At 31.8% G+C, this 57,671-nt stretch carries 52 protein-coding genes (1 of these 52 running past the window's edge); 29 read left to right on the top strand and 23 right to left on the bottom strand.

Annotated features, from left to right (window positions below):
- A protein-coding gene (locus tag EV196_RS13455; protein WP_132218293.1) for a hypothetical protein crosses the window boundary here: on the bottom strand, window positions 1-439 show its 5' portion. It extends 311 nt beyond the left edge of the window; only the first 439 of its 750 coding nucleotides appear in the window; it begins with the start codon at window positions 437-439; the stop codon falls past the left edge of the window.
- A 1,348-nt stretch (window positions 440-1,787) separates the two neighbouring features.
- On the opposite strand from EV196_RS13455, the gene EV196_RS13450 reads away from it, so the two are divergent.
- On the top strand, window positions 1,788-3,845 hold the full coding sequence (locus EV196_RS13450) for a right-handed parallel beta-helix repeat-containing protein (RefSeq protein WP_132218292.1): 2,058 nt from the start codon (window positions 1,788-1,790) through the stop codon (window positions 3,843-3,845).
- 11 nt (window positions 3,846-3,856) lie between these two features.
- Here EV196_RS13450 and asnB read toward each other — a convergent pair whose 3' ends face one another.
- From asnB to EV196_RS13390, 12 genes are all read right to left on the bottom strand, one after another.
- Window positions 3,857-5,749 carry an asparagine synthase (glutamine-hydrolyzing) gene (gene asnB, locus EV196_RS13445; RefSeq protein WP_132218291.1) on the bottom strand — a complete coding sequence of 631 codons (1,893 nt, stop codon included), beginning with the start codon at window positions 5,747-5,749 and terminating at the stop codon, window positions 3,857-3,859.
- A gap of 2 nt (window positions 5,750-5,751) precedes the next feature.
- A complete protein-coding gene (locus EV196_RS13440) occupies window positions 5,752-6,915 on the bottom strand; it encodes a glycosyltransferase family 1 protein (RefSeq protein WP_132218290.1) in 1,164 nt (387 codons plus the stop codon).
- Entirely contained in the window at window positions 6,908-7,789 is an 882-nt protein-coding gene (locus EV196_RS13435; protein WP_132218289.1) for a glycosyltransferase family 2 protein, read from the bottom strand. Before EV196_RS13435 ends, EV196_RS13440 begins: the two co-directional genes overlap by 8 nt.
- Window positions 7,790-7,803: 14 nt before the next feature.
- Window positions 7,804-8,907 (bottom strand): EpsG family protein, encoded by a 1,104-nt coding sequence (locus EV196_RS13430; RefSeq protein ID WP_132218288.1) that lies wholly within the window; start codon window positions 8,905-8,907, stop codon window positions 7,804-7,806.
- 14 nt (window positions 8,908-8,921) lie between these two features.
- The gene (locus EV196_RS13425; RefSeq protein WP_132218287.1) at window positions 8,922-9,500 is read right to left on the bottom strand and encodes an LbetaH domain-containing protein; all 579 of its coding nucleotides are present in this window, start codon (window positions 9,498-9,500) and stop codon (window positions 8,922-8,924) included.
- Entirely contained in the window at window positions 9,500-10,624 is a 1,125-nt protein-coding gene (locus tag EV196_RS13420) for a glycosyltransferase (protein ID WP_132218286.1), read from the bottom strand. The genes EV196_RS13425 and EV196_RS13420 overlap by 1 nt, the downstream gene beginning before the upstream one ends.
- 161 nt (window positions 10,625-10,785) lie before the next feature.
- Window positions 10,786-11,898 carry a glycosyltransferase family 4 protein gene (locus EV196_RS13415; RefSeq protein ID WP_132218285.1) on the bottom strand — a complete coding sequence of 371 codons (1,113 nt, stop codon included), beginning with the start codon at window positions 11,896-11,898 and terminating at the stop codon, window positions 10,786-10,788.
- The gene (locus tag EV196_RS13410) at window positions 11,891-13,006 is read right to left on the bottom strand and encodes a polysaccharide pyruvyl transferase family protein (RefSeq protein ID WP_132218284.1); all 1,116 of its coding nucleotides are present in this window, start codon (window positions 13,004-13,006) and stop codon (window positions 11,891-11,893) included. The genes EV196_RS13415 and EV196_RS13410 overlap by 8 nt, the downstream gene beginning before the upstream one ends.
- 14 nt (window positions 13,007-13,020) lie before the next feature.
- Window positions 13,021-14,250: a glycosyltransferase gene (locus tag EV196_RS13405; protein ID WP_132218283.1), complete on the bottom strand. Its 1,230-nt coding sequence runs from the start codon at window positions 14,248-14,250 to the stop codon at window positions 13,021-13,023.
- Window positions 14,251-14,272: 22 nt separating this feature from the next.
- On the bottom strand, window positions 14,273-15,796 hold the full coding sequence (locus EV196_RS13400; RefSeq protein ID WP_165876171.1) for a lipopolysaccharide biosynthesis protein: 1,524 nt from the start codon (window positions 15,794-15,796) through the stop codon (window positions 14,273-14,275).
- Window positions 15,797-15,823: 27 nt separating this feature from the next.
- Window positions 15,824-17,113, bottom strand: a complete 1,290-nt coding sequence (locus tag EV196_RS13395) for a nucleotide sugar dehydrogenase (protein WP_132218281.1) — start codon at window positions 17,111-17,113, stop codon at window positions 15,824-15,826.
- An 88-nt stretch (window positions 17,114-17,201) separates the two neighbouring features.
- The gene (locus EV196_RS13390) at window positions 17,202-18,200 is read right to left on the bottom strand and encodes an SDR family oxidoreductase (protein ID WP_132218280.1); all 999 of its coding nucleotides are present in this window, start codon (window positions 18,198-18,200) and stop codon (window positions 17,202-17,204) included.
- A gap of 612 nt (window positions 18,201-18,812) precedes the next feature.
- Here EV196_RS13390 and EV196_RS13385 point away from each other — a divergent pair.
- The 4 genes from EV196_RS13385 (at window position 18,813) to EV196_RS13370 (ending at window position 25,091) form a co-directional block, all read left to right on the top strand.
- A complete protein-coding gene (locus EV196_RS13385; RefSeq protein WP_132218279.1) occupies window positions 18,813-19,943 on the top strand; it encodes an aminotransferase class I/II-fold pyridoxal phosphate-dependent enzyme in 1,131 nt (376 codons plus the stop codon).
- Window positions 19,940-21,880, top strand: coding sequence for a polysaccharide biosynthesis protein (locus tag EV196_RS13380; RefSeq protein ID WP_132218278.1), 1,941 nt, complete (start codon window positions 19,940-19,942; stop codon window positions 21,878-21,880). Before EV196_RS13385 ends, EV196_RS13380 begins: the two co-directional genes overlap by 4 nt.
- 61 nt (window positions 21,881-21,941) lie before the next feature.
- Complete coding sequence (locus tag EV196_RS13375) at window positions 21,942-22,697, top strand: polysaccharide biosynthesis/export family protein (RefSeq protein ID WP_243652240.1); 756 nt, start codon at window positions 21,942-21,944, stop codon at window positions 22,695-22,697.
- A 6-nt stretch (window positions 22,698-22,703) separates the two neighbouring features.
- Window positions 22,704-25,091: a GumC family protein gene (locus EV196_RS13370; protein ID WP_132218276.1), complete on the top strand. Its 2,388-nt coding sequence runs from the start codon at window positions 22,704-22,706 to the stop codon at window positions 25,089-25,091.
- On the opposite strand, the gene EV196_RS13365 is transcribed toward EV196_RS13370, so the two are convergent.
- A complete protein-coding gene (locus EV196_RS13365; protein WP_132218275.1) occupies window positions 25,084-25,830 on the bottom strand; it encodes a tyrosine-protein phosphatase in 747 nt (248 codons plus the stop codon). The genes EV196_RS13370 and EV196_RS13365 overlap by 8 nt on opposite strands.
- A gap of 39 nt (window positions 25,831-25,869) precedes the next feature.
- Window positions 25,870-26,937: a 3-dehydroquinate synthase gene (aroB, locus tag EV196_RS13360; RefSeq protein WP_132218274.1), complete on the bottom strand. Its 1,068-nt coding sequence runs from the start codon at window positions 26,935-26,937 to the stop codon at window positions 25,870-25,872.
- Window positions 26,938-27,032: 95 nt separating this feature from the next.
- On the opposite strand from aroB, the gene EV196_RS13355 reads away from it, so the two are divergent.
- Window positions 27,033-28,208: a proline dehydrogenase family protein gene (locus EV196_RS13355; RefSeq protein WP_132218273.1), complete on the top strand. Its 1,176-nt coding sequence runs from the start codon at window positions 27,033-27,035 to the stop codon at window positions 28,206-28,208.
- A 6-nt stretch (window positions 28,209-28,214) separates the two neighbouring features.
- Here EV196_RS13355 and EV196_RS13350 read toward each other — a convergent pair whose 3' ends face one another.
- From EV196_RS13350 to EV196_RS13335, 4 genes are all read right to left on the bottom strand, one after another.
- Complete coding sequence (locus EV196_RS13350) at window positions 28,215-29,282, bottom strand: SDR family NAD(P)-dependent oxidoreductase (protein WP_132218272.1); 1,068 nt, start codon at window positions 29,280-29,282, stop codon at window positions 28,215-28,217.
- Between the two features lie 97 nt (window positions 29,283-29,379).
- Window positions 29,380-29,976, bottom strand: a complete 597-nt coding sequence (locus tag EV196_RS13345) for a sugar transferase (RefSeq protein ID WP_165876170.1) — start codon at window positions 29,974-29,976, stop codon at window positions 29,380-29,382.
- Window positions 29,976-30,350, bottom strand: coding sequence for a hypothetical protein (locus tag EV196_RS13340; RefSeq protein ID WP_132218271.1), 375 nt, complete (start codon window positions 30,348-30,350; stop codon window positions 29,976-29,978). Before EV196_RS13340 ends, EV196_RS13345 begins: the two co-directional genes overlap by 1 nt.
- A 31-nt stretch (window positions 30,351-30,381) precedes the next feature.
- A complete protein-coding gene (locus EV196_RS13335) occupies window positions 30,382-31,581 on the bottom strand; it encodes an alanine dehydrogenase (RefSeq protein ID WP_132218270.1) in 1,200 nt (399 codons plus the stop codon).
- A gap of 197 nt (window positions 31,582-31,778) precedes the next feature.
- Here EV196_RS13335 and EV196_RS13330 point away from each other — a divergent pair, with 197 nt between their 5' ends.
- Window positions 31,779-34,214, top strand: a complete 2,436-nt coding sequence (locus EV196_RS13330; RefSeq protein ID WP_132218269.1) for a TonB-dependent receptor domain-containing protein — start codon at window positions 31,779-31,781, stop codon at window positions 34,212-34,214.
- A 7-nt stretch (window positions 34,215-34,221) separates the two neighbouring features.
- Window positions 34,222-34,530 (top strand): GIY-YIG nuclease family protein, encoded by a 309-nt coding sequence (locus EV196_RS13325; RefSeq protein ID WP_132218268.1) that lies wholly within the window; start codon window positions 34,222-34,224, stop codon window positions 34,528-34,530.
- Here the strand turns inward: EV196_RS13325 and EV196_RS13320 are convergent.
- The 4 genes from EV196_RS13320 to porX all read right to left on the bottom strand — a co-directional run bounded on the left by EV196_RS13320 (window position 34,527) and on the right by porX (window position 37,397).
- The gene (locus EV196_RS13320) at window positions 34,527-35,066 is read right to left on the bottom strand and encodes a hypothetical protein (protein ID WP_132218267.1); all 540 of its coding nucleotides are present in this window, start codon (window positions 35,064-35,066) and stop codon (window positions 34,527-34,529) included. The two genes, EV196_RS13325 and EV196_RS13320, sit on opposite strands and share 4 nt — an antisense overlap.
- Window positions 35,011-35,151, bottom strand: a complete 141-nt coding sequence (locus EV196_RS19940; protein ID WP_165876169.1) for a hypothetical protein — start codon at window positions 35,149-35,151, stop codon at window positions 35,011-35,013. The genes EV196_RS13320 and EV196_RS19940 overlap by 56 nt, the downstream gene beginning before the upstream one ends.
- Window positions 35,152-35,340: 189 nt before the next feature.
- Entirely contained in the window at window positions 35,341-35,751 is a 411-nt protein-coding gene (gene tsaE, locus EV196_RS13315; protein WP_132218266.1) for a tRNA (adenosine(37)-N6)-threonylcarbamoyltransferase complex ATPase subunit type 1 TsaE, read from the bottom strand.
- Window positions 35,752-35,843: 92 nt separating this feature from the next.
- A complete protein-coding gene (gene porX / locus EV196_RS13310; protein WP_132218265.1) occupies window positions 35,844-37,397 on the bottom strand; it encodes a T9SS response regulator signal transducer PorX in 1,554 nt (517 codons plus the stop codon).
- Window positions 37,398-37,502: 105 nt separating this feature from the next.
- Here porX and EV196_RS13305 point away from each other — a divergent pair, with 105 nt between their 5' ends.
- From EV196_RS13305 to EV196_RS13205, 21 genes are all read left to right on the top strand, one after another.
- Window positions 37,503-38,729: an HD domain-containing protein gene (locus EV196_RS13305; RefSeq protein WP_132218264.1), complete on the top strand. Its 1,227-nt coding sequence runs from the start codon at window positions 37,503-37,505 to the stop codon at window positions 38,727-38,729.
- Window positions 38,730-38,864: 135 nt separating this feature from the next.
- A complete protein-coding gene (gene lpxD / locus EV196_RS13300; RefSeq protein WP_132218263.1) occupies window positions 38,865-39,887 on the top strand; it encodes a UDP-3-O-(3-hydroxymyristoyl)glucosamine N-acyltransferase in 1,023 nt (340 codons plus the stop codon).
- The gene (locus EV196_RS13295) at window positions 39,878-41,284 is read left to right on the top strand and encodes a bifunctional UDP-3-O-[3-hydroxymyristoyl] N-acetylglucosamine deacetylase/3-hydroxyacyl-ACP dehydratase (protein ID WP_132218262.1); all 1,407 of its coding nucleotides are present in this window, start codon (window positions 39,878-39,880) and stop codon (window positions 41,282-41,284) included. Before lpxD ends, EV196_RS13295 begins: the two co-directional genes overlap by 10 nt.
- A gap of 42 nt (window positions 41,285-41,326) precedes the next feature.
- Entirely contained in the window at window positions 41,327-42,112 is a 786-nt protein-coding gene (gene lpxA / locus EV196_RS13290; protein WP_132218261.1) for an acyl-ACP--UDP-N-acetylglucosamine O-acyltransferase, read from the top strand.
- Between the two features lie 97 nt (window positions 42,113-42,209).
- On the top strand, window positions 42,210-42,776 hold the full coding sequence (efp, locus tag EV196_RS13285) for an elongation factor P (RefSeq protein ID WP_132218260.1): 567 nt from the start codon (window positions 42,210-42,212) through the stop codon (window positions 42,774-42,776).
- Between the two features lie 75 nt (window positions 42,777-42,851).
- A complete protein-coding gene (locus tag EV196_RS13280) occupies window positions 42,852-43,790 on the top strand; it encodes a UDP-3-O-(3-hydroxymyristoyl)glucosamine N-acyltransferase (RefSeq protein WP_132218259.1) in 939 nt (312 codons plus the stop codon).
- A 73-nt stretch (window positions 43,791-43,863) separates the two neighbouring features.
- Window positions 43,864-44,736: a succinate--CoA ligase subunit alpha gene (gene sucD / locus EV196_RS13275; RefSeq protein WP_132218258.1), complete on the top strand. Its 873-nt coding sequence runs from the start codon at window positions 43,864-43,866 to the stop codon at window positions 44,734-44,736.
- 149 nt (window positions 44,737-44,885) lie between these two features.
- Entirely contained in the window at window positions 44,886-45,632 is a 747-nt protein-coding gene (gene fabG / locus EV196_RS13270; protein WP_132218257.1) for a 3-oxoacyl-[acyl-carrier-protein] reductase, read from the top strand.
- A gap of 54 nt (window positions 45,633-45,686) precedes the next feature.
- Window positions 45,687-47,720: a vWA domain-containing protein gene (locus EV196_RS13265; RefSeq protein ID WP_132218256.1), complete on the top strand. Its 2,034-nt coding sequence runs from the start codon at window positions 45,687-45,689 to the stop codon at window positions 47,718-47,720.
- A 12-nt stretch (window positions 47,721-47,732) separates the two neighbouring features.
- On the top strand, window positions 47,733-48,548 hold the full coding sequence (locus tag EV196_RS13260; RefSeq protein WP_132218255.1) for a prohibitin family protein: 816 nt from the start codon (window positions 47,733-47,735) through the stop codon (window positions 48,546-48,548).
- Window positions 48,549-48,875: 327 nt separating this feature from the next.
- Entirely contained in the window at window positions 48,876-49,733 is an 858-nt protein-coding gene (gene hisG, locus EV196_RS13255) for an ATP phosphoribosyltransferase (protein WP_132218254.1), read from the top strand.
- An 84-nt stretch (window positions 49,734-49,817) separates the two neighbouring features.
- Complete coding sequence (gene hisD, locus EV196_RS13250) at window positions 49,818-51,128, top strand: histidinol dehydrogenase (protein ID WP_132218380.1); 1,311 nt, start codon at window positions 49,818-49,820, stop codon at window positions 51,126-51,128.
- A 13-nt stretch (window positions 51,129-51,141) separates the two neighbouring features.
- The gene (gene hisC, locus EV196_RS13245; protein WP_132218253.1) at window positions 51,142-52,176 is read left to right on the top strand and encodes a histidinol-phosphate transaminase; all 1,035 of its coding nucleotides are present in this window, start codon (window positions 51,142-51,144) and stop codon (window positions 52,174-52,176) included.
- Window positions 52,176-53,309: a bifunctional histidinol-phosphatase/imidazoleglycerol-phosphate dehydratase HisB gene (gene hisB, locus EV196_RS13240; protein ID WP_132218252.1), complete on the top strand. Its 1,134-nt coding sequence runs from the start codon at window positions 52,176-52,178 to the stop codon at window positions 53,307-53,309. Before hisC ends, hisB begins: the two co-directional genes overlap by 1 nt.
- Before the next feature lie 68 nt (window positions 53,310-53,377).
- Entirely contained in the window at window positions 53,378-53,959 is a 582-nt protein-coding gene (gene hisH / locus EV196_RS13235; RefSeq protein ID WP_132218251.1) for an imidazole glycerol phosphate synthase subunit HisH, read from the top strand.
- 42 nt (window positions 53,960-54,001) lie between these two features.
- The gene (locus EV196_RS13230; RefSeq protein WP_132218250.1) at window positions 54,002-54,280 is read left to right on the top strand and encodes a GIY-YIG nuclease family protein; all 279 of its coding nucleotides are present in this window, start codon (window positions 54,002-54,004) and stop codon (window positions 54,278-54,280) included.
- A 43-nt stretch (window positions 54,281-54,323) separates the two neighbouring features.
- Window positions 54,324-55,058: a 1-(5-phosphoribosyl)-5-[(5-phosphoribosylamino)methylideneamino]imidazole-4-carboxamide isomerase gene (hisA, locus tag EV196_RS13225; protein WP_132218249.1), complete on the top strand. Its 735-nt coding sequence runs from the start codon at window positions 54,324-54,326 to the stop codon at window positions 55,056-55,058.
- Between the two features lie 3 nt (window positions 55,059-55,061).
- On the top strand, window positions 55,062-55,817 hold the full coding sequence (hisF, locus tag EV196_RS13220) for an imidazole glycerol phosphate synthase subunit HisF (RefSeq protein ID WP_132218248.1): 756 nt from the start codon (window positions 55,062-55,064) through the stop codon (window positions 55,815-55,817).
- A 48-nt stretch (window positions 55,818-55,865) separates the two neighbouring features.
- The gene (gene hisIE / locus EV196_RS13215) at window positions 55,866-56,492 is read left to right on the top strand and encodes a bifunctional phosphoribosyl-AMP cyclohydrolase/phosphoribosyl-ATP diphosphatase HisIE (protein WP_132218247.1); all 627 of its coding nucleotides are present in this window, start codon (window positions 55,866-55,868) and stop codon (window positions 56,490-56,492) included.
- 19 nt (window positions 56,493-56,511) lie between these two features.
- Window positions 56,512-57,288 (top strand): tRNA pseudouridine synthase A, encoded by a 777-nt coding sequence (locus tag EV196_RS13210; protein WP_132218246.1) that lies wholly within the window; start codon window positions 56,512-56,514, stop codon window positions 57,286-57,288.
- A gap of 190 nt (window positions 57,289-57,478) precedes the next feature.
- Window positions 57,479-57,643, top strand: coding sequence for a DUF1328 domain-containing protein (locus EV196_RS13205; RefSeq protein ID WP_132218245.1), 165 nt, complete (start codon window positions 57,479-57,481; stop codon window positions 57,641-57,643).
- The last annotated feature ends 28 nt before the right edge of the window (window positions 57,644-57,671 follow it).

The raw sequence follows: 57,671 nt of genomic DNA, 5'->3' as shown, positions 1-57,671 counted from the left end.
TTTCGCCCGTAGTGGTATTTAACTGGTATTCGGATAATACTACGGAGGATAATTTTGCATTGCTGTTAAAATCAAATCTCTTTAGCACCATTTTGCCTTCCGTGGTGCTTAACCCTACAGATACTTGGCGATTTCCTCTTAACGATGTCGTATCATAATTTTTAATTTGAGCTAACAGCTTCATCAAACGAGGCGTTATGTTGCCATCTTTAACATCTACCAATAGCGATGTTAGTGCTTGCCGTAATAGCTTACCGCTTTTCGCTATGTGACCAAACTCACTACCATTTTCACGTGTGCGTGCATAGGCAGGATCGTTTTCAATTCTGCTTTTAGATACGCCGCCTTTGGTGCGTACTAAATAACCATTTTTACCTTTGTAGAAGGTCATACCATCTAAGGTTCCTTCAATTTTTATGAGGCTTTTTAATTTTGCCATTTTAATAAATTTTTATGAGCCTTGTTTGTTCGACTCGATTAGAAATATTGTTTTGGATCCAGACTTTTTTCTTTAAAATGAGCTCCTTTTAAATGGGTGTACTGATTTACACTGTAAAGGTATATCGGGTTTGTTTTTTCTTGTGTTAATATGTTTATTTTATGGTGTTTTAGTAATCTTTAAAAAGTTGAAGGTTTCATGCTATTATTGGCTTCAATGAAAAAAGTTATGGGTTTGTATGTTTTTTGGTTTTTTTTGACATTATTGTAATATCTGTAATATCTGTATGTTTTGGTGTTTTTGCATTTTTAACACCAGCATACATCATCTATGACGCATCTATGGCGTTGCGTGCAAGGAGCTAGGTATTAAGTTGTGATAAATATGTTTTAACTGCCTTCCATTTCAATAGTTTGAATTTAGATCTCTATCATGTTTTTATGTGGAGGCAGGTGGGGACATAGAAGATTTTAAAGATTAAATTATAAGCCAATATGTTCTTAGTGTAGCTTTTTATTAAGGCGAGTTGCCTAACGACATGCCCATTTCTAAAAAAACTATGTACCCAAACGACCGTTTTTCTTAATTCTGACTTAGTTTTGTTAAAGCAATTTAATTGTTATAAAGTATATTAAAGTTTATTTGTTGGATTATAAGTACTGTTTAGAATTTTATGAAACACGATAACTAATTAAATATATCAATAATTATGAAAAGCTAAAAAACAAAAAAGTAAACCGTGTTTAAGCGACACTTAAACTTAAATTATTTATGTATCAATATTGTATTTACCCCAAAGACATTTCCATTATTTTAGGAAAGAGTATTTCTCATTCTAGTAATTTAGTACGAATTATTAAGCAAGCCTATGTTGTTACTTCCCCTAGGCCTATTACTATAAAAAAGTTTTGTGGTTATATGGATTTTCCATTTGATGATATCTTTCATATGATTAATGGTAAGACTTCTCGAACGACATCATGATTGTATTAAATTTTTTTTATTTTTTAGAAAATTATTTCTAATTTTTTTATACACTTTTTGTTTGTAATTAGCTTGCTAGTAAGTTATTATAAGTTATTAACATATACCTTTATATGTTATTTTTTATAATATTTTTGCACCGAAAAAATAAATTTATGACTTAAAAGATCTAAATCTTGCTTTCACTCGTAAATAGAGTTCATTAACATTAAAAAACAATTTATCGATACAAAACTACATTTTAACGATTTTATTTTGAAAAACAGATGATGTTTAGTCGAAAAAACCAATCACTTAAACGATAATTGTAAAACAAATTTTAATTTTGAAAACAAATAATGAATTTTTCCCAAATCGAGAACTTATGAAAATGATTATTAGACCTATGTATTTAGCACTCTTTTTAACGCTGACGTTTTTGTCGTGCAATAATGAAGAATTATCTGAAGAACTCCTTTCTGAAGTTATAGCTGATGAATCTACACCGGAAGATGTTTCAGGAACAAACGGGACTGAACTTAACACCACACCTTGCGATTTTAAATTAGACAATGTACAAGCCAATAGCACCGTTATCATTAATTGTGTTATGGATTTAGGAGGGCAAACTATTAATTTACCCGCTAATGTGACCCTTATTTATGAAGGTGGTGATATCATTAATGGGACACTTGATTTTTCAAGCAATACTACCATTTCAGGAGAATTGATGAACTCTAGTTTGACTATGACGGGTTCAAACCCTCAAGTAAAAGATCCTACATTTACTTTCGATCCAAAACGTTGGGGGATTGTTGAGGGGATTGTTTCTGATCAAATAGCTTTAAGCAACACTAACATTTTAGAAAAAATATTTTTTAGTGTAAAATCACTAGGAATCACCCAATTTAAAATTGATACTATGGACGCTTATTTTAAAGTAGACGGTCCATTGGGAGCTATAACTGGACCTGAAACATATGCTATTAACCTACCTTCAGATTTTAATTTATCAATGTCAAATAACACTCATATACGAATGCAGCCAAACGGACATTTTAGAGCGGCGCTATTGTGTATTTATGATGCTAAAAACGTTACTGTTAAAGGAGGGGTTTTACATGGAGATAGGGAAAAACATAATTATAATTCTAATTACACTGATTCTGATGGCTCAACTGGCAAGACACATGAATGGGTAGATACTATGAGAATTAAGGGTGGTCAAAATATTGTTATTGATGGTGTTGTTTTTCAAGATGCTACGGGGGATGGTTTAAATATATCAGGCATTTATCATTATTATGATTCAAGACATATTAAATCAAGTAACATAATTATTAAAAACAACAAATTTTTAAGAGCTAGAAGAACAAACCTTGTAATAACTTCTGGGGAACAAATATTTATTGAAAACAATGAACTTGCCGATGGAGGCATTGATATGACAAACTCAAAGGGAATTGCACCATCTTCAAATTTAAATTTTGAGCCTGTTAGGGCTTTTAGCTCAACAGGAACACTTATTGAATATGAAAGAGTGAGTAATATTTATATTAAAAATAATAAACAGATGGTCACCGACAAAGATGCTAATCCTAGAGCAGGAGGATTCCAAATTTCTCATGGAGATGGTCCTATTATTATTGAAAATAATGAAATGATAAACACAGGTGTAAGTTTTTATACAGCAAACGGAGTTATAATTCGCAATAACAATATTGTTCAGGGAGGAATTGGTGCTGGAGCAGCGGAAAATTTTGGAAGGACAGATACGGTTTATGGTAACGAAATTTATAATAATACTGTTGTAACAGAAGGTACTGCTATTACTGTTTCTGGTAATGGAACTACTATTAGAGATAATTATTTTGAAGGAGTAGTTGGAGCATCTTTTGGAGCAGGAGCAACTGAAATAACAATGGGGGTTTCCAATACAATATTTAAAGATAATAGTATTAAGGCAAAAAACAGAGCTATATCTACAATTAACACCATGAAAAATGTTTTGATAGAAAATAATGTTATTGATATGTTATCAGGCGCACCTTTTGTGATGACTCTATATAATGAATGGAGTGAAACAGTTTCATCAAACTTTATAATTAAAAATAATATATTCAAAGGGACAAAAAGTGGAACAGAAAGAGGTGCACCACCAGCCTTAATTGGAACTAACACTATAACTTTTGAGGGCAATAAAACTGGAGAAATTCAAATAACAGGTGGACGTAACATGATTTTTTCAAATAATGAGATAGAGGCTGCAATTGGACAAAATGGTGTTTTATTTTATGCTGATGCTCCAAACACTAAATTTCAATCGAATAAAATTACGACCTATCCTTCTCAAACCCCATTAAAAATAAATTGTATTAAAGTAGCTACAAATATACAGCTTTCGTCAGTTTCTTTTGAGAATCAGGAATGTATTGAAAAATAAAAAAGTTCTTTTTAATTTAAATTTTTCATGTACCATTTTTGAAAACAATAAAACGACCACACTTTAAACGTGTGGTCGTTACCATTTAAATGATCTGTTATTAAACTCTTAATGGATTCATAATTAAAAAGATGTTGTTTATTTATTAACTCTTTAGAACTATAACTTAAAAGATCCTGTTTAAGGGTATTTCTTAACCAGTCTCCTACAGGTACTCCAAATCCTGCTTTTGATTTATCTAAGAAATCTTTAGGAAATTTATCTTTAAAAGCAGCTTTTAAAATATGTTTTTTATCCCAAGCTTTTATTAAATACTCTTGAGGTAATTGATTTGTATAGTCCCATATTTTTTTATTTAAAAAAGGCGCACGACATTCTAAGGACGATAGCATACTAGTTCTATCAACCTTAACAAGCATGTCCCCCTCTAAACTCATTACTTTATCAATGGCTCTGTATTCCAATAAATTTTTAGGCGAATTGATGCCAGTAACATTTTTATAATAATCAAATGGATTCTCAATATAAAACTCTGGTAATAGATATTCAGATAGAGAATTTGCTGCAAAGCCCAAAGAAATAATATCCCAATAATGATTTCCAGAATAATCAATGGCATTTATTAAACGCTTTGCTCTAAAACGTTTCCCTCGGTTATCATCTTTTGTGTTTAATAAAGTATTTAGTGATTGCGATAATACTTTGTGTATTTCCTGTGGAACTATCTTTGTGTATTTTTGGTTGATAGCCCCCATATAATATTTATTATAGCCTCCAAATACTTCATCGCCACCGTCGCCTGTTAATGCTACTTTTACATGTTGGCTCGTTTTATTAGCTACTAAATAGGTAGGTAATGAAGAAGAGTCGGCAAAAGGTTCATCAAAATTATTTAAGATTTCATAAATATTTTCTTCCAAATTTTTTTCACTAACAATGAATTCGTGATGCTCACTATTTATCAATTTGGCAACTGTTCTAGCTTTGTCAGACTCATCAAACGATTTTTTTTCAAAACCGATGGAGAAGGTATTTATTTTAGAAGCATTCATTTGTGCTAAGCATAATGATACTATTGAAGAATCTACTCCGCCCGATAAAAATGTTCCAATGGGAACATCGGAAACAGAACGGCTTTCAACACTTTCTTGTACCAATTGTTTTACACTTTTCTTAGCGCTTTCATAAGAAATATTTTTTGTTTCAAAAGGCTTTTCTTCTTCAATTAGATTGATTGTATGTGTATGCGTCGTGCAATCATAGGTTATAAAATGATTTGGTTTTAATTTATGAATATTTTTATAAATGGTGAAAGGTGCAGGAATGTACGTTAGTTTAAAAAACAAGTTTAATCCCATCTTATCGATTTCCGGAACTGTTATATTGAGTTTTAAAATAGATTTTAACTCTGATCCCCAAATAAATATGTCATTTTTGGTTGTATAATATAAAGGTTTTTCTCCAAAAAAATCTCTGGCAATAAAGACTTTATTCAAATTTTTATCGAAAATGCTAAAGGCAAACATGCCGTCTAATTTTTTGAAAGATGTCGTACCTTGGTTTTCATATAATTTCAAAATGACTTCTGTATCACTGTGTGTTTTAAAAGTCACCCCTAGGTGAACTAACTCTTTTCTTAATATTTTATAGTTGTAAATTTCACCATTAAATATTATAACAATTTTTTTGTCATCTGAATATATGGGCTGCTTTCCTGAGCTTAAATCTATAATAGAAAGTCTACGCATGCCTAAAGCTACAGAACCATTGGTGTCACTATAAGTAAATACACCATCATCATCAGGACCTCTATGAATGATTAAATCATTCATAAGAGAAATATTGCTAATTAATTGTTTTTCAGGTTCTTGTTTGGAAGTTATAAAACCGTTAATTCCACACATATTTAGTAGTTATTTAAATAAAAAGTTTGTAGTTTTTTTGCGTTTTCAAAAATATCGTAATTATTTTTAACAATACTTTTGTAGGTATCTGTTTTACTGTTTTTTAAATTTTGTAAAACAGCATCAGCCCATTTCTTTTCAGAATTGTTAAGATCGAGAAAAGTAATGAGGTTTGTAATTTTAGCTTCTTTGGTAACCGTGTTTGATGTTACTATTGGTATTCCAGACGCTTGAGCTTCTATAAGTGTAACGGGAAGACCTTCATATAATGAAGGAAATAAAAATAAGTCAAACGATTGAATTAAAAACGGAATATTTTCTTGTAAACCTAAAAAGTGAACATTTTTGTTAATATTTAATTTTTTAGCTTCTTTTTCAATTAAAGGCATTAAATTTCCATCTCCAATGAGAACTAAATGACAGTTTTTATCCAATTCATATATTTCCTTAAAAATTTTGATTAAAAAAAAATGATTTTTTTGTTCATTAAATCGTCCAACATGACCTATCACTTTTTTACCATCTAGTTGTAAAAACGATTTAGATTCTTCAGTTTTTGAAGATGAATAAGTGAACAAAGAAGCATTTATAGCATTATTTATTACCGTAACCTTTTTTAAATTCTCTTTTCCAAACAGCCATTCTCCTGCCTTTAATCCACAAGCAAAATAGTGAGTAGCATTTTTATTTACTCTGTATTTTACTAGAGATTGTAATGTGTCTTTTATGGTTGCTACAATATCGGTATTTTTCTTTAGTAGTTTCTTGATAATAAAAGGTTCAACAGCAAGATGGCTATGAGCGATTCTTATTGGGACATCATTTTTCTTAGCAATTTTCAAAATAATACTACTTAAAGCATTAAGATGTGAGTGTATGATTTTGTATTCCTTATGTGTGTTAAAAAAAAGGTTTAATTGTTTTTTGTACAAAAAATAGTTTTTTGGACTAATAGCTGGCATTCTATATATTTTACCGCCAAGTGATAAAATTTCTTTATCGAAAGCTCCTTGATCGGGTCTATGTAACAAAAAATCAAATTGAACTTTTGTTCTATCCATGGCACGGTAATAGTTCATTATCATGGTTTCAGCACCACCTCTATTCATAATGGTTAAAACCTGTAGTATGCGTATGGGTTTAATATTTTTACTTTCTTTATTCATAAGTTTTAATATATATATATGTATAAAGTAATAGTCCAAATGGTATTGCTGTTACAGTTAAAATTTTTTTAGGAGATTCTTTAATGAAGTTACTATTCTTAGCCATTATACTACTACACACATAATGGATAGCTTTTTTAAATCTGAATAAAAATGTTGGTCCATATTGCATCTCTGCCAGTCTAGAAAAAGCAAAACCTTTAGGGTTTTTTTTATACTGTTTTAGAATATTTAGGCTAGATCCATCGGGTAGATATTCAACTATACATAAAATTTCATTTAGGGTCAATAAGGTATAATCCTGGTCTATTAGTAAATATTTATATCCTAGAGGCACAAAGCGTTCGCCTTTAAAAAGTGGATATATAGGATATTTTTTTACAATTTCTGTTCTTAAAACTAATTTTTTATCTCCAGTTACTTTATGTTTTTCGTATAAATCAATAAGGGAAGATTCTTTAATATTAGTTGGAAATGGAGTACCAATTATTTCTCCACCTTTATTTCCATCTAGTCCAACAATACCAGCATATTTGTTACTTCCATTTTCATTCCAAAAGTCTAAAATTAACTCAACAGCATTATTTGGCAAAAAATCATCCGAATCGATACATACATTAAGTTCAGTATTAATTAAACTATAAGCCGTATTATGTCCCCCATGCATACCTTGGTTTTCTTGATACTGGTATTGGATATCGATTTTATTTTCCACTATCCAAGTATTTACTAAGTTATTAGTATTGTCTGAAGAGCCATCGTCAATAATTAACCATTTAAAATCTTGTGATGTTTGTCTTACTAAACTTTCATATAAATTACCTAAACAAAAAGCTCTATTGTAGGTAGGCGTAAAAACGGTAATTGTTTTCATAGTTTGATTTAATTTTATCTTATGTAAGCATAATAAATATAATTCATAAAATAAGTGAAGCCAAAATACATTAATATGACGTTTCCAAGTATAATATACTGATATTTAAAAAATGTTTGCTTTAAAAATGGATAAACAATTACCAAAGCCATCATAAACCATGATAAATAGGCAAACCGATTGGAATAATTAGCTTTTATAACCAAAATCCAAAAGCCATTGCATATCAAATAGGTATTTAGCAACTGATAGTAAAATGTATCTTTAAACTTTTTTTTGTAAATAAAATACCAACCGGCAAATACGACAAAAGCACTATGAAACAGAAAATCCCATCTAAAACCCGTACTTGCAAATGCCTCTGCATCAGATGTTGTTAAATAGGCATTCAATCTGTCATCACCAAACCCTAAACTTGTAAATAACGTGATAAATATGCTTCCTAATAATAGACTTAAAGGGATGGATACTAACCACGCTTTGAAATACACTTTAGGATTATTATAAAAAAAGGTGGCTACATAGGCCAAAATGGGTAATAAGGCCGTTTTATGAAAAAGTATTGCTATAAAGAAAAACATGGACATGATTATTTTATTCTTGCGATAACACAATCCCCACAGAAAAATGGAAAGTGCCGCCCCATTTCGAACCCCGTTAACACCATAGGTAAAAAAAGAAAAGGATACCACAAACATTAAAAAGGCATAGTACCAATACTGATTAAAAAGATTTTTTGAAATTTTATATAATGGATAAATATAAATAAATGCACAAATTGTAAAAAACCATTGAATGTTCATGAATTGCGCCATAAATTTCATAAATACATGCCACCCATAATCGGCTTCGTTATCATTAATAGCGCCTCCCAGCGTGTATTTCTCAAAGGACTTGTTGTAATTTACTGTATCTCCAAACACGCCATCGATGGAACGTGTGCCAATATATAATATTAGAAATACGAGCAATAAATAACCTGTTACGTTTATAAAGGAAACATTTTTAGAATCGTATAAATTTAATACATAGGAATGGAATATGGTTAATAGAACAATACCCAAGCACAAATTCATATAAACATCCGAATAGTCTTTTGGAGAAATAAAATCAAACATATTAAGATACAATTTTAATTTTCAATGCGTTTTCCATCTTTTTTTATAATTTTTGCAGGATTGCCAACCACCACACAATTATCTGGAATGCTTTTGGTTACCACCGCACCAGCCCCTATGCTGCAATGGTTTCCAATGGTAATGCCACCAATAATAATGGCTCCTGTGTATATGTTTACGTTATTGCCTATGGTGGGTCTTTTACCGTTTATTTCACCTATGGTCACCAAATGGTTTACATAAAAATTTTCACCAATGCTATCGGCATTCAAAATAGTACAATAAGGATGGCCCGTTAAAATACCTCCCTTAATTTTTGTTGTGATATCTATAGTAAAACGGTTCTCTTTTCTACAATAAAAATTTAATATGTGTTTATAAAGATTGTTTAACCTAAAATAAAATATAGTTCTAAAATCAGTGGCATGTGTTAAGAAATACAATAACAATCCGGTTTTGGATTTGTTTATTTTTTTCGCTTCTGCCCAACGTTCCAAATCTTGGTCTATTAATGCCCTATTTTTACTGCGCTTGTACAGTATGATGTGGGGCAGGAGCAGCACTTGGTATATGACGTATAAGAATGATTTCATTATTTACAGGTTTTAAGTGCTTTAAACATGTTTGTCCAAATTTCCATTACGGGCTCTATGCGATACTTAGTAGCGTTTAATCGTGCATTGGTACCCCATAGTTTGCGCTCGTGCGTGTTCGACAAGGTTTTTAAAATTGCTTCGGCAAAAGTTTCAACCTCTTGCATGTTAATTAAAAGGCCAGTACCTTTATCAACTATGTTTTTGGGTCCATGTGGACAATCAAAAGCAATGATGGGCAAGCCACATGCTTGTGCCTCTAATAACACCAAAGGAAAGCATTCATTATCAGAACTCATTACAAAAAGCGACGAATGAAGCATTTTATTCTGTATGTGGTTTGTTGCCCCTTTTAAAATCACCGTTTCCGTTAGTTTTTTATCCTCAATTTTTTTCTGCAACCCTGCCACATAGCTAGCTTCACCTTCACCATAAATATGCAATTGCAACGTATTGTTTTTTTTGTGAACGATTTCCCAAATATCTATTAACAAATCATAACGCTTTACAGGTGCAATTCTACCTGCTGAAATAACCACGTTGCTATCTAATTTAGAAACAGTTTCTGGATAAAACGTTAATGGGTTGGGAATGGTTATGGTATTTTTGGATTTATAGTACAAAGCTTCATCAGGATTTAAAACCACCAGTTTATTGTATTTCGTTTCAACAAAATCGGCAAATTTAAAAAATAGCCTTTTAAACATACTTGAAGCATTTTGTCGTTTATCAATTTCGATAAATTTTGAGTAGTGAAATTCCTTGACTTTAGGAATATGCCTTAAAACAAACGCTATGAAATAAGTATCCACACTATGGCTACAAACTACTACTACATCGGGATTCATTTTTTTTAAAGTTGTTTTAACTTTAAGTATGTGATTTGGTATTTTTAATAAGTTTTTAGGATGAAAATAGGATTGTGTTCTGTGATAATTGATGTTTAAATCGGTAAATTGGATGTTTGGATGAAAGTTATAGCATGGTTTTTTATTTTGCTGCTCGGTGGTGATGATTTGAACCGTATTTTCCTGTTGGGACGCTAAAAAATTTGCCTTGATGGATAGAACACGTTCAATGCCACCATGAAGATACACTTGGTCTATAATGAAAACGATTTTCATATGGGTTTGGTATTGGGTTGAACGTTAAAACCTTGCAATGTCATTATCTTTTATTTTAGTTTTTATAACTTTAACCGCAAATTACACGAATTAACTGATAAGCCTCTGTTTAACAATGTGTTTCCCATTCTTCTATTAAAAAAATTACGGCCTTATACTTTTCAAGAGGGGCTATCTACCAGTAATTGTTTGAATAGTTTATCCCATTGCGGAACAATGTGTTCTGGTTGGTACCGTTTTACGTTTAGTCTTGCTTTTTTACCCATGTTTCTTCTTAATTCTTGATTTTCTATCAGTTCGCAAATTTTTTCAGTAAACCTAGGGATGTCGCCATTGGGCACCAAAAATCCGTCCTCGCCATCGGCAATGATATCGGAAGGTCCATAAGGGCAATTAAACGAGACACAGGGCACACCAAACGCCATAGCTTCGGTAAGCACCATACCGAAACCTTCATAGCGAGAAGCCATGGTATATATGGAAGCTCTCTTGTATTTTTCGCCAATATTTTTTTCAGGTAAAAAAAAAGTCACCTTATCACCGATTCCCAATTTACTTGCCAATGCCAATAGGCCTTCACTTTTTTCAATAGTGCCGTAAATTTCAAGTTTCCAATTCGGAAATTTGTCGGTAACCAATTTCCAACTTTGTAACAAGCGGTCGAATCCTTTTTGGTGACAATGCTTGCCTACTGCAATGACTTTTTTGTTTTCAACATTTGAAAACTCGGTAGGATAGAAGGATAAAGGATTGGATATGACCTGTACATTGCTTAAAGGCCACTCGTTTAAATTGCCCTTAGTTAACACGATGAACTTATTATATTTTTTAGCACCAAAATCCATAAGGGTAAAAATGCCTTTTAATTTTATTTTTTGGAGCCATGATATTTTGTCTGTTTTAATTTCAATATTTTTTGACACATGGCGCTCATAAACCATGGGGCAGGGTTTGTTTAGAAACCAAGGTAAAAATAGACCTTTAAGGCCATCGTCGCATACTGAAATAACATCGGGTTTAATCTTTTTAATCACTTTTTTGATGCCCTTCTTATACGTTAAAAAGTAATTAAGTTTAACCCCTTTTGTTGTGATGTCGTGGTATATTAATTTATTACTAAACTGATAAAAAAGGGATTTAGTCCCTTGGTTAAGGGTGACAATATGCACCTCGTAATTTAGCTTTTCGGCTAAATAAGATGCCTTTATAGACAAGACACGTTCTAAACCGCCTGAGCCACATATTTGATTGGTTATGTACAGTAATTTAGCCATGAGTTTTTAGTGCATTTTTTAAGAATTGTGTAGAGGTTTCAATTAAAGAATCTAAACATTTTTGAACATATTTAAAATCTATATTATTGAATTTATGATTTTTAACCATGTCTTCGTTTTGTATGAGGAGTTGGTTCTGCCCAATGGATGCTAATAAATCGCGCATACGAGTATTTATTTTATCGTGTCTATTAAATACCACAAATTCTTTTTTAAATATTATAGAAAATGCCACAGCATGAAAGGAATTTGAAATTACGAATTCTGCATTTTTAACTAAAGATAAAAATTTTATAGGTCCTTCTAAAAAGTAATTCCTGTCTGCATAGTTGATAAGTTCATTTACTGTGATAATCTTCCAGCCATATTCCGTTTTGCACTTTTTAGCCATTATTTTTATAAGGGGGTTAGAATCAAAATCATAAATAAAAACATATTTTTCCGATTCTTTATCCACATTGATTAATTCACTCCAAGTTTCAGATTCTAATAAAAAAACGGGATCTAGAACCTGAGTCACACTTGTAATTCCTAACTCATTCAGTATTTTTTTTCCTGATGATTCCCTTACAGATATATGGTTCAAACGGGATACTTTTTCTTTGACAAATGCTTTTATATTTTGCTCCAATTCGTCTATCGCAAAACTTGCGGCATAAGATATTTTAAGTTTATTATCTGGTACAAAATCTAAATAAAAAGCAGGGTCTTTACCATTTTCAAAAAACGAATTCCAAATTTGGTCGCTACCACATATATAGGCATCTGCACTAGGAATATTTGATTTTAAATTTTCGTTTGATTTATAAAGTGTTTTAGTACTTTTTATGTGATTCAATGAAAATTCATCAAACTTTTTTTTTCTTTTTAAATTAATTAATCTTTTAGGTAATTTTAATATAATGTATATTAATTTAAATATAATATTTTTGCTAAAAAATTCATTGTTTATATCGTTTAGTTTGAAATGTTTGCTCAAATAAGGAGGTTTATAATGTATTGTTTCAGCTTCATGTCCTAAAGTTTTCAAATATATTAGTAAGGCATATTCTTGCAAGCTTGCACCATAATTATAAACTTCGTGACATGTAATAGTTTTTATTTTCATAGGTGGTTAACTTTCTATTTCTCTAAATCTAAAATTCCTTCAATCACAGCAATTTCACTTTCATTACTAGCGGATTCAGTTGTAAGTTGTTTTATGATATTCTTTTTTAAAACTTCATTTGCAATGTATTTTTCTATACCTTCTGCCAATGAAAGAGGATTCATTTCTGTTATAATACCATTTTTATAATTTGTTAATTGATCATAGACTACATTAAAATTGGTAGCAACTATGGGTTTATTTAATATTCTTGCTTCAGCCAATGCTATTCCAAAACCTTCAAATCGAGATGGTTGACAATAAATATCACATTCTTTAATAAAAGGATAAGGGTTTGAATAGGTTCCAATAAACAAAAATTCATCCTGAACGTCTTCTTCTTTGATAAGCACCTCTAAATCAGATTTTAAAGGACCTTCTCCTATAGCATACCATTTTAAATTTATTTTCTTATTTTTCAAAATGGCACATGCCTTAATAGCTAAGTCATAGCCTTTTGGGTGTACAATTCTTCCAATAGTTAAAATGCGAGTTCCATCAAATGTATCAGAGAATCCACTGTTAATTGATTCAGACATTTTCTTTATAATACCTCCAGAAATTATATTATAAACAATTAATGCTTTGTATTTTTGACTGGGATGTGCTTCTAAGAATATTTCTTCACCTTTAGGTGAAATATTCACAATTTTATCGAATATCTCATAGAATTTTGCGTCGAATTTTGGATTGTACCCAGCCTTTTTATAATCAGTATTAATCCAAGTATATTTGCTATTTGCACTTACTTTTTTGGTAACAAAATACGTTGGTAAGCCTTGAGTAAAAGCTACTGCTACATCATAATGTTTGTGTAAACTCGTAAAGTTAGATTTGTTAAAAAACCAGCTAAGTTGGGCTGGATGTAATTTCATTGATTTGAATATTGAAGCTAAAAAAATATAAAACCTAGAAAATATTGCACTATAGGCTCTGATAATATAAAATTTCATTTTCACCCTATTGTCTACATCATGTTTATCTCCTGATAAGAATCTATAATAATCAGGAACTTTCAACCTATTTATGCTTTTAGGAATAAGTTCTTCGTATAGCCCTCCTTTTTTAAAAGTTAATAAGTCAATATTATATTTTTTATTGTTTAAATGATTTAGTATCGTAGCCAAATCTTTTTCGGCACCACCAGACCCCAAAGAATCAATAACAAATAATACTTTTTTCTTATTTAGAGTATTTAATTTCATATTGTTAAAATAAATTCATTAATCATTTATTATATTTTTTTAATTTTATGAATATAGGGTCAAGTAGTTGTTTTTCTGAATCACGCATCCCTAATACATATAATATTCCAATGTAAGTTACTGTATAAACAAAGCCTTTAACAACAAAACTCATCCAATTATATCCTGGCACGAAGTTGATAATAAAGCCAATTACTGCTATAATTAATAACGCAAAACCAGTTTTATGAAAGATTTCTTTAAAAAATCTTAGTATATTCAAATTAATTTTTTTATAGTAGTAATAGTTCATGATGTTTTGTACAAGCATCCAGCCAAAAACAGTCCCACTTATCATCCCTATTGCATTATATTTTTTAGCCAAAACACCTCCTGTAAAAGCTCCAATAATCATAAAAGACAAATATATTTTAGCTTTAAAAGCAAGTTTGTTTTTTGCTTCTAAAATTAAATTAGCAAATGATTGTATTAAAGGTACGGTGTATGCTATCATAATTATTAAAGCAATGAGCCATATTTCATGAGTGCCTTGTACACCTAATTCACTACCTACCCATAAAAACACAAATTCATTACCATATAATAAAAATGCAATAAAAATATACATTAGTACAATAAAGGAAAGTCGTCCAATTTTTATCATTACATCGGTCAATTCCTCTGCTGATGCATTATTTACTGTCATTTGTGTGGCTCTAGGTAAAAATAAACTTGAAATGGCTGTTGAAAAAGCACCATAATAGGTCCCTAAAGTAATTCCAAGCCCATATATGGTCAATACCTCGGGGGTTGCAATTCTACCCAGTACCCAATGCCCTGCTTTCCATTGAAACATGGCTACTAAGCCAAATACAAATATCCATAGTGAGTAGCCAAAAATTTGTTTTATATACTTTATTTCAAACTCATGCAATTTAAATCGTACTTTAAGCTTATAAAAAACATAATAAATTTCTATACATAAAAAAACAGCATTGTAAACCGTATCTATGACTACTAATGCTATCGCTTTTCCTCCTAAGGTTAGAACCCCGATAACTGTTATGGTTCTTAGAATATATCTTATTAGATTTACCGACTTAGGAAATACAAACACTTCATATCCATAGCAAATACCTGTAAAACTGCCACCTGGTAAGCCTATGGCAATATTGAATATTAAGAGAATAAATATGGTTTTTGCAATTTGTATCTCTTCTGCATTCATTTTGGTAAAATAGGAGTCTATATATCCATAAAAAATGAAACCAAAAATGAAAACCATGGCCGATATAACTGTATAAATCAGCATGGTGGTCGCTAAAAAATTTTCTTCTCCCTTTCGGTCATTTTCCGCTCTGTATTTGGCGACAAAACGAACAATAGTGTTATTGAGACCTAAATCTAGGACAGATATGGTTCCTACTAAAGCTCCAATTGTGATGTAAATACCATATTCGGAATTACCAACATGATTTAATATAAATGGTGTTATAAAAAGCCCTACTACATTTGTTAAGAAAATAGTGGTATAATTTAGTAACGCTCCTTTTTTTAGCTGGCTCACATTAATTTAATTAAGTTGTTTTGTAAGTTACAATCTACCATCCACATAAATTTTTAAAATCCCTTTTACATCATACAAAATCCCATTTGGTTTTAATAACGCTTTAAGATCAATATTTAAAAATTCGTTATGTGCTACGGTTAATACTATGGCATCAAATTTTCCTTCCACAGGCTTAGGGTGACGATTGGTGGTTATTAAGCCGTACTCGTGTTTTACCTCTTCGGGGTTTGCCCAAGGATCGTAAATAGTAACATCGGTACCATAACTTTTTAATTGCTTGATAACATCCACCGCTTTGGTATTTCGTACATCGGGGCAGTTTTCCTTAAAGGTGATGCCCAAATTTAGAATTTTAGCACCTTTAATGCGTATGTCATTCTGTACCATTAATTTAATAATTTCAGATGCTACATATTGCCCCATACTATCGTTTACACGACGACCTGCAAGAATAATCTCAGGATGATAACCCACTTCTTGGGCTTTTTGAGCCAAATAATACGGATCGACACCAATACAATGTCCGCCCACTAAACCGGGTTTAAAGGGTAGGAAATTCCATTTGGTACCAGCCGCTTCTAAAACGGCATGGGTATCAATATTCATTAAATTAAAAATTTTCGCCAATTCGTTTACAAAGGCAATATTGATATCGCGTTGTGAATTTTCAATCACTTTTGCTGCTTCTGCTACTTTAATAGTAGGAGCGAGGTGCGTGCCCGCCGTAATAACACTAGCATATAAATCGTTTACTTTTGTACCAATTTCTGGTGTGGAACCTGCTGTTACTTTTAATATTTTATCAACAGTATGTAATTTATCCCCTGGATTGATACGCTCTGGGGAATACCCGGCATAAAAATCTTGATTAAATTTTAATCCACTTATTTTTTCAAGTACAGGTACGCATTCATCTTCAGTAACGCCTGGATAAACGGTAGATTCATAAATAACGATATCCCCTTTTTTTAAAACCTTGGCAACGGTTTCACTGGACTTGTATAATGGTGTTAAATCTGGTCTGTTGTTTTTATCAATAGGCGTAGGGACCGTAACAATATAATAATTACAATCTTTAATAGCTTCTAGGTTTGAAGAACAAAACAATCCGATATCATCACTCAAATTAGTTTTTAAAACAGATTGTAAAACAGCTTCTTCAACCTCTAGGGTTACATCTTTACCAGATTGTAATTCGTTTATTCTTTTTTGGTTAATGTCAAACCCTACAACATTATATTTTGTTGCAAAAAGTCTGGCAAGGGGTAAACCCACATAGCCTAAACCTATAATTGCTATTTTAATATCTTTCATTTTTGATTTTCGATTTTTTGATTTAAGATTAACGAATTGTGATTTGGAATGATGGTTGTTTTAAACTTTGCAATCTCATAACCTCGTCTTATTTTAAATGTTCCCAGTACCACTTAACGGCTTCTTTTAAACCAGCATTGATATTATATTTAGGATTATAATTTAATAATTGTTTTGCTTTGTCTATAGAGGCCAATGAATGAGGAATATCTCCAATTCTGTTGTCTCGATGTTTTATGTCAATATCAGCAATTGCGTTATCAAACTCTGATAAATACTCTTTTAATAAGGTAGCAAGTTCCAATAAAGTAGTTCTTTCTCCATACGCCACATTATATACAGTATTTAATGCTTCTTTATTCGTTGTAGTTAGAGCATTCATATTCATTTGCACCACATTGTCAATATAAGTGAAGTCTCTAGAGTAACTCCCATCCCCATTGATAATTGGCGATTCATGACTAATAAACTGTTGCACAAATTTAGGTATAACAGCAGCATAAGCACCATCTGGATCTTGTCTTTTTCCAAAAACATTGAAATACCGAAGGCCTATCGTATCAAAATTATAAGTAGCATGAAAAATTTCAGCATATAACTCATTCACATATTTTGTGATGGCATAAGGTGAAAGTGGTTTTCCTATAATGTGTTCTACCTTAGGTAAAGCTTCATGATCGCCATAAGTTGAAGAACTTGCGGCATAAACAAATCGTTTAACGCCAGCATCTCTAGCAGCCACCAACATATTTAAAAACCCAGACACATTCACATCGTTGGTAGTAATCGGGTCGTTTATAGATCGCGGTACCGACCCTAAAGCCGCTTGATGCAACACATAATCTATATGGTTACATGCTTTTTTACAATCTTCCAGATTTCTTATGTCTCCTTTAATAAGTGTAAATAGGCTGTTTTTAAGAAAAGGTTCTATGTTATCTATTTTTCCTGTGGAAAAATTATCTAAGCAAACCACTTTTATGTTGTTCCTTAATAAAGTTTCGCAAAGATTGGAACCAATAAAACCTGCTCCTCCAGTAACAAGAATACTTTTATTGTTTAATATTTTTAATTGATGATCCGTCATTTTTGGATTTAGTATGATTAATAGCTTAGCAAATATTGTGATTTTTTTTTAACATATATTAACTATTATGCTAATGTCATGATTTATCCGATGAAATTCAAATGCATATGAATCAGACTAATGAATTAACAAAATGAATAGAGCATTATTGATAATATGATTTTTTTAGCATATAAAATGATATCTAAATCGATAATATGCAAAGTTTTACTATGAAATAAATTTTACATGGTATTTAACCGATTTTAATTACTCTTTTAGCGAAATAACTTAATTCTTAGCTTTTTGCTTAAAAACAATTGCTAAATTTACACCGTTAATACAAAATTGAATTGATTAGTAGCATATTGAATTTAATTGTATAAATGATAATATTATATTTTAAACTCTCAACTTTATTCTATTAAATAGAAAAAATATAAAAAACATTTAATACCAATTATAATTAAGCTAATAATTAAAAAGAATTTTGTTTTATGTACATAAGAGGGGAACAATCAAAAAAAACAGATGGATTTTCAGATACTTTAGTTTTTACTAAAGCAAATTCTTATGGCTTAAATTTAACTTCTAAAGCTATAAAACTATAGATTTTAATCGAATTAAATTGAAATGTTGACTAAAACTAAAATATACTTATCATCACCTCACATGGGCGGTTCTGAACAAAAATTTGTTAATGAAGCCTTTGATACCAATTGGATTGCTCCATTAGGTCCAAATGTAGATGGTTTTGAAAAAGATATTCAGCACTATTTAGGAAATAATGTTCAAGTTGCTGTCCTAAGTTCTGGAACGGCCTCTATACATTTGGCACTGCAAATATTGGGTGTTTCAGCGGGAGATGAAGTATTGTGCCAAAGTTTTACATTTTCAGCTTCAGCAAATCCCATTATTTACCAAGGTGCAACACCTGTTTTTATTGATAGTGAATCTGAAACATGGAATATGTCACCAGAATTACTGGAAATAGCCATAAAAGACCGTATTGAAAAATATAAAAAACCCAAAGCCATTATAGCAGTTCATTTATATGGAATGCCTTATAAAGCCAATGAAATTAATGCCATCGCTAAAAAATATGAGATACCAGTTATTGAAGATAGTGCTGAAGCATTAGGTAGTACTTATAATAATTTACCTTGTGGTACACTTTCTGATATGGGGATTTTATCGTTTAATGGCAATAAAATAATTACGACATCGGGCGGAGGAGCTCTTGTGACACATAACTTAGAATTTAAAAACAAAGCGGTGTTTTTAGCGACTCAAGCAAGAGATAATCAACCACATTATGAGCATTCATCTATAGGTTTTAATTACAGAATGAGTAATGTTTTAGCAGGAATAGGTAGAGGGCAAATGGAAGTGCTTGACGAACGAGTTCGTGCAAGAAGAAAAAATCATGATTTTTACAAAACGAATTTATCAACATATAATTCCATCTCATTTTTAGAAGAACCACAAGGTTTCTATTCCAATAGATGGCTTAGTTGTATAAAGACAAGTTCATTTGAATTAAGAGAACAAATAAGACTTCATTTATTGGAAGAAGATATTGAGTCGAGACCTTTATGGAAACCAATGCATATGCAACCTATTTTTAAAGATTGTTTGCATTTTACAGATGGAACAGCGGAAGCACTTTTTAACAAAGGCCTTTGCTTGCCAAGTGGATCTAATTTAAATCAAGACGATTTGGATAGGATTTTAGATATAATTTTAAAAACCCCAAACTTATGATAAACAATTACTTTACCTATCTTTCTCAAAAATATGCCTCTAAATGGTTGGTTTTTGCTATTGATTTAATAATCGTTTTAATCACATTTTGTGCTTCTTATTTTATCAGATTTAATTTTACTTTAAATTTTGATTTAAACCAACTTTTGTTTCAATTGCCTTTAATGCTAGCAGTTGCCTCCATAAGTTTCTTAGTTTTTGGGTCTTTTAAAAGTGTTATACGCCATACAGGTTTTACCGATGTGGTTAACTTATTTAAAGCGGTATCTTTAATGACTATATTAACTGTTTTATTTGTGCTTATAAATAGACAGTTCAATTTAATTGAAGGTTTCACAATTCCTTTATCTATACTGGTAATACATGCTTTGATAAGTTTTGTGTTGTTAAGCTCTAGCCGATTGGTTTTTAAAATGGGATATAACCATTTAAAATGTAAATATTTGTCATCTAAACGTGTTCTTATTTATGGCGTTGGCGATTCTGGTATTGTAACTTACAATGCCCTAATTAGTAATGTGAGCGAAAAGTTCGAGATTATAGGTTTTATTGATGACAGTTCTAGTAAAAAAGGAAAGTCTATTAACGGAATTTCTATTCTGAATAAAAATGAAATTACTCAAGGGTATGTTGACTCCCATGGTGTTGATGAAATAATCGTTACATCTGAAAACATAAACAAAGATAGTTTGATTAATTTGGTTAACTTAAACTTGAAAGTAACTAAGATACCGCCCATTGAAAATTGGATTAACGGTGAGTTGAATGTACGTCAAATTAAACAAGTTCAAATAGAAGATTTATTAGGTCGTGCTCCCATAAAAATAGATAACCCTAATTTATCAAATGAATTTAACGGTGAAACCATTGTTGTTACTGGTGCAGCGGGTTCTATTGGTAGCGAGCTGGTAAAACAACTTTCTTACTTTAATTTAAAGCAATTAATACTTATTGATCAAGCAGAATCCCCTTTATACGATTTGCAACAAGATTTAATACGCAACGGAAAAGAAAATTTCAAAGCTATAGTTGCTGACATACGCGATGGTTTGAGAATTGATGCCATTTTTCAAGAATACAAACCCACTATGGTATTTCATGCAGCGGCATACAAGCATGTGCCTTTAATGGAACATTCTCCATATGAAGCTATTAAAATAAACGTTAATGGAACTAAACTTTTAGCAGATACAGCATCACGGTACAATGTTAAAAAATTCGTTTTTATTTCTACTGATAAAGCCGTAAACCCAACTAGTGTCATGGGTGCCACAAAACGAATGGCCGAAATGTATATTAGCTGCTTACAAAAAGAAAGTAAAACCAAATTTATTACGACTCGTTTTGGCAATGTATTAGGTTCTAACGGCTCTGTAATCCCATTATTTAAGAAACAAATTGAGAATGGTGGGCCTTTAACATTAACACATAAAGATATCACAAGATTTTTTATGACCATTCCAGAGGCTGCACAATTAGTCTTAGAAGCAGGTACCATGGGTAAAGGTGGAGAAATATTTATTTTTGATATGGGTGAATCTGTTAAGATTTATGACCTTGCAAAAAACATGATAAAATTATCTGGTCTTAATTTTCCAGCAGATATAGATATTGCAATTACAGGATTGCGTCCAGGTGAAAAACTTTATGAAGAATTATTGGCCAATGGTGAAAATACCTTATCTACTTATCACAAGAAAATCATGATAAGTAAAACTAGAGAACTTGACTATTCATCCGTGAAAACCGAAATTGAAGCATTATGCATTACCAACCGTTTCCAAAACAATAATATTGTAATGAAGATGAAACGTTTAATTCCTGAGTACAAATCTAATAATTCAGATTACGAGCGCTTTGACAAAAAGGTTCAGATATACAAAAAAGCTAAAGAGATTTTGCACGATAAAACAGATAAAACTTACGGTAATACCTAAGTAAACAATTTTTTTTTTATTATTTTCCCCAAATATTTATTACTCTATGATTAAATTTATTATGAACAACAAATTTGTTGTTATGTTTTGTGTTGGTTTGTTTTTAACATCGTGTTCAACTAAGAAAGATGTTGTCTATTTTCAAAACGCAAAAAGTTTTGAAACCGTTGTTGATACCGATACGTTTAAAGCAAAACTAAAAACCGGTGATATTGTCACTATTTATGTTTCCACACTAGACCAAACAGTAACACAGCCTTACAATATCGTAATTGCAAGTGGAGGAGGTGCTCAATTAATAGATTACTTGATTGATGCAGATGGCAATATTGATTATCCTGTATTAGGTAAGGTTAAATTAGTAGGATTAACCACAGAGGAAGCTAAAGAACTTTTTAAGACTAAATTTTCTGAAGGTCAACTATTGAAAGACCCAGTGGTAATGATACGTGTCTTAAATTTTAGAGTTACAGTTGCAGGAGAGGTTGCAGCACCTGGGGTTTATCCTGTTTCAGGAGAACGGGTTTCAATACTTGAAGCTCTAGGTATGGCAGGAGATTTAACTATTAAAGGCAGAAGAGACAATGTACTGGTAGTTAGAGATTTTAATGGAACCAAAACATATACACGTATTGATTTAACCAATAAAGAAGTGTTTAATTCGCCAGTATATTATTTAACACAAAATGATTATATTTATGTGGAGCCTAATAATTCTTCTATAAGTAATGCTTCAGGCGATTCTAGATTGGCTACTATCATTAGCATTTCATCTTTTATATTAACAACAGCACTTATTTTTGTTACTAGAAATTAGTTAATTATGTCAGACTTAGATAACTCAAAAATTGATACTTCAACACCTTTTAATTTAAAAAAATCGGCATCGATTTATTTAAAACGTTGGTTTTGGTTTGTTTTAAGTATTTTGATTTGTTTGAGTATCGCCTATACCAAGTTACGCTATACAACTCCTTTGTATATGGCTTCAGCAAAAGTGATGTTATTAAGTGATACTGATGCTTCAAGTCCTGACGCTATTTTTAAAGATTTAACTTTTTTTGCAGATAAGGAAGATGCCAAAGTTGAAGATGAAATGGAAGTTATCATGTCTAGAGATTTTTTTATAGACATTGTGAAGGATTTACGTTTAAATGTTCAACATTTTAATAAGGGAAGGATTTATGAATCTGAGATTTACAAAAGCGTTCCCATAAATATTAATTTCATAGAATCAGATTCTATTATAGACCAAACAAATTTCAGTTTTTACATCACCATAATTTCTAATAAGGAGTTTGAATACAGGGTAGATGAAGATGATGACCCTAAGAAAGTTTCTTTTGGAGAAAAAATCCCAACCTCCTTTGGAGGCTTTATTATTACACCAAGTTCAAACAACTTAGCTGCTAATTTTGGAGTCGATATTCGTACACAAATTTCTTCTGTAAGATATATAGCTGAATCTTTAAAAAGTAGTGTATATATATATCAAGAAAATAAAGCTTCGAAAATTATTAATATTTCTATTGAAGATCCCATTATAGATAAGGCAAAAGACATCGTTAATACATTGATATTAAAGTACAATGAAGAAACAATGGGCCAAAAGAACATCAAGTCCATTAATACGGCCAAGTTTATAAATGAACGTGTTGAGGCCATAGCTAAAGATTTGGTAGGTGTTGATGATAGTATTGTACGCTTTAAAACAGGAAATAAGCTAACAAATGTAGCAGATGAAGCCAGTCAATTTTTAACGACTAGCATGCAAAATGAGCAATTGCTAGAACAATCTAAAATGCAACTGCGTCAACTTAACTTTATGGGGGCTTCTTTAGGAGATGTTAATTCATACACCCCAATTCCTTCAAACTTAGGATTATCAGATCCAACTATCGTTACCTTATCGTCAAAATATAATGAACTGCTAATCGAAAGGGATCGTTTGTTAAAAAGTGCAGGCGAAAAGAATTCAGTTGTTATACAATTGGACCAAAACCTGAAAAGTTTAAAAGAAAATCTTGCTAGTAGTATTCAAAATTCTAAAAAATCATTAGGTATTCAAATCAATAGTTTTGAAAACCAAGCCAGTATGTTTAATTCCAAAATGTTTTCAGTTCCTGGGCAAGAAAGTAAGTTAAGAGGTATTGAGCGCAAACAAGGCATTAAAGAACAACTATACCTATATTTATTACAAAAAAGAGAGGAAGCTGCTATTTCGCTTACCGCAACATCTCCTAGTTCTAAAGTTATTGATCAAGCTTATAGTACCGGTAGTCCTGTATCTCCAAACAAAAAAATGATATATATAGGCGCTTTGTTTTTAGGGTTTATCATCCCATTTGGATTTATATATGTTAGTGATTTATTAGACACAAAAATTCATAATAAAGAGGACTTAGAAAAAGAAATAAAAAACATAACTGTTTTGGGTGAAATACCTAGAATTAAAAGTACTTTAAAAGGTAATGAAAAGTTATTGGTTGAAAAAAATGACCGTTCTATTTTATCAGAATCGTTTAGAATTGTAAGAACTAATTTTGATTATGTAAGGCGAGGTAGAAGTGTAGAAAACTATGATAATATAGTATTTGTTACCTCTACTATTAATGGTGAAGGAAAATCTTTCTTTAGTATTAATACGGCTTTAACCATGGCCAATACAAACAAAAAAGTTTTATTAATTGGTGCAGATATTAGAAATCCACAGATACATTTTATTTTAACAGGTGAAAGTAAGCCTCAAAATAAAACGGTAGGATTTACAGAGTTTATAGTTGATAAGTCTGTGGGGGTGAAAGACACCATAAGTACTTATACTGTAAATGATATTGAATTAGATATTTTACTTTCAGGAAAAATTCCACCAAATCCTGCCGAATTATTAATGAGTGACAGAATTAAAGAGCTATTTGATTACGTTTCTAGTGAATATGATCTTGTCATAGTAGATACAGCACCTTCTATGCTAGTTACAGATACTTTATTAATTAGTCAATACGCAGGACACACCATATATTTAACAAGAGCAGATTATACTGAAAAACGAATTCTGAATTTCACTAAGGAACTTCATGCTAATAAAAAGCTTAATGGTATGATGCTGGTTGTTAACGATGTTAATCAATCTAACTTTGGTTATGGCGCCAAATATGGCTATTATGGAGACCATGGAAAGAAAAGCTTTTTAAAGAAAATTTTTAAATAACAGAAAATGTTGCATTTGTATTATTAATCAAATCCAGCATTTTTTCCGAAGTTTTCTTGTTTATTATTAAGTTTGATAGTTTTTCTATTTGTATGGCATTATGGGTATCTGTACCTACAAAATCTATTAGATTTCTATTTATTAAATAATTAGCGGTTTTTTCAACATTTTTACCATAGTAGTCACTTAATGATAATAAGTTAAGCTGAAAAAAACACCCCATTTTTTTTAAGTTACCGTAATAGTCAAGGTTGTTGTGATAAAATGCATAGCGTTCTGGATGTGCCAAAACAGGTAAATAACCCTCACTTTTAATTTTAATGATAAGAGTTTCTAAATTTAAAGGAGGCTGTAAGTAAGACATTTCAATAAGTACATAATTCCTTTTTAAAGTTAACAGATTTCTTTCTTCTAAACGTTTTTCAAAGTCATTATCTAACATGTATTCGGCAGCAGAATTTATAATAATACCGGCTTTTAAGTTCTTATTTAGGTTTCTTAATACTAACTTATAAGCATTACCAATCGTTTTATCTGTATTAGGATAAATATCTTGCATAATGTGTGGCGTCGCTATAAATTGCTTAACACCTAACTCCTTAAGTTTTTTAATTAAATCAATCGATTTGTTGATGTTTTTTGAGCCATCATCGATACCTGGAAGTATGTGATTATGTATATCGACAAAATCTTCAAGTAAATCTTTTAAGAATTGTTTTTTAGAAAAAATTTGCAACATTACTAAGTAGGTGAGGGGACTTTTTAATTTTATTTTATACTACAAGGCGTAAAATTCAAACGCATCTATTATAACCGTATCATCAACCAAACAATCAATTCTTGGATTACCAATATTTTCCAATAAAACAAAATTGATGTTACCATGATTATTCTTTTTGTCGTATTTAAGCAATTCGATAATGGTAGCGTATTCCGATTTATCGATTACAACTTTGCCATAATAATCAATAAAAAGCGTTTTAATTTGATGAGCCACTTGTTTTGGAAACCCTGCTAGCTCTGTTGAAATATAGGCTGCTAAAATCATTCCCACCACAATGGCTTCTCCATGTAATAAGGTCGTTTTGTTAGGGTTACTTAAAAAATAAGATTCTATAGCATGCCCCAATGTATGTCCGAAATTCAAGGTTTTACGAAGGTTGTTTTCAAAAGGATCAATCTCAACTACATTCTTTTTGATCATGACCGATTCATATATCAATTCATCTAAATTATCCAAAGAAAGCATGGATAGGTCTTGGAATTTTTCCCAGTACTTTTCATCACTAATCAACCCATGTTTTAACATTTCGGCTAAGCCAGAACGCATTTGGTTTTGTGGTAAGGTATTCAAAAAATGGGTATCAATAAGCACTAAATCTGGGTTGCTTATCACGCCTATTTGATTTTTTAAGTGTCCTAAATCTACACCTGTTTTTCCTCCAACCGAAGCATCAACCATAGATAAAAGGGTAGTAGGTACATTCACATATTTTATGCCACGTTTAAAGGTACAAGCCACAAAACCACCCAAATCTGTAATAACGCCACCACCAATATTTATCAATAAGCTTTTACGGTCGGCATTTAATTCTGAAAGCGTATTCCAAACTCCCACACAGGTATCTATATTTTTATTTATTTCGCCAGATTCTATCTCAATAATTTCAATAGAAATATTAGTTTCTAGTTTTTCTAAAAAATAAGGCAGACAAAATTGATGCGTATTTTCATCTACTAGAATGAAAATTTTAGAAAAATTACTTTTTCTAAGATGCTCATTTAAAGATGTATAGCAAATATTATTGAAATGTATAGAACACTTGTTTGTTGTTATAGAATCCATGAAATAATTGTTTTTTTTGAAAACACGAAATTAAGGAGATTTTATATAAAATGATATCTTCTGGTTAATTATATTTGTATCAAATATTGAATATAATGCAAAAAAACACCCCTATTTTTGATAATACCGAAATAGCTTTTGCTTTAAAAAGTGATTCGGAATTAGAGCGTGCCTACTTTTTATTTAAAATGATATCCATTGAGCCTTTGGTTAAAATAGGTACTGCTGCTACAAATTTTGCTTTAAAAGCGCATTTACCCATTGAAGGCTTGATTCGTTCTACGGTATTTGACCATTTTTGTGGAGGTATTAATGAAGAAGATTGTTTGCCTGTAATTAATAATATGTATGAAAAAGGCGTAAGTTCTGTACTTGATTTTTCGGTTGAAGGGAAGGAAAGTGAAAAAGAATTTGACTATGCCCGAGACGTGGTGCTTAAAATTATTGAATTTGGAAAGGAAATTAAAGCCATTCCTATAGCTGTTTTTAAACCATCTGGGTTTGGACGTTTAAATTTATATGAAAAAATAAGTCAAGGTGAAACATTAACCATTAAAGAACAAGAGGAATGGCAAAGGGTTATGGATAGGTATGACGCCGTTTGTAAAAAAGCCAAAACAAACCATGTTGCTGTTTTAATTGATGCAGAAGAAAGTTGGATGCAAGATGCTGTTGATGCCCTAATTACCAAATTGATGACAACCTATAATACTGAAAAACCCATTGTTTATAATACGTTGCAAATGTACAGGCATGATAGGCTGGCATTTTTAAAAAACGAGCATAAAAAAGCCAAAGCAGGTGGTTATTTTCTTGGTTACAAATTGGTGAGAGGTGCTTACATGGAAAAGGAAAATGAAAGAGCCTCTGATATGGGCTATAAATCTCCCATTTGTAAAACGAAAGCTGAAACCGATGACAATTTTAATGCTGCGTTGCATTATATGTTAGAAAACTTGGAATGTATGTCCGTTTTTGCTGGAACACATAACGAAACCAGTTCTTATTTACTTATGGACTATATGGCAGAAAAAGGTCTAAAAAATAATGACCCCAGAGTTTGGTTCGGGCAATTGTATGGTATGAGCGACCATATTAGTTTTAACCTAGCCGATAAGGGTTATAATGTTGCTAAGTATGTACCGTTTGGTCCCGTAAAAGATGTGATGCCTTATTTAATACGTCGTGCAGAAGAAAACACATCGGTAGCAGGACAAACAGGTCGGGAATTGGCATTATTGACTAAAGAGAAGAAGCGCCGCCGCATGTAAACTAAACTAAATATAGCTTGCTAGGATATTTTTAATTTCTAAAGGGGATAGGTAAGGGGTAACGCTTAGTAAAATACTTAAATCAATCTCACTACGTTTATTATCATTTTTTTGTATAACCAATAAAATATCTTTATCTGGGGTTGGTACTAACCGTTCATCTGCTGAAATGATGTCCTCATCATTTTTTTCTCCTGGGCGTAATGCTGTAATTTCAATTTTTGCAGAATTATCGTTCCCATATTGGTCTATCAAGTAATTTGCTAAATCTATTAGCTTTACCGGCTCACCCATATTAAAGGTAAATAGGCTTCCTTCCAATTCATCAAACGTTGCAATTTTTAATATTAAATTACAAGCTTTATAGTTGTCTATAAAATAGCGTGCAACGGTTTTACTGGTAATTGTTAATGATACACCAGCATCCATTTGTTTTTTAAACAGTAGTAAGACAGAACCATTGGATCCTATAACATTTCCAAAGCGTGTAACTGCAAATTGGGTACCGCTTTTTGCAGCTAATTGTTTAATGTAGTTTTCTGCAATAAGTTTTGACATTCCCATGGCACTTATGGGGTTTACAGCCTTATCGGTAGAAATAAAAATGAATTTTCTAACCTTATAGGTTATCGCTAAATCTGCTAAACGTTTTGTTGCTAAAACATTTGTTTTAACTGCTTCGTATGGATGCACTTCCATTAAAGGCACATGTTTATAAGCCGCAGCATGAAAAATGAGTGTTGGTTTATAGTTTTCGAAAAGAAATTCAACAGAATCAACGTCGTTTATATTAATAAGCAAGCATTCTAATTTATTTGAGTCTTCATTTTCAAATTCTTTAATTAGGTCATAAAGCGGTGATTCTGCAATGTCAATAAGAATCAGTTTTTTATATTCACAAGCCAAAAGATGTCTAGCAAGTTCACTTCCTATGGATCCCGCTGCTCCTGTAATTAAGATGGTTTCATTAGAAAAATCAAATGATTGGTATGCCTGTTTAGTATTTCTATTAGAATGAAACACCCCAGAATTTTCAATTAATTGCTTTATATGGCTGTAAGTTGTTTGAGTCATTTCATTTACAATCTGTTACATGTTTTTTTTGGATAAAACACAAGGTTCCAAAGTAGAAATAATATGGCATTTAAACAAATAGAATGGCGTAGAACTCTTATTTTGTTATCACTTTGATGATGGTGATGAAAATCAGTTTTAAATCGAAGAGGAAACTTCTTCTTTTTATGTATTCTTTATTAAACTTTAATTTATCGGGAATGATGGTTTTTATGAAGAATTCTTCAGGATTTTCAGCAGCTTTTAAAAGTTCTACTTCGTTTCTGTATTTTAAAGAAGCAAGTCCGGTGATACCTGGGCGCACTAGGAAAATCTTCATGTCATCTTCAGAATAAAAATTCACATAATGGCGAAGTTCTGGTCTGGGTCCCACAAAACTCATATCTCCTTTTAGAATATTAATGAGTTGCGGAAATTCATCTATTTTATAACGACGTAAAAAGTAGCCAATTTTTGTGATTCTAGAATCGTGGTTTCCTAAAGTGAGCAAACCTCCCGTTTCAGATTGCACACGCATGGTACGAAACTTATAAATGTTGAAGTCTGTATTGTTTTTTCCAACGCGGCCTTGTATGAATAAAACAGGTCCTTTTGAATCTAATTTAATAAGTATGGAAATAAGTATTAAAAAAGGGGCTAGCAACAATAACCCAACAATTGAAAAAACAATATCAAAACAACGTTTAGCAATCATTAATCGGTTATTCTGAAATTGGTTATGGTCGCAATGCTATCGCAGTTTTGAACGGTTAAAGTGATTTCCTTTTCGTTATAGTCGCCTTCAACCAGATATATACCGCAAGGTTTTTCTCTGGCATTACTTTCAGAAAAATTGATATTTCCTTTTCTCAAAATATAATCCACTGCAACAGAATCTAAATTATTACTAAGTAATTGTGTTTGAATTCCATTGGTGTATTGAATTTTTTTTAATCGTATATTCTTTAATACACGTGCATCTGGTCCATAGCTGCAAGATGTTTTTTTTCCACTTAAAAAAAACGCTAATATGACTAGTCCGAGAGAAAAGCCTCCCAGATAATACCCAATTCGTTGAATTAATTTCATTTAAATAAAAGAAGTTTTATTGGGGAAGTGTTTAAAAAATAATCAAATTGATATCGCTATAATTTAAATCGAACCATTCACCAACAGATTTACTAGTTAAAATTCCGTGGTAAAAGTACAACCCATTTTTTAAACCTCTATCAAATCGCACCGAATTTTCTAGACCGCCATCTTCGGCAATTTTTAAAAGGTAAGGAGTACAAATATTACTGATAGACACAGAGGCAGTACGCGAATATCTAGCAGGAATATTAGGCACGCAATAATGCACCACGTTATGTTTTACAAAGGTAGGTTGTTTGTGCGATGTGACTTCACTGGTTTCAAAACAGCCACCCATATCGATGCTTACATCAATAATTATAGCGCCTTTTTTCATGCATTGCACCATGGTTTCTGTTACAATAATGGGACATCGATTGGTACCTCTTACGGCACCAATAACCACATCGCAACGTTTTAAAGCTTTGGTTAAGTTTTTTGGTTGTAACGTGGATGTGAACAGCGGTCTGCCCAAATGCGTTTGAATGCGTCTTAATTTAGTGATTGAATTATCAAATATTTTTACGTTCGCTCCTAGCCCAATAGAACTTCTTGCAGCAAATTCACCAACTGTGCCTGCACCTAAAATAACGACTTCTAAAGGAGGTACACCACTAATATTGCCAAACATTAAACCGTTACCACCACTGGTATCAGATAATAATTCGGCTGCAATAAGCACCGATGCTGTACCTGCGATTTCACTTAACGATTTTACTGCAGGGTAAGTACCATCAGAATCTCTTATAAATTCAAAAGCCAAAGCCGTAATGCGCTTAGAAGCTAGTGCTTCAAAATATTTTTTGGTTTGCGTTTTAATTTGCAAAGCAGAAATTAAAATGGTTTGTGGGTTTATAAGCTTTATTTGTTCTAAACTTGGTGGTTCTACCTTTAGTATCATGGGGCAGGCAAACACCTTAGCCGTATCTTTTGTTATTTCAGCACCAGCTTCACTATAATCTTTATCGCTAAAATTGGCCCCATCACCAGCACCAGATTCCAACAATACTCTGTGCCCATTACTAACAATGGCAAAAACAGCATCTGGCGTTAAACACACCCGTTTTTCTTGAAAAGCTGTTTCTTTTGGAATTCCAATAAACAACGCGCCCTTACGTTTAAATATTTCAAGAGTTTCTTCTTGAGGAAGGAGCTGTTGTTTAGTAAAAGGTGATAATTGTTTTGCCATGGATGTTTATTTTACAAAAATCAAATTACAAATAAGTTTTTTATTGAAACACTTCAAAAATAGCTATTTTAGAATTTATAAGATACGTATTTATAGAATTTAATAATAATTATAGAATTTGAACGAAAAAGATTAAAAAACAAAGTAATTTATTACAAATTATTTTATTTTTATATTTTTTAAATAGACATCAATTTATGTTAAAAAGATTAATAATCTGCTGTATATACGCGTTTTCTTTATTAAGTTTTTCACAAAATTTTATTTTAACCGGTAGTGTTTTAGATGAAAGTCATGCTCCAATTGCATTTTCAAATGTGGTTTTGTACAGCACCACTGATTTTACTTTTATTGGAGGCTGCACTACCAATGAAGAAGGCGTTTTTGAATTTAAAAATTTAAAGCCATTAGATTATACCATTATAATTAGTTACTTAGGTTTTGAAGATAGTAAAATTGCTATAAAATTGGATAAAACCATGAGTGTTGGTGTTATTACACTTAAAGAAAAAATTGAAAATTTAAATGATGTGACGGTAATTGCCAAACGGCCCACCGTAAAGCGTTTGGTAGATCGATTGGTTTTTAATGTTGAAAATTCTACGCTTTCAAACAACAATGCTTTAGATGTTTTAAAGCATACACCAGGCGTTTTGGTACATGATGGAACTATAACGGTAAAAAACGGCGAACCAACGGTTTATATAAATGATAGAAAAGTACATTTATCATCTACAGAAGTTCAGCAACTTTTAGAAGGTACTACGGCTAGTAATATAAAATCTATTGAAGTTATTACAAATCCGCCTGCAAAGTACGAAGCGGAGGGAGGCTCTGTGCTTAACATTGTTACAAGCAAAAATATTATAGCAGGGTATAACGGTAGTGTTTATGGTAATTATAAGCAGGGTAGTGAGTATCCAAAATATTCATTTGGTACTAGTCATTTTTTTAAATCTGAAAAATTAAATGCCTATTTAAATTATAACGTTAGCCCAAGAAAAGACTATAGGCATAACAATGAGTTTATTAATTTTATTGAAAATGACCTAACTGTATCAAGTTGGGAAACCGATTATAAGCGAACCTCTGAAAGCTTCAATCATAATTTAAACGCTAACATAGACTATGAATTGAATGATAAAAATAGTTTGGGTTTTTCTGCGAGTATATTAGCTGCTCCTAGAGAACGCACCAAAACATCTACGAATTCTTTAACAGAAGTTTATAGTTCAAGCCACGTTTTAGATTCTATGTTTCAAACTACAAACAAATCAGTATACGAAACACTCAATATGGCATTCACCTTGGATTATGTTCATAAATTCAATAAAGAAGGTGAACAGTTATTAGTTAGTGCACACCATACCAATTATGATGCTTCAAATTTCCAAGATGTTAAAACAGGCTATTTTTTTCCAAATAATATAGCTTTCAGAAATAATAATTTTCAAACATACTCCAGCCAAATCATTCAATTATATACTGGTCAATTGGATTATGAATTGCCAATTAATGAAACGTCGCAATTTGAAGCTGGGGCTAAAGTATCTGTTATAAATTCCAAAAGCTTGTTAACTCAATATATTTTTGAAGAAGATGAAAAAGTTATTGATTCGCAAAATTCTGATACTTTTTTATACGATGAAACTAATTATGCAGCCTACGCTAGTTACTCAAAAGATTGGGAACATTGGAGTTTAAAAACAGGCGTTCGTGCTGAATTCACAGATATTAAAGGGAATTCTTTATCTACCAACACCATTAACAGCAAAGAATATATAAAGCTTTTTCCATCACTATATATATTGAATAAACCAAATGAAAATAATGAGTTCTATTTTAATTACAATAGGCGTATAGATCGCCCAAGATATAGTGAATTAAACCCTTTTAAGTTTTATTTAAACGATAATGCTTACATAGCTGGCGATCCTAATTTGAAACCACAAATAGATGATAATTTCACCTTAGGTTACACATTTAATAAAGATTATACTTTTGAAATTTATTACCGGAATGAAAATAACCCAACATTGCAAATTACATTTCAAGATAATGAGGAAAACATCCTGAAATTAATCAACACCAATATTGATAAAAGTATTTCTTATGGATTGGATTTTACCACTTACACCAAACTAGCGAATAGATGGAACTTATACTTTATTTCATCACTTTTTTATTATGAAAATCAGTTTTATGCTTTAGAGAGTAATAATGAATTAACAGAAAACAACAAGTGGTCTGTATATGGTAATATAATAAATTACTTCAGCTTTTTAAAGGATGAAAGTTTAACCTTAGATGTTAGCTATCTATATATATCGCCTATAGTTGATGGTCCTACAACGGCGAGTACCAGACATGGACTTGATTTAAACTTAAGAAAATCTCTTTGGAAAGATAAAGCTTCAATAAGTATGGGAGTTACCGATGTATTTAATAACCAAAATTTTAACCTTACAACTAAATACTTAAATCAAGATGTGTTTTTTAAATCTAGAATGGAAAACAGAATGTTTACATTCGGGTTTAATTACAAGTTTGGAAACTCCAATTTAAAAAATAATCAAAAGGAAATTAACTTAGAAGAACGCGATCGGTTGATATCTAAAAACTTACTAGACTAAAATAGAAATGGTCGTAATAAATGAAACCTTAAATGACTATTATGTGTATGTAGTTTCAAATTGCAACAGAACAGAAGTGTGCATTTACGCTTCCAATAACTTAAGGAACAAACTCATTAAATGCTATTTTGATAATTTACGCTGTGGGTTGGATTGCTACCAATTAGTTTATTATGAAAATTTTGGTAAAGAAGAAGAAGATGCTATGGTAAGAGCAAAAACACTTGAAAACATGAGCTTTGATGAGATTTGTAAATTAATAAAACGTACAAACCCAGAGTGTAAAACTATAAGTGACGAAATTTTTTCAGATTAAAAATACTGTTTTATTTTATCCCAAAAACTTTTTGGAGACATTTTAAACTCTTCTTCCAAATCTTCCAGTGATTTATTTGCATCGTTTATACTATTGAATATTCGAGCTCTAATCAAGTAAATAGAAGGAACAATTATTGCCATTATTGGGATTAAATACATTAATTGATTAGAATCAATATACAATAAATCACTACTTATTGTTGAGGATATTTGGTATGAATACATAACAATGGGCACTAACAAGGCGTGAAACCACCAATGGCGGCATGTAAAAAACCAGATAATTAATAGAAGTAGTGGGATTACTTTTGTTGCTAATACCCAGATAGAAGTTTGGGCATTTTCATAAAAGCCACTATGGTAAGTAAATAAAAAAGTGTTCCAAACTTTTTCATTAGGAACACTTTCATATAAATAAAACAAATAAGGAGTAGTTGCTATGATTGTAGCAATAATACTCCCTATTATTAAACTCTTTTTATCCTGCGATAGGAATTTTGATTTGGTCTTTTCTAATGGCTGTTTCTTGTCCATCTTGGTTTGCGGTGTTAGCAGCATAAGCTGTAAGCATCATACCTCCTAATAACGCGATTGCGATTAAATAGTTTTTAGTTTTCATTTTATAAGGGATTTAATTAATTAATACCCCAAATTTAAATAAAGACTAATATGCGATGTATGTTAAAATGTTAAAGAAATGTTAAAAAGGTATTATTTTGAATTTTGCATTATGGGTTTCCCGTAATGGAATAAAATTTACCATTTTTAACATATTTAATATCTTATTATATTGCTTTTGCTATATTTTTTAATAATCTTTAATGGTTAATTTTCTGCTGTTTTCGGTGTTAAGTTCTAAATTAATAATATCACATGGATGGTTTAAAAGTGGTTTTATAATTTCTGGCCACTCTATTAAAATCCAATGTTCAGAATCTAAATAATCTTCAATACCAAAATTATAAGCTTCTTCTAAATTTTTTATTCTATATAAATCAAAATGATATATTTTATCATCTTTTAATTCATATTCATTTACTATTGAGAATGTAGGGCTGCTAACATCGTCATTACTACCTAAATGTTTAACCAAGGTTTTTATTAAAGTCGTTTTTCCAACGCCCATATCCCCATATAATAATATGGTTTTTGTTTTTAAATTTTTCAGTACCTGTTTTACAACAGTATTTAAATCAGTTAGTTGATAATTTATTTCCAACTTTAAATAATTTTGGTAGCAATGTTACAAATTAAAAACAAAAAAAACTAATAATTTATGTATTTTGTCGGTGTTTTTTAACACTACATAGATTATTTAGGATTGAAAACCACAAAAGGAATAATCATTTCTTCCAATGAAACACCACCATGTTGGTAAGTATTTCTAAAATAACTAACATAATGATTGTAGTTGTTTGGGTATGCAAAAAACGAATCGCCTTTGGCAAAAATATAAGAACTGCTCATATTTATAGATGGTAAATGAACCTCTTTAGGATCTTTAAAAACCAAAACTTCTTTGGCCTCGTAGGTTAAACTGCGGCCTGTTTTATATCGTAAATTTAAACTGGTATCTCTATCGCCAATAACCTTTGAGGGGTTTTTAACGTTTATAGTACCATGATCGGTAGTTAATATAAGTTTGAAGCCTAATTGTTGTGCCTGTTGGATCATTTCTAAAAGCGGTGAATTTTTAAACCAACTGAGCGTTAGCGATCGGTACGCTTTGTCATTGGAAGCCAGCTCTTTAACAACTTCCATTTCGGTTTTTGAATGCGAAAGCATATCCACAAAATTATAAACAATAACGGTTAAATCGTTGTTTTTTAACGTTTTGAAGTTTTCAACCAATTTTTTACCTGCTTTTAAATTTGTTATTTTATGAAACTCGCTTGTTAAATGGTTTAAGCCAAGGCGTTTTAATTGTGTGTTTAAAAAGTCTTCTTCATGTAAATTTTTTCCGCCTTCATCAGTATCATTTTTCCAAAATTGTGGAAATAGTTTTTCCATCTCACTGGGCATCAAGCCAGAAAAAATAGCATTTCGTGCATATTGTGTTGCTGTTGGTAAAATACTAAAAAAGGCATTTTCTTTTTCTTTTTTATAATAATTGTTAATTATGGGTTCGAAAACTTTCCATTGGTCATACCTTAAATTATCGACCACCACCAATAGGGTAGGTTGTTCTTTACTTAGTTCGGGTACAATTTTATCTTTAAAAAGCGTATGCGACATAATGGGCGCATCAGAATTTTGTTGAAACCATTTTGCATAATTTTTCTCTATATACTTTCCAAACAGACTATTTGCTTCAATTTTTTGAGATTCCAATATTTCAAACATACCAGCATCTTCAATATTTTCCAGTTGAATTTCCCAATAAATTAATTTTTGGTAGAGGGTTACCCATTCCTCATAGCTATTTACCATAGCTAAATCCATCGCGATTTTTCTAAATTCTTGTTGGTAGTTAGACGTTGTTTTTTCCGAAACCAGTCTGGAATGGTCTAAATTTTTCTTTAAACTTAAAAGAATTTGATTTGGGTTTACAGGTTTAATAAGGTAATCTGCTATTTTATTGCCAATAGCTTCTTCCATAATATATTCTTCCTCGCTTTTGGTAATCATCACCACAGGAAGGTTGTCTTGTTTCTCTTTTATTTCATTTAAAGTTTCAAGACCGGTGAGTCCGGGCATATTTTCATCTAAAAAAACAATATCAAAACTTTCTGTTTCAAGGGTTTCAATAGCTTCTGTACCGCTTTTACACGTGGTCACATCGTAGTTACGCTGTTTCAAGAATAATATATGTGGTTTCAATAAATCAATTTCATCATCTACCCAAAGTATTTTTATTGTATTCATTTATATATTTTTAAAATGTATTTATATCAATTTGTTATTCGTATTGTCCTATATATACAAGGTATATAATTATATTTGTGTCTATTAAACCTTAACTTTTAAAGTTTGAACAAACTTAAAATATTAAACGACCCAATTTACGGATTTATTACGATTCCAAATTCTCTTATTTTCGATTTAATACAGCATAAGTATTTTCAGCGGTTACGAAGAATCACTCAAATGGGTATGTCTTATATGGTATATCCAGGGGCACATCATACGCGATTTCATCATGCTATTGGCTGCGTGTATTTAATGCAGAAAACGGTTAATGTTCTTCGTTTTAAAGGTGTTAGCATTTCTAATGAAGAAGAAACGGGCCTTTATGTCGCCATTTTATTGCACGATATTGGGCATGGTCCTTTTTCGCATGCCATGGAACATAGTATTGTTGAAAACGTGTCGCACGAGCATATTTCCCTGCTTTTTATGGAGCGTTTAAATGAAGAATTTAACGGAAGTTTAACGCTTGCCATTCAAATTTTTAAAGGTGAATACCCAAGAAAATTTATGTGTCAACTTATTTCTGGACAGTTTGACATGGATAGAGCCGATTATTTAAAACGCGATAGTTTTTATACCGGTGTTGCAGAAGGCAATGTAAATAGTGAACGTTTAATTACCATGTTAAGTGTGGTTAACGATGAATTGGTTGTAGAAGAAAAGGGTATTTATAGTGTTGAAAAATTTCTAATTGCCAGACGTTTTATGTATTGGCAAGTTTATTTACATAAAACAGGATTGGCTGCGGAACAGTTATTAATAAGAGTATTGAAACGCGCTAAAGAACTCCATAATAATAGCCGTAAATTAGAAGCCAGTAAACCCTTATTGTATTTTTTGGAAAATAAAATCACTATAGATGATTTTGATAAAAACACCTTGGATGTGTTTTCAAAATTAGATGATTATGATATTATTTCGGCGATGAAACATTGGCAATTCGATGATGATTTTGTGTTAAGTCATTTGTGTGAAATGATAATCAATAGAAATTTATTGACCATCAAATTAAAGAAAAAACCAGCTAAGGAAAAAGAATTACAAAAACATAGAAGAAGCTTAATTTCAAAATATGGAATCACGGAAGCTGAAGCAAACTATTTTGTTTTCACCGGTAGCATATCAAACCAAGCCTACCAAAACAACCATAAGGGCATCAATATACTGCACAAATCGGGAAAGGTGGAAGATATTGTTAAAGCCTCAGATCAGCTTAATTTAAAAGCACTATCAAAACCAGTAACCAAGTACTATATATGCTACCCAAAAGAGGTAATTATCGATTAATTTATTAACAATTATTTAATCTGTTCTTTAAGTAATTGTGATTGAGCGGTTAACAATAAGAAATATCATTTGAAAAAGTTTAGTACATTTTTCCTATTTTTGCCAAACATAACAAAATACAATAAACTCTAAAGTGTGAAATTTACAGCACAACAAATAGCAGGGATTTTAGAAGGTGATGTGGTTGGAAATCCAGATGCTGAAGTGTCTAAACTTTCTAAAATTGAAGATGGTTTTGAAGGCTCTTTAACGTTTTTAGCGAACCCTAAATACACACCACACATATATAGCACTAAAGCTTCGGTTACTATTGTGAATAAAACTTTTATTCCAGAAAACAATATAAAAACAACCTTGATTAAGGTAGATGATGCTTATTTGGCATTTTCTAAAATTCTTGAATATTATAATGCCATTAAGCTTAATAAAGTTGGGGTAGAACAGCCTTCATTTATTTCAGAATCTGCAACTTATGGCGATGCTGTTTATATTGGTGCGTTTTCATATATTAGCGATCATGTTAAAATAGGAAACAATGTTAAAATATTTCCAAATACCTATATAGGAGAAAATGTCTTTATTGGAGATAATACTATTATTTTCTCTGGAGCTAAAATTTATTCTGAAACCATTATTGGTAATTCCTGTGTTATAAACTCTGGTGTTATTATAGGGGCGGATGGTTTTGGGTTTGCGCCCAATGAAAAAGGAGGTTATAACAAAATACCTCAAACAGGAAATGTGATTATTGAAGACTATGTAGATATTGGTGCTGCTACTACCATTGATAGAGCAACTATGGGGTCGACCATCATTCGTGAAGGTTCAAAATTGGACAACCATATTCAAATTGCACACAATGTTGAAATTGGTAGAAATACCGTTATTGCAGCTCAATGTGGTGTTGCTGGTTCCACTAAAATTGGTAATAATTGTCAAATTGGTGGTCAAGTAGGTATTGCAGGCCACATCATTATAGGTAATAATGTAAAAATTCAAGCGCAATCTGGTATTGCAAGGAATGTGAAAGATAACGAAGTGCTTCAGGGTTCACCAGCATTAAGTTTAACCGACTATAATAAATCGTACGTTCATTTTAAGAACTTACCTAAGATTGTTAGAAATATTAATGATTTAGAGAAAAATAAATGGGAATAATAACTACTGAAATTAATCAAAAAACCATAAAGAACGAAATTTCTTTAACAGGCGTTGGTTTGCACACAGGAAAAAATGTAACCTTAACTTTTAAACCAGCAGAAGCAAATACCGGATTAGCTTTTAAACGTGTTGATTTGGAAGGAATGCCCGTTATTGAAGCCGATGCCAACTATGTTACTAACACACAACGCGGTACCTGCTTAGAGAAAAACGGTGTCATTATACAAACTTCAGAGCATGTATTAGCAGCTTTGGTTGGTTTGGATGTTGATAATGCTATTATTGAACTGAATGCTTCTGAGCCTCCAATTATGGATGGGTCTTCTAAATTTTTTGTTGAAGCCATAGAAAAAGCTGAAGTGGTAGAGCTTGATGCTTTTAGGGAAGAATATGTAATAACAGATATTGTTTCATACATTGATGAAGAATCGGGTAGTGAAATATTAGTAATGCCAGCAAAAGAATACCAAATTACTACCATGGTAGATTTTGGCACCAAAGTTTTAGGGACACAAAATGCAACTTTAAACCAAATTTCAGATTTTAAAGAAGACATTTCCAACGCTAGAACCTTTAGTTTCTTGCACGAAATCGAAATGCTTTTAAAAAATGGACTAATAAAAGGAGGAGATTTAAACAATGCCATTGTTTATGTAGATAAGCCATTATCTACAGAAACTATGGAAAAACTTCGAATTGCTTTTAAGAAAGACACTATTGCTGTAAAACCAAATGGAATACTAGATAATTTAACATTGCACCATCCTAATGAAGCTGCAAGACATAAATTATTAGATGTTTTGGGCGATTTAGCTCTTGTTGGAACCCGCATTCGTGGTAAAGTAATAGCTAATAAACCAGGACATTTTGTAAACACCCAATTTGCTAAAAAGCTTTCAAAACTTATTAAAAACGACCGTCGTAATAATGTGCCGAATATTGATTTAACTCAAACACCTTTAATGGATGTGAATGAAATTATGGCCATGTTACCACACCGTCAACCATTTTTAATGATTGATAAGGTTTTTGAATTAACGGATAGTTATGTAACGGCCATGAAAAATGTGACCATGAATGAATCCTTTTTTGCAGGTCACTTTCCAGGAGCACCCGTAATGCCAGGTGTTTTAATAGTTGAAGCTATGGCACAAACGGGCGGTATTTTGGTTTTAAATACGGTTCCAGACCCTGAAAATTATTTGACTTTTTTCATGAAAATGGACAATGTTAAGTTTAAACAAAAAGTAGTTCCGGGCGATACTTTAATTTTTAAATGTTCGTTAATTACACCTATTCGTCGTGGTATTTGCCACATGCAAGGATACGCCTATGCAAACGGAAAACTTTGTGCAGAAGCAGAGCTTATGGCTCAAATATCAAAAGTTAAATAATTAAAATCTGGTTTCAGATTGTTAAAATATAATAAGCAATAAATGAATCAACCACTAGCTTACGTGCATCCAGGTGCTAAAATTGCAAAAAATGTTGTTATAGAGCCATTCACCACTATCTATAATAATGTAACTATAGGTGAAGGAACTTGGATAGGGAGTAATGTTACCATCATGGAAGGTGCTCGTATTGGTAAAAATTGTAATATTTTCCCTGGTTCAGTTATTTCCGCTGTTCCACAAGATTTAAAATATAACGACGAAGAAACTACCGTAGAAATAGGTGATAACGTTACCATTAGAGAATGTGTTACTATTAATAGGGGTACCGCTGATAGAATGAAAACTGTTATTGGTAATAATTGTTTAATTATGGCTTATTGCCACATTGCGCACGATTGTGTGGTGGGTAATAACTGTATTTTTTCTAACAACAGTACGCTTGCAGGACATATCACTATTGGCGATTATGTGGTTTTAGCAGGTATGACGGCGGTTCATCAATTTGTTTCGGTAGGTAATCATGCCTTTGTAACTGGTGGATCTTTAGTTCGTAAAGATGTGCCCCCTTTTGTAAAAGCAGCAAGAGAGCCTTTATCTTATGTTGGTATTAACTCTGTTGGTTTACGAAGACGTGGCTATTCAACTGAAAAAATTAGGGAAATTCAGAATATATATAGAATTCTATATCAAAAAAATTACAATAATACCCAAGCAACCGAAATTATGGAAGCTGAAATGGAAGCAACTCCAGAGCGTGATGAAATCCTTCAGTTTATAAAAGATTCCCAAAGAGGTATTATGAAAGGGTATTTCAAATCGAACTAAATAGTTAAGTCGTTTGTATTGGAGATGATTATTCATTTCCAACAAAAAGCATTCAACTCACTAATAAACAAATTAATAAAAAACACCAAACAACAAAATGGCAAGTACAAGTGATATTAGAAACGGATTATGTATTAGGTATAATAACGATATTTATAAAATCATAGAATTTTTACACGTAAAACCAGGTAAAGGTCCTGCGTTTGTAAGAACAAAAATGAAAAGTGTAACTAATGGAAAAGTGTTAGATAATACATTTTCTGCGGGACATAAATTAGAAGATGTACGTGTTGAAACCCATAAATTTCAATTTTTATATAATGATGGGGAGTTTTATCATTTTATGAATACTGAAGATTATACACAAATTCAATTAAGAGAATCTGCTTTAGATAATCCAGGTTTAATGAAAGAGGGAGAAGTAGTTACGGTTATTATAAATGCTGAAGATAATATGCCACTTTCTGTGGAAATGCCTGCGAGTGTTGTTTTAGAAGTTACAGCTACCGAGCCAGGTGTAAAAGGTAACACCGCAACGAATGCAACCAAACCTGCTACCGTTGAAACAGGAGCTATCGTTAACGTACCATTGTTTATTAATGAAGGCGACAAAATTAAGGTTGAGACAGAAAAAGGCACTTATAAAGAACGCGTAAAAGAGTAAAGAGTTTATTTGTTGATGCGTTTTATTGGTATAAACAGTTCAACAATTTAACGATTAAACAATTCAACATATTAAATGAAGTTTCCAATCCCATATACTCTAAAACAAGTTGCTCAACTAATTGATTGCAATTTTGTTGGTAATCCCGATTTTTCGGTGTTAGGCATGAACGAAATCCATGTTGTTGAAGCTGGTGATATTGTTTTTGTAGACCATCCTAAATATTACGATAAGGCATTAAATTCCGCAGCCACCATTATTTTAATTAATAAAGAAGTGGCTTGTCCAGAAGGAAAAGCATTATTGATTAGTGATGACCCTTTCAGGGATTTTAATAAGTTAACCGATTTTTTCAAGCCCTTTCAAGTAGCTATAAGTAGTATTTCCGACTCTGCTGTCATTGGAGCAAATTCGGTAATTCAGCCCAATGCTTTTATAGGGCATAATGTGGTGATTGGTGAAAATTGCATCATACATGCCAATGTTAGTATTTATGACGATACGGTTATTGGCAACAATGTAACCATTCATTCAGGAACCGTTTTGGGTGCGAATGCCTTTTACTATAAAAAAAGACCAGAAGGTTTTGATAGATTAAAATCATGTGGACGTGTTGTTATTGAAGATAACGTCGATATTGGCGCCAATTGCACTATTGATAGAGGCGTAACTGGTGACACAACTATAAAAGAAGGATCTAAATTGGATAATTTAATCCAAATTGGTCATGATACCGTTATTGGCAAAAGATGCTTAATAGCGTCTCAAGTTGGTATTGCAGGATGTGTAGTGGTAGAAGATGAAGTCACATTTTGGGGGCAGGTGGGCTGTACAAGTGGCGTAACCATTGGAGAAAAGGCTGTACTTCATGCGCAGGCTGGTATTAGTAAGTCGCTAGAAGGCCATAAAACCTATTGGGGAATTCCTGCTCAAGATGCTAGAATTGTTATGAGGGAGATGGCAAACATCAAACAAATACCTGAAATATTACAGTTTATAAAATCAAAAAAATAAATCTATAAAGCTGTAAAAAGTATAAGCAAAAAAAGTATTTTTGTGCAGCTTTATTCAAATAAAAAACGATAAAATGAGTGTTTTAGTAAACAAAGATTCAAAAATAATAGTTCAAGGTTTTACGGGAAGTGAAGGAACATTCCACGCAACCCAAATGATTGAATACGGTACCAACGTTGTGGGTGGTGTTACCCCTGGAAAAGGTGGTCAAACTCATTTGGACAAACCAGTTTTCAATACTGTTAAAGATGCTGTAGAGCAAGTAGGAGCAGATACAACCATTATTTTTGTACCACCAGCTTTTGCTGCCGATGCTATTATGGAAGCTGCCGATGCAGGTATAAAAGTCATTATTACTATTACAGAAGGTATTCCTGTTGCCGATATGATTACGGCTTCAAACTACATAAAAAATAAAGATTGCCGATTAATTGGCCCTAACTGTCCAGGTGTTATCACTCCAGGCGAAGCTAAAGTTGGTATCATGCCAGGTTTTGTTTTCAAAAAAGGTAAAGTAGGTATTGTTTCTAAATCAGGAACTTTAACTTATGAAGCTGCAGATCAAGTAGTAAAACAAGGTTTAGGTATCACAACGGCCATTGGTATTGGTGGCGATCCAATTATTGGTACAACAACTAAAGAAGCTGTTGAATTATTGATTAACGACCCAGAAACTGAAGCCGTTGTAATGATTGGTGAAATTGGAGGTCAATTGGAAGCTGATGCTGCAAACTGGTATAAAGCAAGTGGTAGTAAAAAACCAATTATAGGTTTTATTGCTGGTGAAACGGCTCCTGCGGGACGTACCATGGGACATGCTGGCGCTATTGTTGGTGGTAGTGATGATACAGCACAGGCAAAAAAGAAAATCATGAGAGCATGTGGTATTCACGTGGTAGATTCGCCTGCTGAAATAGGAAAGAAAGTTGCTGAAGTTTTAGCATAAAATCTTTTAAAATATTTGAAAGACCTCGCAATAATTTGTGAGGTTTTTTATTTGTTGCAATTTGTATTTGTTATATTTGAAAATAAGAAATAACCAACCATTCATTTAACGCGTCATTTAAGTGTTATTAAGAAATTAAAATAAGTTATATGAAATTATTAGAAGGAAAAACAGCCATCATTACAGGAGCCAGTAGGGGTATTGGCAGAGGTATAGCCCAAATTTTTGCAGCTCAAGGCGCTAATATTGCGTTTACATATAGTAGTTCTGTGGAGGCTGCTAACGAACTTGAAAAAGAATTAAATGCTCAAGGCATTAAAGCAAAAGGTTACAAAAGTAATGCGGCTAGTTTTGATGAAGCTCAAAAATTAGCAGAAGATGTGGTTGCTGAATTTGGTAGTATTGATGTATTAGTTAACAACGCAGGCATCACAAAAGATAATTTATTAATGCGTATTACCGAAGAAGATTTTGATACCGTTATTGAAGTGAACTTAAAATCGGTTTTCAACATGACGAAAGCCGTTCAAAAAACCATGCTAAAACAACGAAAAGGTTCTATTATTAATATGAGTTCGGTTGTTGGAGTAAAAGGAAATGCTGGTCAAACCAATTACGCAGCGTCTAAAGCAGGTATTATTGGTTTTTCAAAATCAGTTGCTTTAGAATTAGGATCAAGAAATATTAGAAGCAACGTAGTTGCTCCAGGTTTTATTGAAACTGAAATGACAGCAAAACTTGATGAAGAAGTTGTAAAAGGATGGCGCGCAGGAATCCCCTTAAAACGTGGAGGAACACCTGAAGACGTAGCAAATGTGTGTGTGTTTTTAGCAAGCGATATGAGTGCGTATGTTACAGGACAGACACTAAATGTTGATGGTGGTATGTTAACCTAATTTTTCATTCCTGCGAATGCAGGAATCTCATCAATTTAAATTTAAAGTTATTTAATGAGTTCCTTAACTCTAATTTACATCATACTATCTGGGATAATCGCTCTGTTATTAGCAGGTTTTCAGTATTATACAAAAAAGAAAAGCATGTCTAAATTGAACATGCTTTTTTTGTTTTTAAGGTTTTTAACCATATTTTCCGTGTTTTTATTGCTAATTAATCCCAAATTAGAGCAAATAACACTTTCTACAGTAAAGCCTAATTTGGTGATTGCGGTAGATAATTCAAGTTCTATAAAGTACTTAAAACAAGGTGAAGAGGCCATTCGTTTGGTCGAAAAATTAAAAACTAATAAAGATTTAAACGATAAATTCAATATAGAAACCTATACTTTTGGTGACAAATTAAAAACTTCAAATGAGATTCAATTTAACGAAAAGCAAACCAATATTGCTGATGCTTTTGGACAATTATCCCAAATTTACAAGCAAACCATTTCACCAACTATTTTAATTACCGATGGTAACCAAACGTTTGGAAATAGCTATGAATTCGTCAACAACGATTATAAACAACCTATTTACCCTATTATTTTAGGAGATTCGATTCAATATACAGATTTAAAAATTCAACAGTTAAATGTTAATAAATATGCGTATTTGAAAAATCAATTTCCTGTTGAAACCATTTTGGTTTATAATGGTGATGATTCTGTTAATTCTAAACTAGTAGTAAAAAGTGGTAATACCGTTGTGTATTCTGAAAACGTAAACTTCACAAAACAGAACAATTCTAGGGTTATCGATTTTAAACTTCCTGCAAATGCTGTTGGTGTACATGAATATAAAGCATCATTAGAGCCATTGGCAAACGAAAAAAACACCATCAATAATTTTAAAAATTTTGCGGTTGAAGTTATTGACCAAAAAACAAAAATAGCGTTGGTAAGTGATATTGTTCATCCTGATTTGGGTGTTTTAAAAAAGACTATTGAAAGCAATGAACAACGCTCGGTATCTATTTTGAATTCAAAAGAAATATTAAATCAAATAAATGATTTTCAATTAGTTATTTTATATCAACCAAACAATAAGTTTAATATTTTAATTGAGCGTTTAGATTCAGAAAACAAAAACAGATTCACAATTATTGGCACAAAAACAGATTTGAATTTTCTAAACAAAATCAATAATACATATTCATCTGAAATAACAAATCAAACCGAAAACTATCAAGCTGAATTAAATAAAAGTTACGCACCATTCCTTATTGAAGATATTAATTTTGAATCGTTTCCACCTTTAAATTCGCCTTATGGTTCTACAAAATTCTCAGTGCCTTTTGAAACTATTTTAAATAAAACAATTAATGGTATTTTAAAAAAAGATCCGTTATTAGCGACGTTTGAAACCAGTGGTAGGCGAGAAGCAGTGATGTTTGGTGAAAACATATGGCAATGGCGTGCACAAAGTTATTTAAATGATAAATCGTTTAATGCGTTCGATGATTTTATAGGGAAACTCATTCAATATCTGGCTTCTAACAAACAAAAAAACAGATTGAATGTAGAATACGAATCATTTTATAACGGCAATACCAATGTGATTGTAAAGGCTGAATTTTTTGATAAGAATTACGAATTTGATACCCGAGAAACATTAACTATTACTGTAAAAAATACCGCTACAGAAGAAACCAAAACGTTTCCCTTTATTCTAAATAGTACCAATTATCAAGTAGATTTAAGTAGTTTGCCAGCTTCCGACTATAGCTTTACCGTAAGTGTTTCAAACGAAAACATTTCAAAATCAGGAAGTTTTAAAATATTGGAATATAATGTTGAGCAACAATTTTTAAATGCCGATGTAACAAAACTTCAGCAGTTGGCTACTAATAGTGAAGGCAAACATTTTTTTGTGAACAATACCGAAGGTTTAATAAAAAACCTTTTAAACGACAATAGATTTGCTACCATTCAAAAAAGCAATAAAAATAGATTATCTTTGATAGATTGGAAATATCTACTCATCATTATTGCTTTAAGCTTGTCGATAGAGTGGTTTTTAAGAAAATATAACGGATTAATTTAAATAAATTTATAAATGGAAAAATTACCAAAAGTAGCATTCCCTGTAATCATTGGGGCCATCATTTTAATTGTAATATTAGCAAAATCTGCCGTAACTATAGGCTCGGGTGAAGCAGGCGTATTATTCAAAACCTTTGGCGAAGGTGTTGTAATTGATGAGCCCGCTTTAGGAGAAGGTTTTCATATAGTGGCACCTTGGAACAAAGTTTTTGTTTATGAAGTAAGACAACAGGAAATATTAGAGAAAATGAATGTTTTATCTTCAAATGGGTTAGATATTAAGTTAGAAGCCTCTGTTTGGTTTCAACCAGATTATCAAAATTTAGGGAAGTTGCATCAAGAAAAAAGTGAGATGTATAAAGAGCGTGTATTGCTTCCCGCTATTCGTTCAGCAGCTCGTAGTGTTGTTGGTCGTTACACGCCAGAACAATTATACTCTAGTAAAAGAGATGCTATTCAACAAGAAATTTTTGAAGAAACCAAAAAAATTGTTGGTGCTCAATATATTCAATTAAATGAAGTTTTAGTGCGCGATGTAACACTACCATCTACCATTAAAGATGCTATTGAACGTAAATTGAAACAAGAGCAAGAATCATTAGAATATGAATTTAGATTGGTGACTGCATCTAAAGAAGCTGAAAAAGTAATTATTGAAGCAGAAGGTAAAGCGGAATCTAACAGAATTTTAAGTGCTTCTTTAACCGATAAAATTTTACAAGACAAAGGTATTGACGCTACAATGAAATTAGCAGAATCTCCAAACAGCAAAGTTATAGTTATTGGTTCGGGTGATAGTGGCTTGCCTATTATTTTAGGAAATCAATAGTGAATAGAAAAAATAATTCAGAAATTTTAAAGATATTTTGAATTATAGCTAATTATTTTTACTTAAATATATATTATATCTAATACTCATAAGATTTGTTATATTTATTTGGAATAATCCACCATAATTTATGATATTTGCGAAAGTAAAAAACAAAAAAAATGAACTTTATTCAATTTCATCATCATCATTTTCAAATTTGCTCTCAAGCGAAGTGAAGATGTATTGAATAAAATCAACATATTTTTATAAACCCGTTTGAGACAATCAAACGGGTTTTTAATTTTTAATCCAATTAGATTGTTTCAAACTCATAAAAACAAGACAATGAGTACATTAAGAATTGCAGTACAAAAATCAGGTCGTTTACACGACGAATCTATGGAATTACTAAAAGATATTGGTATTTCTATTGATAATGGCATCGATCAATTAAAAGCATCCGCAAGAAATTTTCCTGTAGAAGTTTTCTATTTAAGAAATGGCGACATTCCTCAATATTTAAAAGATGGCGTTGTAGATGCCGCTATTATTGGTGAAAATGTTTTAATTGAAAAAGGAAACGGTATAAACATCGCAGAAAAATTAGGTTTTTCTTCGTGTCGTGTTTGCGTAGCGGTGCCAAAAACCATGGATTATAAAAGTATAAAAGATTTAGATGGTAAGCGCATTGCAACGTCATATCCATATACAGTTCAGAATTTTTTAGATGCTCAAGGTGTTACGGCAAACCTTCATATTATTAACGGTTCGGTTGAAATAGCACCAAATATTGGACTAGCCGATGCTATTGTTGATATTGTTTCAAGCGGAAGCACCTTATTTAAAAACAATTTAAAAGAGGTTGAAATGATATTAAAATCGGAAGCGGTTTTAGCAGTTTCCCCAATTTTAGATGCTGAAAAACAAGCCATTTTAGATAAAATTCAGTTTAGAATTAAATCTGTTTTACGAGGAAGAGAGTCTAAATACGTATTACTTAATGCGCCAAATGACAAAGTTCAAGACATCATTAATGTGTTGCCAGGAATGAAAAGCCCAACGGTTTTACCACTTGCAGAAGCAGGTTGGAGTTCAATACACTCAGTAATCAGCAAAAATGCGTTTTGGGATGTTATAGACGATTTGAAGGCCAAAGGTGCGCAAGGTATTTTAGTGTGTCCTATTGAAAAAATGGTGCTTTAAAAGAATTTATGTGTTTAATCGTTGATGTTTTAGTTTGTTAACGATTAAGCTATGAAACGATTCAACGATTCAACAATAAAGAAGATGCAAATAATTAAAAATCCAAATAAAAACGAATGGCGTCAAGTTTTAAAACGACCTACACAAACTGTTGGAGATATTGAAGCTACAGTTATTCAAATATTTGATGATGTTTCTAAAAACGGCGATGCTGCTATAAAAACATATACATTAAAATTTGATGGTATTTCTTTAGAGTCTAATATTGTGACTTCTGAAGAAATTCAACAAGCTATTGCTAAAGTTCCCGAAAATCTTCAAAAGGCTATAAAAAAAGCAAAAAATAATATAGAAGTTTTTCATATAGCGCAAAAAACTGCTAAAATTGAAGTTGAAACAACCAAAGGTGTACAATGTTGGCAAGAAAAACGCGCCATTCAGAAGGTCGGCTTGTATATTCCTGGAGGTACTGCACCCTTATTTTCAACGGTTTTAATGTTGGCGGTTCCAGCACAAATAGCAGGTTCTAAAGAGATTGTTTTGTGCTCACCACCAAATAAACAAGGTGATTTAGCCCCCGAAATATTATTTACAGCCCATTTATGTGGTGTGACTAAAATTATAAAAGTAGGTGGTATTCAAGCTATTGCAGGTTTAACGTTTGGAACGGAAACCATTCCGCAGGTATATAAAATTTTCGGACCTGGAAATCAATTTGTAACAGTAGCTAAGCAATTGGCTACGAAACATGGTGTTGCTATCGATATGCCAGCAGGACCCAGTGAATTGTTAGTAGTTGCAGATGAAAGCGCCAATGCTTCATACATTGCTTCAGATTTGTTAAGTCAAGCGGAGCATGGAACAGACAGTCAAGTTATTTTAGTTTCAACATCTCAAGCTATAATTAATGATGTTTCAGAAGAAGTTGAAAAACAACTTAATGAACTTCCGCGTAAAGCGATTGCGGAAAAATCCATAGCTAATTCAAAATTAATTTATGTTGAAAATGATGAAATTGCACTCGATTTAATAAATGAATACGGTCCAGAACATTTCATTATTTGTTCACAAAATGAAGATTTTTATGTGAACAATATTGCTAATGCAGGCTCAGTTTTTATAGGCGATTATACGCCAGAAAGTGCTGGTGATTATGCTTCAGGAACCAATCATACCTTACCAACCAATGGGTTTTCAAAAGCCTATTCTGGCGTAAATTTAGATAGTTTTTCAAAAAGTATGACGTTTCAAAAAATATCAAAAGAAGGCATTTTGAATATTGGTGAAACTATTGAACTTATGGCAGAAGCGGAAGGGTTGCAAGCGCATAAAAATGCAGTTTCAATACGATTAAAGGATTTAATTCCTGCGAAAGCAAGAATCTCAAAAAAATAGTTCAAAGATTATTATGAACATACAAGATTTAATTCGCCCAACCATAAAGGCATTAAAACCATATTCTTCCGCACGTGATGAGTTTCAAGGTGTGACCGATAATATGGTGTTTTTAGATGCTAACGAAAATCCGTTTGAAAACGGCGTAAATCGTTATCCAGATCCGCATCAAAGCAAATTGAAAGCAATTCTTTCTGAAATTAAAGGTGTTTCAGCAAAAAACATCCTTTTAGGAAATGGAAGCGATGAAGTTTTAGATTTAATTTACAGAGCGTTTTGCGAGCCAAATGAAGATAACGTGGTTATTTTACCGCCAACGTATGGTATGTACGAAGTGCTTGCAAATTTGAATGCTATCGCCATTAAAAAATTAAATTTAGATGAAGCATTTGAACCTAAAGTTGAAGCTATTTTAAATAGTGCCGATGCCCATAGCAAACTGCTTTTTATTTGTTCGCCAAACAACCCATCAGGTAATAGTTTTACAACCGGAGCTATTGAAAAAATGGTGTCCAATTTTAAAGGCATTGTGGTTATTGATGAAGCCTATATTGATTTTTCAACAGAAAAAAGTTGGTTAACACGATTAAACGAATTTCCTAATTTAATCATATCGCAAACCTTATCAAAAGCTTATGCCATGGCAGGAATTCGTTTAGGAATTTGTTATGCTTCCGAAGAAATTATAACGGTTTTAAATACTATAAAACCACCTTATAACATCAACGAATTAACGCAGAAAAAAGCGATTGAATTACTTTCTATCAAAGATTTAGCAAGTAATCAAATAGTTGATATTTTAAAAGAACGTGAAGCTATGGTTGCAGAATTAAAATCTGTCAGATATATTTCAAAAATTTATCCATCGGATGCTAATTTTGTGTTAGTTAAAGTGGATGATGCTAATAAACGTTACAATCAACTTATTGAAAAAGGCATTGTTATTCGTAACAGAACGACACAACCGGGTTGTGAAAACACCTTACGTTTAACAATAGGAACTTCCAAAGAAAATAAAATATTAATAGATACCTTAAAATCTATCTAATGAAGAAAGTATTATTTATAGACCGTGATGGTACATTAATTAAAGAACCTGCAGATGAGCAAGTAGATTCTTTTGAAAAACTTATATTTTACCCTAAAGTATTTCAATTTCTAAGTAAAATTTGCAAGGAATTGGATTATGAAATTATCATGGTTACAAACCAAGATGGGTTGGGAACACCTGATAATCCATCAGAAAAATTTTGGCCTATTCACAACTTTGTATTGAACACATTCAGAAATGAAGGTATTGAATTTAAAGAAGTTTACATTGATGAAACGTATGCAAAAGACAATGCGCCAACCCGTAAACCAAACACTGGTTTATTAACTAAATTTTTTACCAACCATTACGATTTAAAAAATTCTTTTGTAATAGGAGACAGACTTACAGATGTTGAATTAGCAAAAAATCTAGGTTCTAAAGGGATTTTTATTAATGATGAAACCCATTTAGGAACTAATGAAATTACGGTTAAGCGAGAAGAATTAGATCCTTATATAGCTCTTGAAAGCAACGATTGGGAAGAAATTTACAATTTTTTAAAGCTTGAAGATAGAGTTCAAGAAATAACACGTAACACTAATGAAACTCAGATTTATATAAAATTAAATTTAGATGGTTCTGGTAAAAATGATATTCATACAGGCTTGTCTTTTTTCGACCATATGCTTGATCAAATTGGGCGTCATGGCGCTATGGATTTAACGGTGAAAGTGAATGGCGATTTAAATGTAGATGAACATCACACCATTGAAGATACCATGATTGCTCTAGGCGAATTATTCAACAAAGCTTTAGGAAATAAATTAGGCATTGAACGTTACGGTTTTTGTTTACCTATGGACGATTGTTTAGCACAAGTGGCAGTCGATTTTGGTGGCAGAAACTGGTTAGAATGGGATGCCAAATTTAAACGTGAAAAAATAGGGGATATGCCAACCGAAATGTTTTATCACTTATTTAAATCGTTTACTGATGGTGCAAAATGTAATTTAAACATCAAAGCGGAAGGTACAAACGAGCATCACAAAATAGAAGGCATTTTTAAAGCTTTTGCAAAAGCTATGAAAATGGCTGTAAAAAGAGATGCTAACAAAATGTTTTTACCTAGTACAAAAGGAATGCTTTAAATTTACGAATCTAGATTTTAGATTTACGAATTGAAATCGTAAATCTAAAATCGTTAATCAAAAATCAATTGAAATTAGTTATAATTAATTACGGAGCTGGAAATATAAAAAGTATTCAATTTGCTTTTAAACGTTTAGGAATTGACGCTATTTTGTCTGATAGTCCAGAAGAAATTTTAGCTGCCGATAAAATTATTTTTCCAGGAGTAGGTGAAGCAAGTTCTGCAATGAATATGCTTAAAGAAACGGGCTTAGATGTGTTGATTCCTCAATTAAAACAACCTGTTTTGGGTATTTGTTTAGGTATGCAATTACTTTGTGAATATACCGAAGAAGGAAACACTAAAGGTTTGGGTGTTTTTAAAACCAATGTAAAACGTTTTGATAATAATGTGAAAGTCCCTCAAATGGGTTGGAATGTTATTAAAGAGTTGAAATCAGATTTGTTCAAAGGCATCAAAGAAAATGAATATATGTATTTAGTGCATAGCTATTACGCCGAACATTGCGAAGAAACTATCGCTACAACCGATTATGGTTTGAATTACGCATCTGCACTACAACATAAAAACTTTTACGGTGTTCAATTTCACCCAGAAAAGAGTAGTTTAGCAGGAGAACAAATTTTGAAGAATTTTTTGGCTCTTTAGAGCCATTCTGAACTTGTTTCAGAATTTTGAACGAAATTTTTAATGTTGAGTCATTATTGTTACATATTATCTGATAAAAACAGAAAATTTCTTTATGTTGGCTATACTTGTGATATAAAAAAACGAATGACTCAACATAAATCAGGAAATGGGTCAAATTTCACAAAAAAATATTTTGTTTTTGATTTGATTTATTTTGAAATCTTTAATAGTAGTATTTTAGGAAGAAACCGAGAAAAGCAATTAAAGAATTGGCATAAAGAATGGAAATGGAATTTGGTAAGAATGTCAAATCCTGAATTAAAAACATTAGAAATATAAAAAGACCCTGAAATAAATTCAGGGTTGATTAACAAGTTAATCAATGAGAATAATACCAGCAATAGATATCATAGATGGAAAATGTGTGCGTTTAACCAAAGGCGATTACGACACAAAAAAAATCTATAATGAAAATCCGCTTGAAGTTGCTAAAATGTTTGAAGCTTCGGGTATTGAATATTTACATTTAGTAGATTTGGATGGAGCGAAAGCGCAGCATATTGTAAATTATAAAGTTCTTGAGCAAATTTCATCTAAAACGAGCTTAAAAATCGATTTTGGAGGTGGTTTAAAAACTAATGAAGATTTACATATTGCCTTTAATTCTGGTGCAAAACAAATCACGGGTGGTAGTATTGCTGTAAAAGATCCAAAAACATTTGAGGGCTGGATATCAAAATATGGTGCTGCCAAAATTATTCTGGGAGCTGATAGTGATAATGGAAAAGTTTCTATAAGTGGATGGATGGAACAAAGTAAAGAAGATGTAATTCCATTTATTAAAGACTATCAAAAGAAAAGTATTCAGTATGTTATTTGTACCGATATTTCAAAAGATGGGATGCTTGAAGGGCCTTCAGTAGAATTATATCAGCAAATTATATCTGAGTGTAGTCATGGAAATAGTGGTCAATCCATTAAATTAATAGCGTCTGGAGGTATTTCTGATATTTCGGAATTACCTATTCTAAAAGACCTGGGTTGTGAAGGTGTTATTATAGGAAAAGCTATCTATGAAAACCGAATCAGCTTAAAACAACTTGAAAAATTTGTATAAAATATGCTTACCAAACGAATCATTCCTTGTTTAGATATTAAAAACGGACGCACCGTAAAAGGTGTTAATTTTGTAGATTTACGTGACGCTGGCGACCCCGTTGAACTTGCTAAGCAATACGCCGATATGGGTGCAGATGAATTAGTTTTCCTCGATATTTCGGCAACTTTGGAAGCAAGAGCAACCACTTTAGATATGGTTTTGCATGTAGCAGAACAAGTAAATATTCCGTTTACAGTAGGTGGTGGTATTTCATCTGTTGAGCATGTAGACGCCTTGTTGCATTGTGGTGCAGATAAAGTATCTATCAATTCTTCCGCAGTAAAAAGACCTGAATTGGTGAATGAATTGGCTGACAAATTTGGAAGTCAATGTGTAGTAGTAGCCATTGATGCTAAAGAAGTTAATGGGAATTGGAAAGTACATTTAGCTGGCGGTAGTATACCAACAGATATCGATTTATTTGAATGGGCAAAAGAGGTAGAGCAACGTGGAGCTGGTGAAATTTTGTTCACATCGATGAATCATGATGGTACTAAAAACGGATTTGCAAATGAAGCGTTAGCTAAACTTTCAACCTTGCTAAACATCCCCATTATAGCCTCGGGTGGTGCTGGTAATGTGCAGCATTTTGTAGACACCTTTAAAGACGGAAAAGCAGATGCAGCCTTGGCTGCAAGTGTGTTTCATTTTGGTGAAATACCTATTCCGGAACTTAAAAAAGAATTAAAAAAACACAATATAGAAGTACGATTGTAAAGCCTCCTAACCCCAAAGGGAGAACTTTCACTCAATTAAAAATATAATATGAATAATAAAAAAGATACAAGTATTATTTCTCCCCTTTGGGGGGAGTTAGAGGGGGCTTTAGTCCCAGCTATCATACAAGACGCCACAACAAAAAATGTGTTAATGCTGGGTTATATGAATGAAGCGGCATATAATAAAACTTTAGAAACAAAACAGGTTACTTTTTTTAGTAGAAGTAAGCAACGTTTATGGACAAAAGGTGAAGAAAGTGGTAACTTTTTAAATCTTGTAGATATTAAAAATGATTGTGATCATGATACGCTTTTAATTCAAGTAAATCCAGCAGGGCCAACTTGCCATAAAGGAACCGATAATTGTTGGGGAGAAGAAAACACCCCTAATTATAGTTTTTTATCAACTTTAGAAGCTGTTATTGCGGAACGTGTTGCTAATAAAGATACCAACAAATCTTATGTAGCGAGTTTGTTTGCAAAAGGCATTAATAAAATAGCTCAAAAAGTAGGCGAGGAGGCTGTTGAAACTGTCATAGAAGCGATGGATACTAATGATGAATTATTCTTGTACGAATCGGCAGACTTACTATTTCATTATTTAATGCTATTACAAGCCAAAGGTTTTACTTTAAAAGATATTGAAGCAGAGTTGAAAAGTCGCCATAAATAAAATTCATCATACATTTTTTTTGAAAAAGTATTTCTACGTTTTTACCATTCAATATTTAGGCTATCGTTTTCACGGTTGGCAAAAGCAACCCAATGTAAAAACGGTACATTTAATGGTTGATAGAACCTTAAATTTTATATTGGAAGGTAAAACGTTTAAAAGCTTAAGTTCTGGTAGAACCGATGCGATGGTTTCTGCAGAATGTGCTGCTTTTGAATTGTTTTTAGAAGAACCTTTAGAAGATCAAGATGCTTTTTTAGAACTTTTCAATCACAATTTACCACAAGATATTCGTGCATTAACTATTAAAGAAGTAGATGCTAAATTCAACATCATTAATCATTCAAAAATAAAAGAATATTTATATTTATTCGCTTTTGGTGAAAAATGCCATCCTTTTTGTGCGCCCATCATGACTACTATTCTGGATGATTTAGATATTGATATCATGAAACAAGGTGCCAAACTTTTTGAAGGTGAACATTATTTTAAATCGTATTGCTTCAAACCAACGGAAACTGGTATCTATAATAGAGAAATAATAACTTGCGAATTGGTTGAAAACACCATATATAGCGCCAATTACTTCCCAAAAAAAACATATATATTAAGAGTTCGAGGTAAAGGTTTTATGCGCAACCAAATAAGGCTCATGATGGGAACACTTATCGATTTAGGAAAAGGAAAATTAACTTTGCAAACCATTCGGCAAAGTTTAGAACAAGACTGCTTTATTAAAATGGAATACATAGCGCCAGCCTCTGGACTTATTTTAAATAGTATCGAATTCTCTTAGTTAAACCCCATCGTTTCTATTAAAAAACCTTTATTAAAACTGATTATCAGTTGTTTAACTATGTTTTTCATGTGAATTATACAATTTATAATAAAAAACATGTAACACATAACGCACCCATAATTCGCAATTTTGTATTCATAGAAGTTAAATCTTCAAAAATTAATATGAATCTTTAAAATTTAAAATTATGTTACGTTGGACAATCACATTTATAATTATAGCATTAGTTGCAGGAGTATTAGGTTTTTCGGGTATTGCGGGTGCATCAGCTGGAATAGCAAAAATATTATTCTTCATATTTATAGTACTCTTCATATTATCATTAATAAGAGGTGGATTTAGTAAAAGTTAATATCTACAAAAAATCATTAACCAATAAA

It is taken from the genome of Mariniflexile fucanivorans, assembly GCF_004341235.1.
Taxonomy (GTDB): domain Bacteria; phylum Bacteroidota; class Bacteroidia; order Flavobacteriales; family Flavobacteriaceae; genus Mariniflexile; species Mariniflexile fucanivorans.
The sequence above is the reverse complement of the archived record's forward strand: the minus strand, read 5'-3'. Positions and strand labels throughout refer to the sequence as shown.

Bases quoted from the DNA above. Each gene is read 5' to 3' on its own strand.
- EV196_RS13325 (WP_132218268.1), top strand. From the start codon at position 34,222: ATGGTCGTAATAAATGAAACCTTAAATGACTATTATGTGTATGTAGTT.
- EV196_RS13395 (WP_132218281.1), bottom strand. From the start codon at position 17,113: ATGAAAGATATTAAAATAGCAATTATAGGTTTAGGCTATGTGGGTTTA.
- EV196_RS13405 (WP_132218283.1), bottom strand. From the start codon at position 14,250: ATGAAATTAAATACTCTAAATAAGAAAAAAGTATTATTTGTTATTGAT.
- EV196_RS13355 (WP_132218273.1), top strand. From the start codon at position 27,033: ATGCAAAAAAACACCCCTATTTTTGATAATACCGAAATAGCTTTTGCT.
- EV196_RS13295 (WP_132218262.1), top strand. From the start codon at position 39,878: ATGGGAATAATAACTACTGAAATTAATCAAAAAACCATAAAGAACGAA.
- EV196_RS13385 (WP_132218279.1), top strand. From the start codon at position 18,813: ATGTTGACTAAAACTAAAATATACTTATCATCACCTCACATGGGCGGT.
- hisC (WP_132218253.1), top strand. From the start codon at position 51,142: ATGAACATACAAGATTTAATTCGCCCAACCATAAAGGCATTAAAACCA.
- EV196_RS13440 (WP_132218290.1), bottom strand. From the start codon at position 6,915: ATGAATAAAGAAAGTAAAAATATTAAACCCATACGCATACTACAGGTT.
- EV196_RS13260 (WP_132218255.1), top strand. From the start codon at position 47,733: ATGGAAAAATTACCAAAAGTAGCATTCCCTGTAATCATTGGGGCCATC.
- efp (WP_132218260.1), top strand. From the start codon at position 42,210: ATGGCAAGTACAAGTGATATTAGAAACGGATTATGTATTAGGTATAAT.
- EV196_RS13365 (WP_132218275.1), bottom strand. From the start codon at position 25,830: ATGTTGCAAATTTTTTCTAAAAAACAATTCTTAAAAGATTTACTTGAA.
- EV196_RS13340 (WP_132218271.1), bottom strand. From the start codon at position 30,350: ATGAAATTAATTCAACGAATTGGGTATTATCTGGGAGGCTTTTCTCTC.
- EV196_RS13370 (WP_132218276.1), top strand. From the start codon at position 22,704: ATGTCAGACTTAGATAACTCAAAAATTGATACTTCAACACCTTTTAAT.
- asnB (WP_132218291.1), bottom strand. From the start codon at position 5,749: ATGTGTGGAATTAACGGTTTTATAACTTCCAAACAAGAACCTGAAAAA.
- hisD (WP_132218380.1), top strand. From the start codon at position 49,818: ATGCAAATAATTAAAAATCCAAATAAAAACGAATGGCGTCAAGTTTTA.
- hisB (WP_132218252.1), top strand. From the start codon at position 52,176: ATGAAGAAAGTATTATTTATAGACCGTGATGGTACATTAATTAAAGAA.
- EV196_RS13425 (WP_132218287.1), bottom strand. From the start codon at position 9,500: ATGAAATCATTCTTATACGTCATATACCAAGTGCTGCTCCTGCCCCAC.
- hisF (WP_132218248.1), top strand. From the start codon at position 55,062: ATGCTTACCAAACGAATCATTCCTTGTTTAGATATTAAAAACGGACGC.
- porX (WP_132218265.1), bottom strand. From the start codon at position 37,397: ATGAATACAATAAAAATACTTTGGGTAGATGATGAAATTGATTTATTG.
- EV196_RS13320 (WP_132218267.1), bottom strand. From the start codon at position 35,066: ATGGACAAGAAACAGCCATTAGAAAAGACCAAATCAAAATTCCTATCG.
- EV196_RS13335 (WP_132218270.1), bottom strand. From the start codon at position 31,581: ATGGCAAAACAATTATCACCTTTTACTAAACAACAGCTCCTTCCTCAA.
- EV196_RS13435 (WP_132218289.1), bottom strand. From the start codon at position 7,789: ATGAAAACAATTACCGTTTTTACGCCTACCTACAATAGAGCTTTTTGT.
- EV196_RS13345 (WP_165876170.1), bottom strand. From the start codon at position 29,976: ATGATTGCTAAACGTTGTTTTGATATTGTTTTTTCAATTGTTGGGTTA.
- lpxA (WP_132218261.1), top strand. From the start codon at position 41,327: ATGAATCAACCACTAGCTTACGTGCATCCAGGTGCTAAAATTGCAAAA.
- EV196_RS13380 (WP_132218278.1), top strand. From the start codon at position 19,940: ATGATAAACAATTACTTTACCTATCTTTCTCAAAAATATGCCTCTAAA.
- EV196_RS13205 (WP_132218245.1), top strand. From the start codon at position 57,479: ATGTTACGTTGGACAATCACATTTATAATTATAGCATTAGTTGCAGGA.
- EV196_RS13410 (WP_132218284.1), bottom strand. From the start codon at position 13,006: ATGAAAATAAAAACTATTACATGTCACGAAGTTTATAATTATGGTGCA.
- fabG (WP_132218257.1), top strand. From the start codon at position 44,886: ATGAAATTATTAGAAGGAAAAACAGCCATCATTACAGGAGCCAGTAGG.
- EV196_RS13415 (WP_132218285.1), bottom strand. From the start codon at position 11,898: ATGGCTAAATTACTGTACATAACCAATCAAATATGTGGCTCAGGCGGT.
- EV196_RS13230 (WP_132218250.1), top strand. From the start codon at position 54,002: ATGTTGAGTCATTATTGTTACATATTATCTGATAAAAACAGAAAATTT.
- hisIE (WP_132218247.1), top strand. From the start codon at position 55,866: ATGAATAATAAAAAAGATACAAGTATTATTTCTCCCCTTTGGGGGGAG.
- EV196_RS13265 (WP_132218256.1), top strand. From the start codon at position 45,687: ATGAGTTCCTTAACTCTAATTTACATCATACTATCTGGGATAATCGCT.
- hisG (WP_132218254.1), top strand. From the start codon at position 48,876: ATGAGTACATTAAGAATTGCAGTACAAAAATCAGGTCGTTTACACGAC.
- EV196_RS13350 (WP_132218272.1), bottom strand. From the start codon at position 29,282: ATGACTCAAACAACTTACAGCCATATAAAGCAATTAATTGAAAATTCT.
- hisA (WP_132218249.1), top strand. From the start codon at position 54,324: ATGAGAATAATACCAGCAATAGATATCATAGATGGAAAATGTGTGCGT.
- EV196_RS13420 (WP_132218286.1), bottom strand. From the start codon at position 10,624: ATGAAAATCGTTTTCATTATAGACCAAGTGTATCTTCATGGTGGCATT.
- sucD (WP_132218258.1), top strand. From the start codon at position 43,864: ATGAGTGTTTTAGTAAACAAAGATTCAAAAATAATAGTTCAAGGTTTT.
- EV196_RS19940 (WP_165876169.1), bottom strand. From the start codon at position 35,151: ATGAAAACTAAAAACTATTTAATCGCAATCGCGTTATTAGGAGGTATG.
- EV196_RS13375 (WP_243652240.1), top strand. From the start codon at position 21,942: ATGAACAACAAATTTGTTGTTATGTTTTGTGTTGGTTTGTTTTTAACA.
- aroB (WP_132218274.1), bottom strand. From the start codon at position 26,937: ATGGATTCTATAACAACAAACAAGTGTTCTATACATTTCAATAATATT.
- EV196_RS13430 (WP_132218288.1), bottom strand. From the start codon at position 8,907: ATGTTTGATTTTATTTCTCCAAAAGACTATTCGGATGTTTATATGAAT.
- EV196_RS13390 (WP_132218280.1), bottom strand. From the start codon at position 18,200: ATGACGGATCATCAATTAAAAATATTAAACAATAAAAGTATTCTTGTT.
- EV196_RS13330 (WP_132218269.1), top strand. From the start codon at position 31,779: ATGTTAAAAAGATTAATAATCTGCTGTATATACGCGTTTTCTTTATTA.
- EV196_RS13450 (WP_132218292.1), top strand. From the start codon at position 1,788: ATGAAAATGATTATTAGACCTATGTATTTAGCACTCTTTTTAACGCTG.
- EV196_RS13280 (WP_132218259.1), top strand. From the start codon at position 42,852: ATGAAGTTTCCAATCCCATATACTCTAAAACAAGTTGCTCAACTAATT.